The following is a 57,671-nucleotide window of genomic DNA, read 5'->3' as shown; positions in this document are numbered from 1 at the left end:
CTCATCGCGCAAAACGCCCTTGGAGCGGCGCAGATGAAAAGCCTGCTTTGGATGAGCTACCAAGTTATGACGGTAAATGCTTTCTTTGTCCAACCAACGAACGTATCTCTGGTGATATCAATCCAGACTATCAAGGCACCTATGTGTTCAATAACGATTTTGCTGCGCTGATGGTGGACTCGCCAGATGCACCAGAATCAGACAATCCGCTATTTAAAACCCAAGGCGTACGTGGTTTGAGTCGCGTGATTTGCTTCTCGCCAGATCACAGCAAAACCTTACCGGAGCTGCCAGTGGATAAAATTCGTGGCGTGATTGATACATGGAATGAGCAAATTGAAGAGCTAGGCAAAGAGTACGTTTGGGTTCAGGCGTTCGAAAACAAAGGCAAAACCATGGGCTGTTCTCAGCCGCATCCACACGGTCAAATCTGGGCGAACAGCTTCTTACCCAATGAAATCGAGCGCAAAGAGCACAATCTAAAAGCGTACTACCAAGAACACGGCAGCAACTTGCTGGTGGATTACGTACAAGCGGAACTGAAAGACGGCTCACGGATCGTGGTGGAAACCGAACACTGGCTGGCGGTGGTGCCTTACTGGGCGGCATGGCCGTTCGAAACCATGTTGTTGCCGAAAACACATATCCGTCGCATGAGCGAACTTAGCGATGAGCAACGAGACGATTTAGCGGTCGCGATTAAGAAGCTGACCAGCCGTTACGACAATTTATTCCAATGCTCTTTCCCTTACTCGATGGGCTGGCATTACGCGCCGTTTTTTGACCAAGGCACCGACATTGACCATTGGCAACTTCATGCACTTTTTTATCCGCCACTCCTGCGCAGTGCCACAGTTCGTAAGTTCATGGTGGGCTACGAAATGCTGGCAGAAAGCCAACGTGATCTCACCGCCGAGCAAGCGGCGCAGCGTCTACGCGATGTGAGTGATGTCCATTACAAAGAATGCTATACCCTTCTTACTTGAAGCTGCAGTGGTGTTGGCTGCATTCGTTCACCCCAATCACATAGCATATCTATGCTCATGGGGATGATGAGAGCCATCCGTGGCGCTCACCAAAGGCCAGGCCTACGGCTGTTCAAATTTGTTCCAGACAAATTTGTCACTCATTTGCCGCCTACCTGCAACTTCAAGTTGTTTGGGTATAAGTCTTTAAATTGGACTGATTACGAATAATGGGATAGCGCGACTTTACCGATAGAAAGTTAGGCTCAACGCGCTATCCGACATCAAATTACTATTTTAAGAGAATATCCTTATGTCTGAACTTATCCAAAATGTGAAAGCGTCATTTGAGCAAGTGTTGGGCTACGTGCCAAGCCATATTATCCAAGCGCCTGGTCGTGTGAACCTGATTGGTGAGCACACTGACTACAACGATGGTTTTGTGTTGCCATGTGCCATTAACTACCAAACCGTGGTTGCAGCCGCAAAGCGTGAAGACAATATCGTGCGGGTGGTCTCGGTCGATTACGGCAACGCAGTGGATGAATTCGATATCACGCAAGCCATTATCTTCCAGCCAGACAAAATGTGGGCGAACTACATTCGCGGCGTGGTTAAGTGCCTTCTTGCACGCGGTTACTCATTCACAGGTGCAGATATTTCAGTCAGCGGCAACGTGCCTCAAGGCGCAGGTTTAAGCTCATCGGCGGCATTGGAAGTGGTGATCGGTCAAACGTTTAAAGTGCTGTTCAATCTTGAGATCAGCCAAGCGGAAATTGCCTTAAATGGTCAGCAAGCCGAGAACGAATTCGTCGGTTGTAACTGCGGCATTATGGATCAAATGATTTCAGCGCAAGGGCGTGAAAATCATGCGATGCTATTAGATTGCCGTAGTCTTGAAACCGAAGCGGTATCGATGCCGGAAGAGATGGCGGTGGTGATCATCAACTCAAACAAAAAACGTGGTCTGGTCGACAGTGAATACAATACGCGTCGTCAGCAATGTGAACAAGCGGCACGCATTTTCGGTGTGAAAGCGTTGCGTGATGTGACGATTGAGCAGTTCAACGAGAAAGTGGCTGAGCTGGATGACATGGTGGCAAAACGTGCTCGTCACGTCATCACAGAAAACGATCGTACGGTGCAAGCGGCGCAAGCGCTACGAGCACACAACATGAAGCGTATGGGCGAGCTGATGGCCGAGTCTCACGTCTCAATGCGCGATGATTTCGAAATTACCGTAAAAGAGATCGATACGCTGGTGGAGATAGTCAAAGCGGTGATCGGAGAGCAAGGCGGCGTGCGCATGACAGGCGGTGGTTTTGGGGGATGTATTGTTGCCCTCGTTCCGCCAGCGCTAGTCGATGAAGTAAAAGCAACGGTTGAAGCAAAATATCAAGCAGCAACGGGCTTAACAGCGTCGATTTATGTGTGCCAAGCCAAAAATGGTGCCGGTTTAGTTGAAGTGCTGTAAGGACTGACGATGAAAATCTATTTTGAACAACTAGAACAAGCGATGGCGCAAATGCCGTCGTTTGATGGCCAAACTGCGAATCTGATTCATCTAACTAACGCAAATGGTATGACGGCGTCGTTTATGGATATCGGTGCGACGTGGTTGAGTTGCACATTACCGGTAAATGGTGAAAACCGTGAAGTGTTGTTGCGTTCACCAAATATGGTTGAACACATGAAGCAAGACGCTTACTTCGGTTCCATTGTTGGCCGCTTTGCTAACCGAATTGCGAAAGGGCAGTTTGAGATAGACGGAGAGAAGTATCAACTTGGTATCAATAACGGTGAAAACTCCTTACATGGTGGTTGGGATGGGTTTGATAAAAGACGTTGGACAGTGGTGAAACAGCAAACACAACAAGTTGTGTTTGCGCTTCACTCTCCAGATGGCGACCAAGGCTACCCGGGTAATCTGGATGTTAAAGTGACTTATATGTTAACGAATGAGAACCAACTGGTTATCAACTATGAAGCTCATTCGGATAAGGCTTGCCCTGTTAATTTAACCAATCACGCTTATTTTAACTTAGCCGGAGAGGCGAGTAGTGCAAAAAGTTTGGATCATACTTTACAGCTCAATGCTGAGCATTACTTGCCAACGGATGCGGAGTTAATTCCTACCGGTGAACAAAAGCCAGTTTCGGGTACCAGTTTCGACTTCACCGAGCCCAAATTGATTGGCCAAGAATTTCTTGTAGAGCAAGATCAGAAAACTGCGGGTGGCTATGATCACGCCTTTGTGTTCATGCCTGAAGTGATCGATGGCGAGTCTGTCGCTGCGGTTCTGATTGCACCAAAAGAAGATGTGGTGATGAAGGTGAAAACCACCAAGCCTGCCATCCAGTTTTATTCAGGGAACTTCTTAGCTGGTACGCCGGGTGCAAGTAAAACTTATGAACGCTACGATGGCCTAGCATTGGAAACACAATACTTTCCAGACGGGCCAAACCAATCACAATGGGGACTTAACCGTGGAATGTTGAGTGCAGGGGATGGCTATCAGCATCAAACTAGTTATCAGTTTGAATTTTAACTTGGGAATTTGCGGCAGGCGTTGACGTGAAGTCTGCAAAACCGAACGAAGCCTTGAGCTAGAATCCATATCGTCTCGACAAATGCTCAAAGCAAAAGCCCGCTCAATAATCCGAGCGGGTTTTGGAGTGTTCGATAGGTGAATTATCGATAATCAACGACGTTCAACCGAGTTTCTACGCACTAGCGTTGGAGTAAATATCGCCGTTTCTTCTTCAATCACTTCATCACGTGATAGTGCCAAGGCTAAACGAGCAGCGCGTTCCGCCATCATCTCGATTGGGTAGCGAATGGTCGTTAGGCTTGGGTGAACAAAACGAGCAATTAAGCCATCATCAAAGCCAACAATAGAGATTTGATTCGGAACCTCAATGCTATTTTGCTCTAATGTCGCTAATGCCCCTGCTGCCATGTGATCGTTATAGGCCACCACTCCAGTAATCTCCAAAGATTTGGTTAACAGGTTGGTCATGGCGACTTCGCCGCCATCACTATTGGGATCGCCGTACTCGATATAACTTTTGGGAAGCTCAATACCATAGGCTGTTAGCGCGGCTTGATAACCTTGCAGACGTTCGTCAGTATCTTCGATATTGTGGGAAGAGGCGATACAGGCGATTTTACAATGCCCGTGACGAATCAAATATTCCGTCGCGAGGAATGCCCCTTTGCGGTTATCAAGTGAAATACAGCGTTCGGCCAGTTGTGGAATATGGCGATTAATCAATACCATCCCTTTGACCTCTTCAGCGTAACGAATCAACTCGTCATCAGATAGGCCTTTAGCGTGAATAACGAGCGCATCACAACGATTGTTGATCAATAACTCTAAGGCTTGCCGTTCATCATGTGAGTTATGGTAGCCGTTACCGATCAACAGGTGCTTGCCATTTTCTCGGGCAATGGTATCAACGGCTTTGATTAAAGTACCAAAAAAAGGATCAGAAACATCAGAGACTAAAACCCCCATGGTATTGGTGCTTTGACTCACTAGAGCACGTGCGGCGGCATTAGGTCGATAACCGAGCGCTTTCATCGCTTGCGTAACGGCCTGGATTGACGATTGACTTGCTTTCGGGGATTTATTAACCACGCGTGAAACCGTAGCAACGGATACGCCAGCCGCTTTTGCGACATCTTTAATTGTAGCCATGGGTCATGAGCCTTTATTTTAATCGTGATGAGCACACTCACCTGACTGGTTGGTGAGTCGACCAAGTTAGTCTAAAGAGAGGCTCTCATTAGCGTCTCTAAAGGAATGTATTCTTTAGCAAATAGCCGTTTCAACTGGGCAAGATAAAGCTCAGCAGTGGCGATTGCATCGGAGAGTGCATGGTGTGCCTGATAATCAGGCAAGTGGTAGCATTTACGAAGATGACTTAAACGCCAATCTTGCTTTACTCGCGCATGGGAGCACCAAGAGTATCGATGGTATGTTTGTTCGATTTTTAGTGTGTCTAACCAAATTAAGGGCAGACTAGGCCAACCTTGCTGTTGGATATAATGAGCGAGAAACTGACGTTCGATAACACTACCATGAGCTAATAACACTTTTCCGGCTAATTGTTGGAATAATATATCAATTCCTTGCTTAAGTGGTATCCCTTGTTGTTGCATTTCCGGCAGTATATGGTGAATAACCGCTTGTTGATGATTTTTTTGTGATAACGGTTTCACTAAAAAATGTTGAGCGCCGGATAATTGAATCACATTTTGTGTAATCGGCACCCAGCCGATGCTGATGATTTGATCTTGTTTAGGATTTAATCCTGTCGTTTCAAAATCCAAGGCGATTAAGGTTTGTTGACGTACATCATCATCAGGTAAAGGAAGCGGTGACGTCAGCAATTGATCTATTGCTGGGGGAAAATTGACGCATTGTTTAATGGTTTGCAGGCGTTGCTTGGCCAGACATTTTAATGGTGAGGATGAAAATAGCATGGTTTTATTGACCGAATTTCATACGCATCGCCTCTTGAAGGCCTGAAATAATACGAAAAGCATCTTTAAGATGTTGCCTTTCGAAACTTCCAAACTGGCTAGGGAGAAGTTTGTTATTGATTTCTTGCCCGTTTTGTAACGCTTTTACCTGATGTTGGTGACGTAAATGGGTTAAATACTGATAAATACCTAAGCAGTCTTGATAGGTACTATCACTGAGCTGTGACTTTTGATGGGCAAACGCTAATCTCGTTTCAGTATCTAACATATGACCTCCCTCATTGAGGGCATAAATCCTTGCCATATCCACTAAGCAATTGATCGCCGAATGTTTGATATCAAGAGTTTTCTCACCGCTGTTGCCATCTTTTTTTAACACCAGATTGTTGAAAATCCCTAATGGTGGGCGTGTTTTTAGCGCATTACAGACTAAGGCGGCCATCAATTTACTATTGTGGGTAATTCGTGCATGTCGATACGTGTCGAGTTGATCAAATAGTGATTTATCACCTGCTATATATCGAATTTCAATAAACACATTAAGCTTGAGCAATTGATCATATTCTGGTGTTCTGGCCCACTTTCGATAGTATTCCTGCCAGACTTTTAGTGGCTGGCACCACTGACGAGTGACGGCCATAAAACGCCCTGTACAAAGTGAGTATCCACATTCGGCTAAACCTTTGCACATATACATGGCGAGATGGCTAAAATAAATTCGGTCTTTATCTGTCACACAATCGTCTAAAATAAGCGCATTATCTTGGTCTGAGCTGAGATGAATTTCATTGCGAGCATGTGAACCCGCTACAATCCAAGCATAGGCACAGGGGGCTGAGCCTAAATGTGTTTCGGCTAATTTTAATAGTTGACAAGTAAAAGCATCATATATCATTGCCATCATTTGCCCCACAATACTTGCTGAAGCCTGATTTTCAACCAGCGCTTCAAAGATAGCATCGCGTTCATGGGACAGAGCAATCAGTGACTGAACGGAGTCAACGTGAGTGATTTTTTCAGTTAGGAAAATCGCTTGAATACTGTGTTTTTGGATTAATTGCTGCGGTGTGATGATGCCCATAATTTGTTGGCTGGCATCAATCACTGGAATGTTTTGAATGTGGTATTGCATCATTAATTCAGTAGCTTTGAGAACCAGATCGCCATCATGAACGGTATGTAAGTCGGTCGTCATGATGCTGGATATAGGGCGCTGAATATCCCACCCTTGTGCGACGACTCGTTTCGTCATGTCTTTATCTGTGACCAAGCCGATCAATTTTTTGTTATCAACGATGGCAGCACATGGGCTGCGTAGTTCATTGTGCATACGATATGCGACTTGTTGGATTGTTGTTTCAGGGGCGACGATAAGGATATTTCGATTAAGTACATCACAGACGCGGAGTAAGAAAATATCTTTAGCTTGAGTGGATAACGTTGTCTTTGGTGTATGAGAAAGTCGAGTGGGGATATTGGGCGAGAATTGAGCTACAACGTCAGGATAGGCAGAGACAAGAGTAAACAAAGTGTCATAATTGATGCGATAAAGCAGTGTATTTTCAATCGCGATCACATGATAAAGCGCTTGGGCGTCCGTTTGCCAACTAAAGCCAAATATATCGTACTCTCCTAACCTTGAACGCAGGGTATGATCTAAGTACCGTTGTTCAATTACACCAGCTCGAATGAGGTAGATAAAGTGCTGTTCTGAATTTGGTGTTGCTTCGAGGTATTCATCTTGACCAAGGTAGAGTATGTCGACGGATTTTGCTATTTGATTAAGAATATCAGGTTTGAGTTGTTCAAAAGGTGTAATGGACTGTAAGAATGACACGATATTAGGGAGTAATTCTTGGTGCATATTTCACTCACTTTGATGGGATAAAGCCCCTTAGTGAAGCGGGGCTTTATAGTCTGGCCGAGGAAGCTTACCAAAAAATGGTATAAAGAACGGCAAGTATAATGGTAATGGCGTAGGCGGCGATATTAAATCCTTTCGTGGTGACAAACATTGATGATGTCAGGGTAATTCCTTTCGGGTCGTCGTCATTTACCGATGTGCTCAAGCTGGTAAAGGCAATCACCACAATCGTAAAGAGTAAGGTGTATAGCATCTGATCCATAAATGGCATATTGATTGGCATAAATTTAAGGAACAGAGCAAATGGAATAGAAAGAACAACGCCAGTGATAGCTCCTTTACTGGTGGTTTTTTTCCAGAATAGACCCAGTAAGAATACGGCTAGAATGCCTGGGCTAACTAGGCCAGTATATTCCTGAATGTATTGGAATGCTTGACCAATACCACCGAGCATTGGCGCGATTAAGCAAGCAATAAACAAGGCGACAATAGCCGTGATACGCCCCACATTTACCAGTTTATGATCGCCCGTTTGTGGCGCAATATATGCTTTGTAAATGTCCATCGTAAAGATGGTTGCTGTTGAGTTAAGCATGGAAGCGAGAGAGGAAACAATCGCTGCTGCAAGTGCCGCAAAGACCACGCCTTTTAAACCAACAGGCAAGAACTGTGTTAACCAAGGATAGGCTTTATCCGCGTGTGCTGCGGTAGGAATATTATGCATCGCAAGTTCACCCATATTAGCCATTAATTCTGGCGAATTGGTGATGACATAAGCGGCAATACCAGGAATCACAACTAAAAATGGAACAATCAATTTTAGAAAAGCAGCAAATAAAATCCCTTTTTGTGCTTCTTGAATTGATTTTGCTGCCAAAGTGCGTTGAATGATGTATTGGTTAAATCCCCAGTAGTATAGGTTTGCAACCCATAACCCACCGATAAGTACCGCGATGCCTGGTAAGTTCATATATTGAGGATTACTTTGATCGAGAATCATCTCAAAGTGGTTTGGTGCTGCATCTACCATTTGTGATAATCCACTAAACCAACCTTCGTTTCCACCGATAAAGCCGACGGCCATATATGTGGTAAGTAGGCCACCTAACACAAGGAAGAATATCTGAATAACATCTGTCCACACGACGGCTGACAAACCACCATAAATCGAATAGACCAGTGCAAAGAGTGCAAGTCCTGCAATCGAATACATCAATGGAATACCGAGGATGGTTTCTAAAGCTAAGCCACCGAGATAAAGGACAGAAGTCAGATTAACGAATACATAAAGAGCGATCCAAAAGACGGCTAAAATGGTTTTAAGGTTTTTATTGAAACGTTTCTCGACAAACTCAGGAATGGTATAGATGCCTTTATCAATAAAAATGGGTAAGAAATATTTACCCACGATAATTAAAGTAATGGCTGCCATCCACTCATAAGAGGCAATCGCAAGGCCGATAGAGAAGCCCGAACCTGACATCCCAATAAACTGCTCGGCAGAAATGTTCGCAGCAATCAACGAGGCTCCGACTGCCCACCAAGGAAGAGATTTTCCAGCTAAGAAATAATCTTCAGTACTTTTTTCTATCCCTTTTTTATCGCGGGATACCCAAAGGCCGACACCGATGATGATAGCAACATAGATTGCAAACACCATAATGTCGATAAAACTCAAACCATTTTGTATGTGGGACATCATTTTGTTCCTAATGCTAAGTATATTTTACGCAAGATTGTAAACGTTTCCATTTTGACTGGATGATGTTGGGATCACATTTTAGCCAATTAGTGGCCATTTGATTTTTAATTTTTTATTTATCAGTTAGTTATTTTTTATTTGCTTTTTTTTGCGTTTGGTTTTTTTTTGGTATCGTTTCCAATTTTTGCCTGTTATTAATCAAGTTGATTAAGCGTCGTGAAGCTGGAACAAGCGGCGAGTAGAAATAACCGAGCGAATTTATGATCATAAATTCGCTCGTTAGTTAGATTGGATGGTCAGCATAGCATCGCTAAGGTCAACAGACCTTAGTAGGGGGCGACAAAAGTGAATGTCGCCGTGGCATGGTGTGATGATTCTGCGCTTAACACCTTAATGCAGAAATAATAGATTAATACAGAAATAATAGAAATCCGGCCCAGCTAATGATGAGTAAGATCCAAGGTAATATCATTCGTTTAGAGAAAGATGGAGATGAGGTCGCTGCGAATACAGGTACATGGTTATCATTTGGTTTTGCTGGCTCTTTCAATAATTTTTTACGTGCTTTATCTGCTTGTCGGCTTTTCTCTTTTTGCTGCTTCTTATATAACGCAATGCCTTTTTCTATGCCTTGTGCAATCAGTTTAGTTTGTTCTTTGGTTTGACCTGGTTTTTGCGTAGCTTTGGCGATTGACATCGCTTCTTGTTGCGTTTGTGGAGAGGGGACGGTGGTTTTTTTCATGGATAATCCTTCTATTTTCCCAGTAGATTAGCATGTTGTGACTCTTTTTCTCAAACGACAAGGCATTCAATTATTCAGCAAGCAACAGAGAATACCCCTCTCGTGGGAGTAGGTTATTTCTAATGATTACGTTAAAGTATTGACAGTGATTTTATCCATCGACCCAATATGATGCGTTATTCTTTTGAACATTATGATACACATGGTTACTTGAAGGCTTCTCTGTGGCTTTGGCTAGGGTGGCTATTTTTAGCTCGAGCTTGGGTGGTGTTAGTTCTGGCTAGCGTGAGTCGTGAACATGGCCCTACGATTCTTAGCCTTATCTACCCAGATACACAAATGCTCTACGTAGGGTTAGTGGCTGGGCTACCGAGCATGATCCTGATGTGGCTGATTCATTTAAGGCACATTAAACGTTGGTATGTTTGGCTTTGGGTTGCTTGGGGCCGAACGTTAACTTTGTTAACGCTAGTCATTCAAGGGGGACAAACACTCTACCATATTTATCTGCAACACGGCGTTTTTCAGTGGGCTAACGCTTTGACATTATTAATTTTATTATGGTTTTTCTTGTATCTTGCTCGTAGTCAGCGAGTAAAAGACTGCTTTGATGCTTTCTCATCTTCTGCGCATTTACCAGGAGAGGGATGCAGAGTTGCAGAGAAGCTATGATCGGCATCAAAACCATAGATTATCTTTCGATTACACTGTGTAAAAAAGCAAAGTGAGGATGCCTTATGTCAATGCCACAGTCAGCCATTTTACCAGATGCAGAGCCGTTTGCTCTGTACAGCATTTTGAAGATTAAACAACACCATGCAAAGGTACTGGAACAATTACAAGCACTTCCCGCATTAGTGGAGGAGATTAATCGTACACAACCAGGGGCGGAACTGACGTTATCTCTGGCCTTTAGCAAGCCATTCTGGCAGCGTGTAAATGCTCCAATGCCTGAAGAGTTAATCGATTTTCCTGTGCTTGGTGAAGGAGAAATACAAGCGCCAAGTACCGATGTAGACGTGCTCATCCACTGCCATTCCAAACGGCATGATCTGCTGTTTTATGTCATGCGTAAATGTTTAAGCCATGTGGCTGATGCGGTTGATGTGGTCGACGAAACTTATGGCTTCCGTTATCTCGATGCCCGAGATATGACCGGTTTTATCGATGGGACAGAGAATCCAACAGATGAACAGCGTCGAGAGGTGGCGATTATTCCTGAAGGTGAATTTGCAGGTGGTAGCTATGTGATGGTGCAACGCTTTGTGCATAATTTACCTGCTTGGGACAGGTTGAACGTGTCGGCACAGGAAAAAGTGATTGGCCGAACCAAGCCAGACTCCGTTGAACTCGAACAGGTACCCGCAGCCTCGCATGTTGGGCGCGTGGATATTAAAGAAGAAGGTAGGGGGCTGAAAATTGTTCGCCATAGCCTCCCCTATGGGACGGCCAGTGGTGAACACGGCTTATTATTCATTGCTTACTGCCAAACACTGCATAATTTTAAGGTAATGCTGGAAAGCATGTATGGTGTTACCGATGGTAAAACGGATCAGTTATTACGCTTTACTCATGCCGTCACAGGGGCGTATTTCTTTGCGCCATCACAAGAGATGCTAGCGGCATTAACGATTCAGTAGGTTCCGTATTTTCCCTTCTTTCTGCCGGGCTTTCGTCCGGCATTTTATTTCAAGTTTTTTCATGAGTGGTCGATAACGGAGTTACGTCAAAGTAACCGTTAAGTGGGAGTGATCATACCGAATGTCAATGACGGTGAATACCAATGTTTCTGCGTTAATGACTCAGCGTCATCTCAATAACGCTACGGAAAGGCTAAACCAATCGTTAGAACGTTTATCTTCAGGTTTTCGAATTAATCGAGCTAAAGATGATGCGGCAGGGTTACAAATTACTAACCGTCTGGCGACGCAAATGCGCGGATTGGATGTTGCGGTGCGTAATGCGAATGATGGTATCTCTATCATGCAGACCGCTGAAGGTGCTATGCAAGAAACCACATCCTTGTTGCAGCGAATGCGAGACTTGTCGCTGCAATCGGCGAATGGTTCAAATAGCCATGCTGAACGGCAAGCTCTGCAAGAAGAGATGACCGCTTTGGATGATGAAATTAATCGCATTGCAGAAACGACCTCTTTTGCCGGAAGACGGTTACTTAATGGTTCATTTGGTCAGTCATCTTTTCAAATTGGCGCGGCATCTGGTGAGGCGGTTTCGCTTTCTTTAAAAAATATGCGTTCAGATACGTTGGATATGGGAGGCTTTAGCTATCTCTCAGCCCGATCAGTTAATGCTCAATGGGTAGTGAGCCAAGCACGTCGAGATTTGACGATCGACTATCTTGATGCCTCAGGTAATAACCAGCAAATAACCGTACAAGCCAAGGCGGGAGATAATATTGAACAGCTTGCCACTTATATTAATGGGCAAACTGAATCTCTTTCGGCTTCGGTCAATGAGCAAGGACAATTGCAACTTTATATGCCAGGGCAAGAAACGGCGGGTACGTTATCATTCAGTGGAGGCTTGGCAGATGAACTACAACTTGGGCTTGATGGTTATGATTCTGTGCATGATCTCGACATTACCTCGGTGGGCGGAGCTCAGAAAGCGGTGTCAGTGTTAGATACCGCGCTACAGTATGTCGATAGTCATAGAGCCGAACTGGGTGCTCTGCAAAATCGCTTTAGTCATGCGATAAATAACCTAGAGAATACACATGAAAATCTAGCGGATTCTCATCGTCGAATTAAAGACACCGATTATGCAAAAGAAACCACCCAGATGCTCAAGCAGCAGATCCTTCAACAAGTCAGTGCGTCTATTCTTGCGCAGGCTAAAAAGCAACCCAATTTAGCTTTAACCTTACTCAATGGATAAATCAAACGGCAATTATCGGCATTAAGCGACAAATCTTGAGTCGAACATATGAGTTTTATTTAAATTTTTCATCGCGTTATCCATTGTTATCATGCAGATGCTTTTTTTTAAAAAAAAGACATTTTTTCCTAAAGCTTTTTTCTCCCACGCCGCTAAGAGAATAACTTTGAGAGAACTACCTTGGTTTTACGAGACGTCGAAAACCGGAAATATCGGAAAATCAATTGGAGAAACCACCATGGCAGTGAATGTAAATACCAACGTATCAGCGATGACCGCACAACGTTACCTAAATAGTGCCAATAGTGCGCAGCAAACGTCAATGGAGCGTCTATCGTCCGGTTTTAAAATTAATAGCGCTAAAGACGATGCAGCAGGCCTGCAAATTTCTAACCGTTTGAATGTACAAAGCCGTGGTTTAGATGTTGCGGTGCGTAACGCGAATGATGGTATCTCAATGGCGCAAACCGCCGAAGGTGCGATGAATGAAACCACCAACATCCTACAACGGATGCGTGATCTATCGCTACAATCGGCCAACGGCTCTAACTCAAAATCTGAGCGTGTTGCGATTCAAGAAGAAGTCGGCGCACTTAATAAAGAGTTGAACCGTATTGCTGAAACGACCTCATTTGCCGGTAACCGACTACTGAATGGCACGTTCCAAACTAAAGCATTCCAAATCGGCTCGCAAAGTGGTGAAGCTGTGATGCTCACCATGAAAGATATGCGTAGCGATAATGAAATGATGGGCGGTAAGAGCTACGTCGCGCAAGACAGAGCTGGCGGTGAAAGCTGGAAAGACTGGCGTGCGGCCGCTGGCGATCAATTAACCATCACGATTAACGGTGCAGCCGACCCGATCACCATTGACGCAAAAGCGGGTGATGATATTGAAGAACTTGCTACTTACATCAATGGTCAAACGGATGCGGTACAAGCTTCTGTTAATGAAGAGGGTAAGCTACAAATTTTTGCCAGCAATAAAGATGGCGTAGAAACGGTCGCCTTCGGTGGCGGTTTAGCAACCGATTTGGGGATGTCTGGCCCATCAGATGTCACAGTCAATGACATTGATGTAACCACGGTGGGTGGTGCGCAAGAAGCGGTGGCGATTGTCGATGCAGCGCTGAAATATGTTGACAGTCACCGTGCAGAACTGGGGGCATTCCAAAATCGTTTCGGACACGCCATTAGTAACCTTGACAACATTAATGAAAATGTCAATGCATCGAAGAGCCGGATTAAAGATACCGACTTTGCGAAAGAAACGACGGCCTTGACCAAAGCGCAAATTCTTGGACAAGCCTCCAGCTCAGTCCTTGCGCAAGCGAAACAAGCACCTAATGCGGCTTTAAGCCTATTAGGTTAATGAAAAGAAAGAAATAACACAAAAATCCAGCTTCGGCTGGATTTTTTTATACCTAGGGTCTGTTGACCTTTCGCGATTAAATTTTGTTCGAGTAAAACGCTTTTAGCCGAATCCTTCGGGCAGCATTTGTGCCTCCTTTCTGCGGCGTTATCGGCTTCTCAGGTAGAGCCACTACATTTCAAAGCCTCTGTCTTGTATAAAGAAACCACAAACTGCTGTAAAAATTAGCTCGAAAGGTCAACAGATCCTAATATTCGATCTTCAATTCGTCGTTGATCATGAATTCATTGATCAAATTCAGGTCATACACCATATTTGATATGTTGATTCTGATCACGCTTTTGTGTTTTAGAGAAAAAAACAAAAAAATAAGGCATTTTTTGCTAAAGGATATCTAATCTAGGCCGTTAAAGGATACGAGAGAAATGAGGTGTTTGGACGAGAGGTGAGAGACTCGGAAGAACACTAACAATCGCCTAAGGAGATCATACTATGGCAATTAACGTAAACACTAACGTTTCGGCGATGACCGCACAACGTTACCTCAATAATGGGGCGGCGGGTGTGCAAAAATCAATGGAACGCCTGTCATCCGGGTACAAAATAAACAGTGCGCGAGATGATGCAGCAGGCTTACAAATCTCCAACCGTTTAACATCGCAAAGTCGAGGTTTGGATGTCGCAGTACGAAATGCCAACGATGGTATTTCGATTGCACAGACTGCAGAAGGGGCGATGAATGAAAGTACCAATATCTTACAACGTATGCGAGATCTGGCCCTTCAATCATCAAATGGTTCTAACTCTCGTTCAGAGCGTCTCGCTATCCAAGAAGAAGTCGGCGCATTGAATGACGAGCTTAATCGTATTGCTGAAAGTACTTCTTTTGGTGGTAACCGATTGCTGAATGGTACCTTTGGTAGTAAATCTTTCCAAATTGGTGCTGATTCGGGCGAAGCGGTGACATTAACCATGGGCAGTTTGCGTTCTGATACGGCTGAAATGGGCGGAAAAGCTTATCGTGCGACCGCTGGACAGGCCGCTGACTGGTCTGTTTCAGCAGGCGCAACCGACCTTACCTTGAGTTATACTGATAAGCAAGGGGAAGCACAAAACGTTACTATTAACGCTAAAGTGGGTGATGATCTTGAAGAAGTCGCGACTTACATTAATGGTCAAAATGATGATATTCAAGCATCCGTTAGTGAAGATGGTAAACTACAGTTGTTTGCTTCGTCGCAGAAAGTCACGGGTGATGTCACCATTGGTGGTGATTTGGGGACTGAAATTGGCTTTGGTGCAGGGCAAGACGTAACGGTCAAAGATATTGATGTTACGACGGTGGCAGGCTCACAAGAAGCCATCGCCTTGCTTGATGGTGCTTTAAAATCGGTAGACAGCCAACGTGCACAATTGGGTGCGTTCCAGAACCGTTTTGGCCATGCAATTAGTAACTTAGATAACATTAACGAAAATGTGAATGCTTCTCGTAGTCGAATTAAAGATACCGATTACGCGAAAGAAACCACCGCGATGACTAAGTCACAAATATTGCAACAAGCCAGTACCTCTGTTTTGGCTCAAGCGAAGCAGTCACCATCTGCAGCTCTTAGCCTGTTGGGGTAATTTCAGGTTAAATGAGTAACATGGGTAACTAAATCAAGGTTGAGTTATCTATAAGAAGGTGGAAGGGAGATTGTTATGGAAGTTCCATCCTACACATCGAACATCCAGCCTTACGGCTCGCAAAGTGGCATTAAATTTGCTTCGGAAAACGAGAGCGTAAAAAGTGCTTCTTCAAAAAATGGTTATCGTTCGGTTCGAGAGTCTGAAAAGGCTCACGAACAAGTTTCAGAACAACTTAAACGCAGTCAACAACAAGCGTTAGAGACAGCCATAAAACAGACCCATGAGCGGGAACGTTTAAATGAAGAGCAACGAGTAAAAATCCTTGAACGAATGGATGAGTTTGTTAATTCGATCAATAAAGGATTGTCGTTCAGAGTCGATGAAGAATCCGGACGGGATGTGGTGACGATATATGAAGCCGCGACTGGCGATGTTATTCGTCAGATCCCAGAAGAAGAAATGCTTGAAGTTTTGCGACGTCTTTCTCGTGAGCAACACCCAAAATCGGGGTTGCTGGTGATCAAGGCGTAATCGTATTGTTGAGGTGATTGGATGAGTTTAGGCCCAATGGGAATGAACACTGGTTTTGATATCAATAATGTTGTCAGCACCATTGTCAATGCCGAGCGCGTGCCCAAGCAGCAGAGCATTGATAATAAGCGTAATGATATTGATACCAGTATTAGTGCCTATGGGCGACTTAGAGAGTCGCTGGATACGATGAAACATCTCATGGCGAATTTTCGTCAAGAGAAAGCGTTCGCTGTGCGCAAAGTTGACACATCGAACGATAACGTAATATCCGCAACAGCAAATACGGAAGCCATGGCGGGTAAATACGCTGTCGATGTGCTGCAGCTTGCCCAAAACCATAAAGTCGCCTCGGAAGTCATTCCAAGTGAGACTAAGTTTGGTCCGGGTAAGCTGCAAGTTTCTTTAGGTTCTAAAAGTTTTACCGTTGAAGTTACGAACAATGCTACGTTGAGTGATGTTGTTCGTGGCATTAATAATCAAAAAAACAATCCCGGTGTGCGTGCTTCGATTATTAATGACGTACAAGGGCCACGCCTGATTGTTGCTTCTAACCTTTCTGGCGAGAAAAATCGCCTTTCAATTCGCGCAGATGCTGAATCAAACAACGCACTAAAACGCTTAGAATATAAAACGCTCGAAGATCGTATTAAAGATTTAGAAGCCGCTCGCGCCCAAGCTCAGCAGTTACTTGCATCTTTAACGCCAGAACAACAAAAGGTAGCCGCCAAAGTAGCCGATAAACTTGGTGAGGCAGCGCGAGAGCTTGATGAACAAGTAAAAACTCAAACCGAACAGCTCGCCGATAAAGTGGCGGGGGAGGAAAGTTCAGAAATCAAAGTCGCTGAACAGGTTAACCGGTATCTAAAGCCAGAAGAGCGAATTCCTGGCTGGACAGAAACCGCTTCAGGCACCTTATTAGATTCTTATTCTGAACCCGAGCCTGAACTTGATGATAAAGCGTTAGCCAAAGCGCCTGATGTACCAGGATGGAGTAATACTGCTTCAGGAACATTAACCGACTCTTATGTCACGCCGAAAGAAGCGCAAGCCAAGCTTGATGCCAAACTAGCGCGTGAAAAAGCCGCTATTGATGAGGCGGTAAAAAGCGGCAAAATAACGCCGGAAGAGGCTAAAGCTGCGCAGCGTGCCAAACTTCCCGTTGAAGAGCGTGACGCCCTGGAAGCTATGGAAAATGTTCAACGTGAACTAAAATCAGCTCAGGATTCTTTTGATGCATATCAGGGCATGATTCAAGTCCAAGCTGGGCAAGATTCTCAAGTATTACTCGATGGTATTGCCACATTATCCAGTGATAATAATGTGATTGAGAATGCCATTGAAGGGGTCAACTTAACCTTGAAAGGAAAGACTGACCCGGGCCAAACCCCTACAGCAATTGATATCGAGTATGATCGTGATAGTGTTCGGCAGGACATCGAGCAATTTGTCGCTTCCTACAACCAGTTTTATCAGATAAGTAAAGAACTCTCTGGTGTTAACCCAAACACCGGTCAGGCAGGCCCGCTAGCGGGTGATAGTATTGTTCGTAGCGCAGATTCTCGTCTTAAAGCTGTATTTTCTTCTCCGATTGAACAAGCACCTGCCAATTTAAAAAGCCTGACAGAGTTTGGGATTACCACGACTCGTCAAGGGACGTTAGAAATCAACTATGCTATGCTTAACCGCCAGTTGAATACTAATTTTACTCAGCTTGGCGAGTTTTTTGGTGGTAACCAAGGCTTTGCTAAGCGAGTAGAAGATGCCATTCAAGGTTTGACGGGGGCAACTGGGTCTATCCGTAATCGAGAAAATAGTTTATCGGAACAAACACGTCGTTTGTCCAAAGATCAAGACGCGTTGGATCGCCGTATGGATGGCTTAGAAAAGCGAACCCATGCAAAGTTTTCAGCGATGCAAGACGCAACAGGGAAGATGCAGTCTCAACTTGCTAGCATGATGAATGCATTAGGTCAGTAATATGCAAACGACCCTTGAGCGATTATGTGATATCAATCGTCAAATCAAAAAAATATTGATGGCCGATGATATAAATACTGAAGAAATTATCTTGTTGGTCGATAAAAGAGAAACTGTGTTGGAAATACTGTTCAAGAATATGGCAGAAGATCCTTCATTTGCGCACTCTACTGAATGGCAGAGTGCTATTTTAGAGACACAACACCTTGTTGAACTGATGCAGCAAAAGACACAATCGATGGGGAATAACCTTAAAAAGTATCGATACGGTAATAAATCAGTTCAGCAATACAAAAAGTTTTTATAAGAGGAAGACTATGCGTGGTTCTTTACAGGCGTACAAAAAAGTATCAGTGGATAGCCAGCTAACGGCAGCCTCACCACATAAAATTGTACAGATGTTGATGGCGGGTGCGATTGAGCGTCTGATCCAAGGAAAGGCCGCCATGCAGCAAGGTAATATACCCGTTAAAGGTGAACGCTTAGGAAAAGCACTGGATATTATCATCAGTTTACGTAGTAGTTTATCGATGAAAGATGGCGGTGAAATCGCGCAAAACCTCGATATGCTTTATGAGTTTATGATCACTCAAATTTCTACGGCTAATCATAAAAACGACCCACAACCGATCGATGACGTTATTGATATTATCCGTGAAATAAAGTCGGCATGGGATCAAATCCCTGCGGAATATCACAATTTAACGGCTTCAGAGATTGGAATCTAAGATTTATCTTAATCTTTTAACCAATATCACACCTGATAATTGCTTGGTTGCCTTATTTTTTTAATTAAATAGAATAGAAGCCACTAACTAGCCAAGTGGCTTTTTTGTTGCTGAATTTCACACGTTGGTTATCCTTGCTTTGACTGTTTCATTTTGTATTGAGTCAAGTCCGTGATTTTCAAAGGTGTAAACACAACAATTTCAGAATTAAGGCAAATATTCTCACCTATGCAAGGTTTAGCAAAACTACTTGTCATTGAAGACGACGCTTTCGTTCGTCAAAGTTTCAGCACAATCCTAGAGTTCGTGGGGGAGCCGTGTGAAGTCATAGACTCCGCACACATTGATCGGATTGATTGGTCCGACGCTTGGGCTGGATGCATAGTGGGTTCGATTGACGCACCGTGTTTACCTGAATCGTTAAAAAACACCCTGTTTCATGCGAATCATATTCCGTTATTGGTGGCAAACCGACATTTTTTTTCTTTTGAATCTTTTCCTCAGTTTATTGGCGAATTGGAGTTCCCACTTAACTATCCACAGTTGAGCGATGCTTTGCGTCACTGCAAAGAGTTTTTGGGTCGTAAAGGTATTCAACTTCAATCGTCTACTGTCAGTAATACACTTTTTCGTAGTTTGGTTGGGCAAAGTCTTGGGATTCAAGAAGTTCGTCATTTGATTGAGCAAGTCGCCAGTACTGAAGCAAATGTGCTTATCTTGGGTGAATCAGGAACAGGAAAAGAAGTGGTGGCTCGCAACATCCACTATCATTCAGCTCGGCGACGAGGGCCTTTTGTTCCGATAAATTGCGGTGCTATCCCTGCAGAATTGCTTGAGAGCGAGTTATTTGGCCATGAAAAAGGCGCATTTACCGGGGCAATAACCGCTCGTAAGGGGCGTTTTGAGTTGGCGGAAGGTGGGACTCTTTTTTTAGATGAAATAGGGGATATGCCTGCCAATATGCAGGTGAAACTTTTGCGGGTTTTACAAGAGCGCTGTTTCGAACGAGTGGGTGGAAACACAACGATTAAAGCGGATGTCAGAGTAGTGGCAGCAACCCACCGTGATCTGGATCATATGATCAGCGAGCAACGCTTTCGAGAAGATTTATATTATCGATTGAACGTATTCCCGATAGAAATGCCAGCACTGAAAGATCGCAAAGAAGATATTCCTTTGTTACTTCAAGAGTTAATGACGCGGATGGAGGTGGATGGAGCCTCCCCGATCTGTTTTACCCCACGAGCCATCAACTCTTTAATGGAGCATGATTGGCCTGGTAATGTTCGTGAATTGGCCAATCTTGTTGAGCGTATGGTGATTCTTTACCCCAATAGCTTGGTAGATGTTAATCACCTCCCCACCAAGTATCGATACAGTGACATTCCTGAATTTCAGCCAGAACCGAGTCGCTTTAACTCGGTTGAAGAGCAAGAAAGAGATGTTTTAGCTGATATTTTTTCAGAAAATTTCAGTTTTGAACAGGACGGCGAATTCTCAATCAGTGGCCATTTCGATACGCCACAATCGCTTCCGCCCGAAGGGATTAACTTAAAAGAGCTATTAGCTGATTTAGAAGTCAATTTAATCAATCAAGCGTTGGATGCTCAAGGTGGCATTGTTGCGCGAGCTGCTGATATGTTAGGTATGCGTCGAACCACATTGGTTGAGAAAATGCGGAAATACAATATGCAGCGATAGTCAACTTGAGTGAGTCAATTTATTGACTGGTGTGTAATTGTATGAAATAAAAGAAAAATAGCCTGGCTTGCATATTGCATGTTAGGCTATTGTTGTTTTTTAGGTCAAATATTAGTGATGGATAACTTCATGCAGAAGCAGCATTCGCATCTAGACTCTTTAGAAGATCAAGTTGAGCGCTATAAACAAGTGCTGGATGTTATGCCCGCCGGGGTTATTTTACTCGATACTCAAGGGGTCGTGCGTGAAGCCAACCCAGAAGCACAACGACTGTTGCAAATTCCCTTATTAGGTGAAAAATGGTATACGGTTATTCAGGTTGCTTTTGCGCCTCGTGAAGATGATGGGCATGAAATTTCTCTGCGTAATGGCCGTAAGGTTCGTTTGGCTATTTCAGCGTCGACAACTGGGCAATTGATTTTGATCACCGATCTAACCGAAACCCGTTTGTTACAATCGCGGGTGAGTGATTTGCAACGTTTGTCTTCTCTTGGTCGGATGGTCGCCTCTTTAGCCCATCAGGTTCGTACTCCATTGTCGAGTGCTATGCTATACGCCTCGAATTTATCGTCCCCTAATTTACCGAGCGCTACTCGAGAACGATTTCAACATAAATTACTTGATCGGCTGCATGACTTAGAAAAACAAGTTAATGATATGCTGTTATTTGCAAAAGGAGGGGATAATAAAGTTATTCAGCCCTTCTCTATTGCAGATTTAGTTGCTGAGTTTTCTCCCATGGTTGAAACGGCTTTGAAAAACAATCAGATAGATTACGATTTGCAAGTTGAGCAGGAAGAAACAAAGCTATTAGGTAACGCTAATGCGGTCGCTTCAGCTATCAGTAACTTGGTGATGAATGCAATTCAAATTGTCGGAAAGCAAGCCCAAATTGATGTTTTTTTTCGACCGGTGAATGGTGAGCTGAAAATTTCAGTACAAGATAATGGCCCAGGAGTACCTGAAGCATTGCAGCATAAAATAATGGAACCTTTTTTTACCACTCGTTCTCAAGGAACGGGGTTAGGGCTTGCTGTTGTACAAATGGTTTGTCGTGCTCATGATGGCCGATTAGAGTTGATGTCACAATCCGGTGAAGGTGCGTGTTTTACGATGTGTCTTCCGCTTGAACGTCAATCCCAACCATCTCAATCAGATAGTGGAGAATGATCATGGCTCAAAATAAAGTCTTAGTCGTTGAAGATGATGAGGGGCTACGCGAAGCGTTGGTCGATACACTCGCGTTAGCTGGGTATGAGTGGCTTGAAGCTGATTGCGCTGAAGATGCATTGATAAAATTGAAAAGTCATTCTGTTGACATTGTGGTATCCGATGTACAAATGGCGGGTATGGGTGGTTTGGCTTTGCTCAGAAATATCAAACAACATTGGCCTAATTTACCGGTTTTGTTAATGACGGCTTATGCCAATATTGAAGATGCGGTTGCGGCGATGAAAGAGGGGGCCATTGATTACATGGCAAAACCTTTTGCGCCAGAAGTATTGCTGAATATGGTTAGCCGTTATGCCCCCGTCAAGTCTGACGATAATGGGGACGCCGTGGTTGCGGATGAAAAAAGCCTTAAATTGCTGTCGTTAGCGGAAAAGGTAGCAAAAACGGATGCTAACGTGATGATTTTAGGCCCTAGTGGTTCAGGTAAAGAGGTGATGTCTCGTTATATTCACAATACCTCTCCCCGCAAAGATGGCCCTTTTGTTGCGATTAATTGTGCGGCTATCCCCGATAATATGCTTGAGGCAACGTTATTTGGTTATGAAAAAGGCGCATTTACTGGTGCCGTCCAAGCGTGTCCTGGTAAGTTTGAGCAAGCACAAGGGGGAACTATTTTACTTGATGAAATTAGCGAAATGGATTTAAGTTTACAAGCAAAATTGTTGCGTGTTTTACAAGAGCGAGAAGTTGAGCGGTTGGGTAGTCGGAAAAGTATCAAATTAGATGTGCGAGTTCTTGCCACGAGTAACCGGGACTTAAAAGCTTATGTGCAAGAGAATAAATTCAGGGAAGACTTATATTATCGGCTGAATGTGTTCCCAATTACTTGGCCGGCTCTCTGTGAACGAAAAAAAGATATTGCCCCTTTAGCGAGCCATCTTATTGAACGACATTGTAAAAAGCTCGGTTTACCTGTTCCTAATATTTCAACAACCGCTATCGCTAAATTGCAGAGTTATCCTTGGCCAGGTAATGTCCGTGAGTTAGATAATGTCATTCAGCGAGCTTTGATCTTAAGTGAGCAAGCGGATATTGAACAGCAGCATATTTTACTCGAAGGGTTGGATTGGCAAGATGCTTCTGGCTTACAAGCGCTGGTTGAACAAGAAGATGAAAGAGCTAATCCTACAATCAAACCAGTGGCAGAAAGCGCCTCGTTGGTAAAAAGTGATTGTAGCCCGATTGGATTAGGTGATGAGCTTCGAGATCAAGAGTTTTCCATTATTATGGAAACGCTGGTCGAGTGTAACGGACGACGTAAAGAAATGGCCGAGAAATTAGGTATTAGCCCGCGTACACTACGTTATAAATTAGCGAAGATGCGTGATGCGGGTATTGATATCCCAGGTTAAATATCCGTTTAGCTCAGATTCCAAGTGGCATATTAATTGCTGCTTTATTAAAGCAGGATGTTAGAGTCAAAGAATTGGCACTCGAGGTTACCATGAAATTAGATAGCTTACACAGTGAAATGCAGGCCATGATGGTCGAAGCGGGTAATGGTCGGCCTGCCGCAACTGGACAAAAAGTTGGCGCTGATTTTGGCAATATGCTAACTCAGGCTATCAATAATGTGAACGGATTACAAAAAGCCTCCGGTGATTTACAAACTCGCTTTGATCGAGGCGATGAAGGTATTTCTTTATCGGATGTGATGATCGCTCGTAATAAATCCAGTGTTGCCTTTGAAGCGACCATTCAAGTACGCAATAAACTAGTTGAAGCGTACAAAGAACTGATGAATATGCCAGTATAACCACATAGGGTATGAGCTTTGGCTGAAGATAAAAAAACCACCGATCTGACACTGACCTCAGGTGGAGAGCAAGCGCTGTCGACCAGCGTTGATCTTGAGGGGGGTGCACAAAATCCAGATTTAGAAGAGAAAAGCTCTTCTAAGCTAGACTTTGCTATGGGCGATCTTGACCTTTTAAGACAGATTGTGTTGGTGTTATCCATTTCCATCTGTGTGGCCCTGATTGTTATGTTATTTTTCTGGGTAAAAGAACCAGAAATGCGGCCTCTTGGGGCTTATGATACTGAAGAACTGATCCCTGTATTGGATCATCTTGATCAACAAAAACAAGCCTACCGGTTAGATGGTAATACCATTTTAGTACCGAGTAGCGATTACAATAGCATTAAACTTAATATGGTTCGGGCTGGGCTAAATCAATCACGCAATACAGGTGATGATATCCTTTTGCAAGACATGGGATTTGGTGTTTCGCAACGCCTTGAGCAAGAACGTTTAAAACTGAGCCGTGAACGTCAATTAGCAAAAGCCATCGAAGAAATGCGTCAAGTTAATAAAGCGCGCATTTTACTCGCACTTCCCAAGCAAAGTGTTTTTGTACGGCATAATCAAGAAGCGTCCGCATCCGTTTTTTTAACTTTGCGTACAGGCACTAACCTAAAGCAAGAAGAAGTGGATTCGATCGTTGATATGGTGGCGAGTGCCGTGCCGGGAATGAAGCCTACCCGTGTGACTGTGACCGATCAACACGGGCGTTTACTTAGCTCCGGCTCACAAGATCCGATCTCAACGGCTCGACGTAAAGAACAAGAGCTTGAACGTCGTCAAGAGGAGAATCTTCGTAGCAAAATTGATTCGGTTCTTATCCCTATTTTAGGTTTAGGTAATTATACCGCACAGGTCGATATAGAGCTGGACTTTAGCGCGGTGGAACAAACACGTAAAGTATTTGATCCGAACACACCATCAACACGCAGTGAATATACCTTAGAAGATTACAATAACGGCAATGTTGTGGCTGGTATTCCGGGGGCTTTAAGTAATCAACCTCCGGCGGATGCTTCAATACCTCAAGATGTCGCTCAGATGAAGGATGGTTCCGTTCTTGGGCAAGGTTCAGTGCATCGAGAGGCGACGCGTAACTTTGAATTAGATACTACCATTAGTCATGAAAGAAGACAGACGGGCGTAGTGAATCGACAAACGGTCGCAGTAGCGGTAAAGAATCGTCCAGTCGTCAATCCTGATAATGGGCAAGTAACTTATGAGCCTTTAACAGAAAGTGAGCTTAACGCAATTCGTCAGTTGTTGATTGGTACGGTCGGTTTTAATGAAAATCGTGGTGATTTACTGAATGTATTGAGCATGCAATTTGCCGAACCCGAAGTTGAGCAATTTGCTGATGTGCCGATTTGGGAAAATCCACACTTTAATGATTGGATCCGTTGGTTAGCAAGTGCATTGGTGATTATTGTTATTGTGTTAGTACTGGTTCGCCCGGCAATGAAAAAACTGCTTAATCCAGCGGCAGATGATGATGAACAGTTGTATGGCCCTGATGGTTTACCTATTGGAGCGGATGGCGAAACGAGCTTAATTGGCAGCGATATTGAAGGAGGCGAGTTATTTGAATTTGGCTCTGGTATTGATTTGCCTAATTTACATAAAGATGAGGACGTATTAAAAGCGGTACGTGCTCTGGTCGCTAACGAGCCAGAACTTGCGGCTCAAGTTGTGAAGAATTGGATGCAAAATGCCTAACGATATCGAAGATAAAGACTCCGCAGACGGCATTGATATTGCCAACATTCCTGGAGAGGAACGCGCTGCTATTTTATTGCTCAGCCTTAACGAGGAAGATGCGGCGGGAATTATTCGCTACTTAGAGCCAAAGCAGGTTCAGCGGGTCGGTAGTGCGATGGCGAAAGCAAAGGATTTGAGCCAAGACAAAGTAACCGCAGTGCACCGCTCATTTTTGGAAGATATTCAAAAATACACCAACATCGGTATGGGTAGTGAAGACTTTATGCGTAATGCCTTGATTGCCGCATTAGGTGAAGATAAAGCGAATAACTTGGTTGATCAAATTCTGCTCGGGACTGGGTCAAAAGGCTTGGATTCACTGAAATGGATGGATCCAAGACAAGTGGCGAGCATTATTGTTAATGAGCACCCACAAATTCAAACTATCGTTTTATCCTATCTTGATCCCGATCAGTCTGCTGAAATCCTTGCTCAGTTTTCCGAGCGAGATAGGCTTGATCTGATGATGCGTATTGCTAATCTAGAAGAAGTTCAACCTTCGGCCCTAGCTGAGTTAAATGAAATCATGGAGAAACAATTTGCCGGTCAAGCAGGGGCACAAGCGGCGAAAATTGGCGGCTTGAAGGCGGCAGCCGATATTATGAACTACCTTGATAATAATATTGAAGGTCTGCTGATGGATCAGATGCGTGAACAAGACGAAGACCTCGCGACTCAGATCGAAGACCTTATGTTTGTGTTTGAAAACTTGGTTGAAGTTGATGATCAAGGGATTCAGAAATTGCTCCGTGATGTTCCACAAGATGTGCTACAAAAAGCTCTTAAAGGTGCGGATGAAGCCCTACGCGAGAAAATTTTCAAGAACATGTCAAAACGCGCTGCTGAATTGATGAAAGATGATTTGGAAGCCATGCCACCGATTAAAGTTTCAGATGTTGAAGCGGCGCAAAAAGAAATTTTGGCCATTGCTCGACGAATGGCGGACAACGGAGAGCTGATGTTGTCTGGCGGGGCGGATGAATTTTTATAATATATAAGGCCTGCGCATTAAGCTGGCCTTTTTATCGTTCGGTAAAGGTGTTTCATGACTGGAGAAAGAAAGCGTGGTTTTATCCGCTTAGGCTCTGATGCTACCGTTGAGCCCCCTAAAAAGTGGGGGTTGCCAGACTATTCTAGTGAACAGAATAAAAAAGCCAAACAAACGGCTTTCAACTACGATCCGGCATGGGTCCCAAGCTTTGATGAACCAGAGCCCGATCAACCTCAAACTCTGACTGATGAAGACATTGAATTAATTAAGCGCGCAGCCTATCAAGAAGGCCTTGAGCAAGGTCAGGCCGAAGGATACCAGCAAGGTTTTGAGCAAGGGAAACAAGCCGGTTTTGATGCGGGTCACCAAGAAGGGGTTGAGACGGGAGAAGCTGAAGGGTTAGCCGCCGGGCAATCACAAATTCAACAACAAGTTGAACACTTCTTGAATCTAGCGAACCAATTTGCCCAGCCATTGGAGTTGATGAATGCTCAAGTGGAAAAACAATTAGTAGATATGGTGTTGGCGCTAGTCAAAGAGGTCGTGCGAGTTGAGGTACAAATGAACCCTCAGGTGATTCTGGATACCGTTAAAGAATCGGTTGAAGCACTCCCTATAGCCGGGCATACGATTCATGTCAAACTGCACCCAGAGGATTGTGAAATCATCAGGCAAGCTTATGGTGAGCAAGAACTGGCGCTACGCCAGTGGACACTGAACAGTGAACCCGCCCTCAATCGAGGTGATGTACAAATCGAAGCGGGTGAATCGAGTGTTAACTACCGTATGGAAGAGCGCGTTCGCAGTGTATTACAACGTTTTTGTGGAACTAATCGTCACCAACAAGGACAAGAGTAATGCAAGCACTAGCCGAACGATTAGCACAATATAAAACGCAAGGCTTAACCTGTCGTCCGGTTGCTTCTGGAAAGTTGATTCGAGTGGTAGGATTAACTCTTGAGGCCACCGGATGCCGAGCTCCGATTGGGAGTTTGTGCTTAGTGGAAACTATGTCCGGCGAAATGGAAGCTGAAGTAGTTGGTTTTTCTGGCGATAGCTTATTCTTAATGCCAAGTGAACAAATTAATGGTGTATTGCCTGGTGCAAAAGTGACGCCGCTAACGGAAGAAGCCGGTCTCGCGGTTGGAATGGAGTTATTAGGACGAGTGATTGATGGCGTGGGAAACCCATTAGATGGACTGGGGCCGATTTATACCGATCAATACGCCACCTTTAATGCTCAGCCGATCAACCCGCTATTACGTAAACCTATCAGTGAGCCGCTTGATGTGGGCATTAAAGCCATTAATGGGTTATTAACTGTTGGTAAGGGGCAACGTATTGGCCTGTTTGCGGGCTCTGGGGTAGGTAAGTCGGTCACGCTCGGAATGATGACGCGAGGCACCACCGCTCAAGTGGTGGTGGTGGGCTTAATCGGTGAGCGTGGACGCGAAGTAAAAGAATTTATCGAAGAGATCTTGGGGGCCGATGGGCGTCAACGAGCGGTGGTGGTGGCCGCTCCCGCTGATGCTTCACCGTTAATGCGTTTAAAAGGCTGTCAAACAGCACTGGCGATTGCTGAATATTTCCGAGATCAAGGTTTAGATGTATTACTATTAATGGATTCATTAACCCGTTTTGCACAAGCTCAGCGTGAAATCGCACTATCGGTTGGTGAACCTCCTGCCACCAAAGGGTATCCGCCTTCGGTATTTGCAAAGTTGCCTGCGTTAGTGGAGAGAGCTGGCAATGGTGGCCCAGATCAAGGTTCTATTACGGCATTTTTCACCGTATTAACCGAAGGTGATGACCTTCAAGATCCAATCGCTGACGCTTCTCGGGCTATTCTTGATGGACATATTGTGCTCTCAAGGGAGATGGCTGATGCCGGGCATTATCCTGCCATTGATGTCGAAAAGTCCGTCAGCCGTGTGATGCCGCAGATCACTACTGACGAACATTTGTTGATGTCAAAAGCGGTACGGCAAATTTTATCCATTTGTCGTAAAAACCAAGATTTAGTCTCTATCGGCGCTTATAAACCTGGAACCGATAAGGCGATTGATAGTGCATTTACTTTAAAACCACGTCTAGAGAGTTATTTACAGCAAGAAATGAAAGAGTCAGTCCCTTACGATATGTGTATTGGTATGCTGAAAAATGTACTTAGCATGGAGTAAGTAGAGTATGGACAATGCGTTAGAATTTTTGTTAAAGCAAGCTCAAGAGACGGAAGATCAAGCTGTCATGGCCTTGAGTAACGCTAGAAGCGAGCTAGAGGGTTATTATCAGCAATTGAAACAGATTGAGCAGTATCGGTTAGACTACTGCCAACAACTGGTGCAACGTGGTCAAGCCGGGCTTACGGCTAGCCAATATGGCCACTTAAATCGTTTTTTAACTCAGCTGGACGAAACGTTAGCCAAGCAGCGGGGGGCTGAACAGCATTTCACACAACAAGTTGAAAATTGCCAACAGCATTGGATGAATGTTCGTAAGCAGCGTCGCTCTTATGAGTGGTTAATTGAGAAAAAACAAAATGAAAAAGAACGTTTACAAGCGAGACGTGAACAAAAGCAGATGGATGAATTTTCTACCCTTAATTTTAATCGTCAACGTCTGCGCTCTACCATTCGATAGTCGCGTTTAAATCGACATTTTGGCTCATTTATTGCATCGATTGCAGCCTACCATGCTAGATACGGTCAATACCGAACATGGCGTTTAGATGTTATCCACAATGTGAGCGGTGTGCATATGAATATCAGTCCAATCTCTTCAGTTGAGGAAAAACGCTTATCAGGTGCAGCAGCAACTGATGTTAGCCAAAAAAACAGTTTAAAAGAGGGTGAGACTGAAGAGGTTACTGGGTTTTTCGAGCAATTAGCTACACTTTTGTTTCGTTCTAATGGCGAAGCTGAAACCGAGGAACCTGAACTAGCAAGCTCATCAAAGTCCCAGAAAGCGATTCCTACGCAGCCGATAAACTTCGCTGATCCTGATGCCGTTAACCTCAATGATATTGAGCTAGAGCCGTTAGCCATACAATCGAGCAATGACGCCCTGCCAGCCATACTCGAGCTTGATACAGATTCGCTGGATGAAGCAGATCGCGCCACCACGAAAAATGAATCGGTAGACGAGCCGGTGACAACTGCACAAGTAATGAATGACGGTGATGAACTCCTTGGTCGTCTACAGCAAGCCAATCAAACTTTACTTACCACGAGCGGCAATAACTTGCCTAATCAATCGACTCAAGAGGAAGGGGCGATTGATTTTTCCACCGTCTCAAAGACTGAAGCTGAACCGTTAGATGAGACTGAGTTGCCCGATTGGAAAGGTGATGCCCCGCTCGATAAAGCTGTATTTGCTCACAGTGATATGACCGTCACCAAACAACCGATTGATGAATCAGAACAATTCGTCATACCAACGGCAGAAGATAAATCTACAGCAACAGCGCAAATGCAACAATTTACGCGAGAAAGTGAGCTACCTAAAAAAGAGCGGTTACCAAACCAGGAACAGTTATCAAACCAAGAACAGCTTGTCGCTTCTCCTGACGTTACAGCCAGCGGTGATGAACCAACGGTAGAATCTGTAGAAACTATCACGGCACTAGCTCAAGCCGATGGCCATACTCGCCATGAGTCGGCTAAGCCGAATGTTCCTCATGGCTTAGTTTCGCCTTCCCCATCTGCGGCTATTTCATCTCAGCCATCGGCTCATCCGGCTGCCGCGACCATGATGATGAACGACGTCCCTTTGACTAACAGCTCTGTCGGATCAGCTGCTGCAGCAACTATCGCTGAGTCAGTCCAATCGGTACCGGTGATGGATCCTAAAGTATTACAAGCGTCTCTACGGGGTTCGGTCATGTTAGCAAAAGAGAAGCAATCACTGGACTCCGAGCCGGGGCGCGAGCATTCATTTGCTCAGCAATTAGCCACCGCTGCAGGACAATCATCTGCAACTCAACCGACTGGATTGCGCCATGATCCAGCTATGGTTCAAGGTCAGCCATTACCTTTAGCATTAAATAAAGGAATCGTCGCAGATGAAATGGCCGAACGGGTGCAAATGATGATGTCGAAGAACCTAAAAAATATTGATATTCGTCTTGATCCTCCAGAGTTAGGTCGAATGCATATTCGAATGAATATGCATGGTGATGGGGCTAGTGTTCAGTTTATGGTGGCCAATAACCAAGCACGAGATGCCTTAGAGCAGTCGATGCCACGTTTGAGAGAGATGTTAGCTCAGCAAGGGGTTCAGTTAGCGGATACTTCTGTTCAACAACAGAGTGCAGGTCAACAGCAGCAGTATTCAGCCAACGGTAGAGAATCAGGAGGGTTGGCTGGTAAAGGCCCTTTGCTGGGAGATGAAAACCTTGAGTCAGACATCAAACTTGATTTGAATGTGGCAACAAAGCGTGATGGAATCAGTTATTACGCTTAAACTAATAAAACAATAACCGCATAGAGTAAACTTATGGCCGTTGATGAAAATGCACCTAAAAGTAAAAAGAAACTATTAATCATTGTTGGGGCTGTCGTCGCCTTGCTATTGATCGCTGGAGGCGCTTTCTTCTTCATCGGTTCCGGTAGTCCTGAACCAAAACAAGCTCAGCAAGCCCAACGAGCCGCCACGATTGAACCAGTGTCCTATGTTAACATTGCACAACCTTTTGTGTTCAATGTCAGTGGGGAAAATCGTGGTCGAATGGTACAGGTAAAGGTTCAGCTTATGGTTCGTGGGAGTAAAAATGAAAATTTGGCTCGCTTTCACTCGCCTTTAATTGAAAGTACATTATTGGCAACCTTTGCTTCTGCAACCGTTGAACAATTACGGACAACCTCTGGGCGAACTGAGTTACGGGATAAGGCAACCGAAGATATAAAAGCGGCGATGACACAAGTGGTAGGAGAGCCGGTGATAGAACGAGTGCTCTTTACTGATTTTGTAATGCAATAGGTGAGTTCGTGACCGATTTATTAAGCCAAGACGAAATTGATGCGCTGTTGCATGGTGTAGACAGCGTTGATGACGATGAAGACGAATTAGATTCCGTTGACCCGGGGGCGGTCTCGTTTGATTTCTCATCACAAGATCGGATTGTTCGTGGTCGGATGCCGACCTTAGAGTTGATTAATGAACGTTTTGCTCGTCACTTACGCATCAGTTTGTTTAATATGCTCCGCAAAACGGCAGAAGTTTCAATCAATGGCGTACAAATGATGAAATTTGGTGAATACCAAAATACTTTGTACGTTCCAACGAGTTTGAATATGGTTCGTTTTCGTCCACTCAAAGGAACGGCTCTGGTGACAATGGAAGCACGTTTAGTCTTTATTTTGGTGGAAAACTTTTTTGGCGGCGATGGGCGTTATCATGCTCGTATTGAAGGGCGTGAATTTACTCCAACGGAACGTCGGGTTATCCAATTATTGCTCAAAATCGTCTTTACCGATTATAAAGAAGCGTGGTCTCCAGTTATGGGAGTCGAGTTTGAGTACCTCGATTCCGAAGTGAACCCGAGTATGGCGAATATTGTTAGCCCAACAGAAGTGATTGTTGTCTGTTCATTCCATATTGAAGTGGATGGTGGTGGCGGTGATTTTCATATGGTGATGCCATATTCGATGGTGGAGCCCATTCGCGAATTACTCGATGCGGGGGTTCAGTCGGATAAAATGGAAACCGATGTCCGCTGGAGTTCGGCACTACGAGATGAGATTATGGATGTGCCAATTAACTTTCGAGTCAATTTATTGGAGCAAGATATTGCTCTGCGCGATTTGATGGAATTGCAAGTCGGTGACATTATCCCGATTGATATGCCAGAGCATGCGGTGATGTTTGTGGAAGACTTACCGACCTATCGAGTCAAAATGGGCCGCTCTGGTGAAAAGCTGGCCGTACAAATTTCAGAAAAGATCCGTCGCCCAGATGTGGTAAAAACCGATCTTGCGTTTTTAGGCAAAGATATTATTGCTGAATTAGAGAACGATGAGCTGGAAGATGAAGAATCAATACCAGAGTAATAACCAATACAAGAGTAAGAATAGGTAGCAAAGATGTCAAAATCAGATGATCAAAAACTGGCAGATGAGTGGGCTGCCGCTCTTGGAGAAGATCCTAGTGCCCCAGAAATCGATGTCGATGAAGTGTTAGCTGCGCCACTAGACGAGCTAAAAGATACTTCACCACCGATTACGGACGATGAACGTCGTAAGCTCGATACTATCATGGATATTCCTGTCACCATCTCGATGGAAGTTGGGCGTTCAAAAATTAGTATTCGTAATTTACTGCAACTCAATCAAGGTTCGGTGGTTGAGTTGGATCGCATCGCGGGAGAGTCATTAGATGTGATGGTTAATGGTACCTTGATTGCGCACGGTGAAGTTGTGGTGGTTAACGATAAGTTTGGTATCCGTCTGACTGATGTGATAAGCCAAACTGAACGAATTAAGAAACTGAGATAATTTATGAAATGGTTCATCAGTTTATGGTTTGTGTCACTCCCCGTGTTGGCCACCGAGAAAGCATCGTTAGATTTAGCGACCACTTTTGGGTCGCTTTTGTTCGTTGTGGTGCTGATTTTATGTTTGGCTTGGTTATTAAAACGGATGCGAGTGACAACCTTAGGTCAGCAAAAAGAATTTCAAGTGATACGTCAATTGCCTATCGGTACAAGAGAACGATTGATGATAGTGCAAGCGGGTGACGAACAGTTTCTGATAGGCGTCACCACACAATCTATTCAGTTAATTTCAAAGTTGAGCACTCCGTTGATCCAAGAAGCGACCGATCAACGTTCATTCGCTACCCAGTTGACTCAGTTAGTGAAAAAACATGATAAATAACCATCGATATACTTGTTGTTCGGTGTCGTTATCTTGGATGATGACCCTTATTTGCTTCCTTATTTTACTCTGGGCTCCTTTAGCGAGTGCGCAACAAGCGCTGGAAACCCCCATTCCGGCCAATGCGCTTACTGAAGGTGGTATCACCGTGAGCGCGATGGAGAAAGAGCAAGGAGCATCGAACACTTTAGCGTTAACCAGTGGTAGTGGTGGCGGTGGTATTCCGGCCTTTACTATGACCACGAATGCTGATGGTAGTGAAGACTATTCAATAAACCTTCAGATTTTAGCTTTAATGACCATGTTGGGCTTTTTACCCGCCATGGTTATTTTGATGACGTCTTTTACCCGAATTGTGGTCGTGATGTCGATTTTGCGTCAAGCCATGGGGTTACAGCAAACACCATCAAATCAAGTGATTATCGGGATTGCTATTTTTCTTACCTTTTTTATTATGTCGCCGGTGCTCAATCAGATTAACGATCAAGCCGTTCAACCTTACCTCAATGAACAGATCTCTGCACGTCAAGCATTTGACTTGGCCCAAGAGCCGATGAAAGCTTTTATGCTCAAACAAACGCGGCTGAAAGATCTAGAAACCTTCGTGAATATTTCTGGCGCAGAGGTCCAAAATCCAGAAGAGGTTTCCATGGCGGTACTCATTCCTGCTTTCATTACTTCGGAATTGAAAACCGCGTTCCAAATTGGTTTTATGCTCTTTTTGCCTTTTTTAATTATTGATTTGGTGGTTGCTTCGGTGTTAATGGCGATGGGGATGATGATGTTATCACCGATGATTGTTTCGCTGCCTTTTAAGTTAATGCTTTTTGTCTTAGTGGATGGTTGGAACCTGATTTTATCGACTTTGGCAGGCAGTTTTGCCTTGTAGCGGGAGGGGCCAATGACACCAGAACTGTTTGTTGAGCTATTTCGTGAAGCGCTGTGGATGGTTCTTATCATGGTATGCGCCATCATTATTCCGAGCTTATTGATTGGTCTTGTAGTGGCAATTTTTCAAGCGGCGACCTCTATTAACGAACAAACCTTGAGTTTTTTACCTCGTCTTATCGTGACACTTTTAGCATTAATGATGTTTGGGCATTGGATGACCCAGATACTGATGGAGTTCTTTATGGCGATGATTGAGCGCTTACCACAGGTGCTCTATTAAGGAGTATCGATGGAATACCCAACCAGTGTGGTACTAGATTTTATCGCTCACTATTTTTGGCCCTTTGCCCGTATTTCTGCCATGTTAATGGTGATGTCTGTGACGGGGGCTCGATTTGTTTCTCCTCGTATTCGCCTCTATCTCGGTTTGGCCATTACGTTTGCGGTCATGCCAGCCATTCCTCAAATTACCGCAGATATAGCTTTACTATCGTTTCAAGGTTTTTTAACGACGTTAGAGCAGTTAATTATTGGCGTAGCGATGGGCATGGTGACGCAATTTCTGATTCAAACGTTTATTATTCTCGGACAAATTTTAGGGATGCAATCGAGTTTAGGTTTTGCTTCCATGGTGGATCCTGCGAATGGTCAAAGTACCCCTTTATTGGGGCAGTTATTTATGTTGTTGGCGACCATGTTTTTTTTGGCAACCGATGGTCATTTGAAAATGATTCAATTAGTGGTCATGAGCTTTAAAAGCTTACCGATCGGCAGTGGAGCACTCACTGCGGTGGATTTTCGAGAGTTAGCATTATGGCTTGGCATTATGTTTAAAGTGGCGCTGAGTATGGCACTTTCCGGAATTATTGCTCTGCTAACGGTTAACCTTTCCTTTGGAGTGATGACTCGTGCCGCGCCACAATTGAATATATTCTCACTCGGGTTTGCTTTTGCTTTATTGGTCGGCATATTGCTCTGTTGGTATATTATCAGCGGTTTGTTTGCACACTATGAATTATTCTGGTTAGAGGGTGAGCAGCAGCTTTGTCGCTTGATACGCTTAAATTGTTAGGAGGCCATGATGGCAGAATCTGACGGCCAAGAAAGGACAGAAGAGGCCACCCCCCGAAGGTTACAGCAAGCTAAAGAAAAAGGCCAAGTGGCACGCTCAAAAGAGTTGGCTTCAGTCTCGGTATTAGTGGTGGGGGCGGTATCGCTAATGTGGTTTGGCGATTTATTGGCTCGAGGTTTATACCGCATGATGGGGCGATTATTCTCTCTTAGCCGCGAAGAAATTTTTGACAGCAGTAAACTCTTTGAAATTATTGGCGGTACGCTAACGGGCTTATTATTACCGTTATTACTCATCTTAGTAACCTTGTTTGTCGCAGCCTTGCTTGGTGCAGCTGGGGTCGGTGGGATAAGCTTTTCAACCGAAGCGGCGATGCCGAAGCTATCTAAACTTAATCCTTTGAGTGGCTTTAAACGGATGTTTGGCCTACAAAGTTGGGTTGAGTTGCTAAAGTCGATTTTAAAAGTATTACTGGTTTCTGGGGTGGCATTTTATCTGATTGATGCATCAAAGTGGGATCTTTTTCAGCTGAGCATGGATGTGTTTCCACAAAATCTTTTTCATGCGCTGGATATTTTACTCAATTTTATTTTACTGATTAGCTGCTCTTTGTTGGTCGTTGTGGCGATTGATATCCCTTTTCAAATTTGGCAACACGCCGAACAACTCAAAATGACTAAGCAAGAAATTAAAGATGAACACAAAGACACCGAAGGTAAACCTGAGGTGAAAGGGCGGATTCGAATGTTGCAGCGTGAGGCAGCTCAGCGGCGCATGATGGCCGATGTCCCGCAAGCGGATGTGATTATTACCAACCCTGAACACTTTTCTGTCGCTTTGCGTTATAAGCAAGACACAGATCGAGCCCCCGTTGTGGTGGCAAAAGGCGGTGATTTTCTGGCGTTAAAAATTCGAGAAGTCGCTCGTGAGCATGACATCATGATTGTTCCTGCTCCACCTTTAGCCCGTGCGCTTTACCATACCACGGAGTTAGAACAAGAGATCCCTGATGGTTTATTCATGGCCGTCGCTCAAGTATTGGCATATGTCTTTCAACTTAAGCAGTATCGACGTAAAGGAGGAGAACGTCCGGTGCTTCAAGAAGATAACCTACCTATTCCACCGGATATGCGTTACTAACGAGGTGATAGGGCCTATTTTTCAGGGATAGAGAGTAAAATCAATAATGAGCCATTGCCACCAAATTCTAATGGTGCTTGATGAAAAGCTAGCACGTCGGGGTGCTGAGCTAACCATAGCGGAACTTTTTGCTTAAGAATGTGTTTACCAATTCCATGTTGCACACAAGCACAGTGAACATTTTCTTTTAGACAATAAGCTATCATTGCTCCTAGTTCCCGTTTGGCTTCGACTTGAGTCATACCATGCATATCGAGAAAAACATCAGGCACGTAAACACCACGACGTAATTTCTTAACTTCATACTTTGACACATCATGACGAGCATAACGGGTAGGCCCTTCTTCACTTAAGAGGGGAACAAATTCGTCAGAAAAATAAAAATCGTTATCACTCGCTTCGCGCGAGGTTCGACGGATTTCTTTTTGTTTGGGGTTTCTGTTTGGTGGTCGGACTATGGTATCCTGCGCAAACTTTTTTACGCCTTTTACTGCATCCTGAAACAGAGCAAAATCATCCGCATCGAGATCAGCGTTTGGATTGAAATCGGTGTGTTTTTTGTTCATTGTCGGTAAATAATCGGTTATGAGTCGGAATTGGCAGTATTGTAGCGCTTTTCGGAGGCAATTTTGGATAAGATTTTTGTAGATGAAGCGGTTTCTGAACTGTATACGCTTCAGGATATGATTCGTTGGACGGTGAGCCGCTTTAACGCCGCGAAACTATTTTATGGTCACGGTACAGATAATGCTTGGGATGAAGCGGTTCAACTTATTTTGCCTACCCTTTACTTACCGATAGATGTGCCTCCTCATGTACTTAATTCACGCTTAACCAGCAGTGAGCGATTACGTGTGGTTGAGCGAGTGGTGAAACGTATTAATGAACGAACTCCGGTGGCTTATTTAACCAATAAAGCTTGGTTTTGTGGGTTAGAGTTTTTTGTTGATGAACGGGTGTTGGTGCCTCGTTCTCCGATTGGCGAATTAATTCAAGCCGAATTTTCGCCTTGGTTAGTCGAACAACCGACTCGAATTATGGATTTATGTACAGGCAGTGGTTGCATTGCGATTGCTTGTGCTTATGCGTTTCCTGATGCTGAGGTCGATGCGATCGATATTTCGTCGGATGCGTTGCAAGTGGCAGAGCAAAATATTCAAGATCATGGTTTAGAGCAGCAAGTTTTTCCTATCCGTTCCGACCTGTTTAGAGATTTACCTCAAGAACAATACAATATTATTGTGACCAATCCACCTTATGTGGATCAAGAAGATATGCATAGTTTGCCCGATGAGTTCAAACATGAGCCAGAGCTAGGGTTAGCCGCAGGCACCGATGGGCTGAAATTAGTTCGCCGAATTTTAGCCAACGCTCCTCGTTATCTGACTGAACAAGGTATTTTGGTGTGTGAGGTCGGTAATTCAATGGTTCATTTAATGGAGCAATATCCTGATATTCCATTTACTTGGTTGGAATTTGAACATGGTGGCCATGGCGTCTTTTTATTAACCCGAGAACAGTTAGTCGCGTGTGCGGATGAATTTGCATTGTACCGCGATTAATGATTGAACCGTTATCAAGCACCGGCCTAGTGTCGGTGCTTGGCTATTTGTTAGCAATTAGTGCGCGATAGGGGCTTTACATCATTCGTTAATCAAGCGAGTATGATTCTACCAATAATAGTCATGAATACGATGGGCAAAACTACCCGCTCAACGTAAGCGAGTTTGAGGAAATAATGGCAGGAAATAGTATCGGACAACATTTCCGAGTGACCACATTCGGAGAAAGTCACGGTATCGCACTAGGATGTATCGTGGACGGATGCCCTCCAGGGTTGGAAATTAGCGCCGCCGATCTACAAGTTGACTTAGATCGCCGCCGTCCTGGAACCTCGCGCTATACCACCCAACGACGTGAGCCTGATGAAGTGAAAATTTTGTCCGGCGTGTTTGAGGGAAAAACAACCGGAACGTCGATTGGTCTGTTAATTGAAAATACCGACCAACGCTCAAAAGACTACTCAGAAATTAAAGATAAATTCCGCCCCGGGCATGCCGATTATACTTATCACCAAAAGTATGGCGTGCGTGACTACCGAGGTGGTGGGCGCTCTTCTGCTCGGGAAACAGCGATGCGTGTTGCCGCTGGCGGAATTGCTAAGAAATATCTCAAACAAGAGTTTGGTATTGAAATTCGAGCATATTTGTCGCAAATGGGAGAGATCTCGATAGAGAAAGTCGATTGGAACGAAATTGAGAATAATGCCTTTTTTTGTCCTGATGTCGATAAGGTGGATGCGTTTGATCAACTGATTCGTGAGTTGAAAAAAGAGGGCGACTCGATTGGGGCTAAAATTCAAGTGGTGGCGACTCAGGTTCCGGTGGGTTTGGGTGAACCCGTGTTTGACCGTTTAGACGCCGATATTGCACACGCTCTCATGAGTATCAATGCCGTAAAAGGGGTTGAAATTGGTGATGGTTTTGAGGTTGTACGTCAAAAAGGCAGCGAACACCGAGATCCGCTCACTCCGCAAGGCTTTGCTAGCAATCATGCAGGGGGTATCTTAGGGGGTATTTCGTCTGGGCAAAACATCGTGGCAAACATTGCCCTAAAGCCGACCTCAAGCATTACCGTTCCTGGTGAAACCATTACCCGAGAGGGGAAAGCGACGCAACTGATCACTAAAGGTCGTCATGATCCTTGTGTGGGTATCCGTGCCGTACCGATTGCTGAAGCCATGTTAGCAATTGTACTGATGGATCATTTACTGCGTCATCGCGGCCAGAATCACGGTGTCCATACGGAAACACCAATACTGTAAGGTTTTCCGTTTAGCAAAACCTCACATCTTATATCAGGTGTGAGGTTTTTTGTTAGGAAAAGAGAATTAATGCAGCGGTTTATCTGTTTCAACCAAGTGAAAAGAAGGTAAACGCCACTTAAATCGAACCGCAGCCATACGCAACAGATAACCCACGACTAAGGTTACTATTGTATTGGTGATTTCACTGACTCCCAGCTCAAGTAATGCCAGATAGAGCCCTGAAGCGACTAAGGTCACTGAAGCGTACAACTCATCATGTAGTACCAAAGGAGGCTGACGACAGATTAAATCTCGTAATAATCCGCCAAATACGCCAGTAACTAATGCGGCCACCATACAGATCATTACATGGTGCCCCATACCTAGCGCGACTTTTGTACCGATGATGCTAAATACAATCAACCCGAGTGCGTCTAAGCGAATAAATAGTCCTTTTAGTTTAATCACCCAGCGATAAATTCCAGTGGTTAACACACCCGCTAAGCAGGTAATTGCTAGAAACTCTGGATGTTTTACCCAACCTAATGGGTAGTGGCCAAGTAAAATATCGCGTACCGTTCCTCCACCAATCGCGGTCGCACTAGCAACCAGCATGACCCCAAACCAATCCATTTTCAGACGCCCAGCACTGAGAGCGCCTGTCATCGATTCCGCAGTAATACCAATGAGATAGAGAATACTTAGTAACATGCCGGAGCCTCTTATTTATTTACCTGAAGCTTAGGGTCCACAGCCCCTAAGAATGCGTGAGTGTAAGAGCTATCAATGCTATTGACGAATGAGTTTTTGTAAGGATAACGCCAGGTATTGATTACTTAAACTAATTGATAATGATATGGCGATAAGCGTTTAAGGTATCGGATAATCTGTTCTGTGCTCGCGGATCCTCAGGGTAACCCTTTACCCGGTGGTAAAAAACCGAGAGAATGCTCACCATAATAAAAAGAGGGAGAGGCGACATTATTTATGACGCATCAATATCAAGACTTGATTACTATTTTTAATCAGGTTTTTTTTGCTGATTATCAAACTAAGTTAGAACTAGGTGGTGATGAACCTATCTACCTACCAGCAGATGAATTTACCCCTTATCATCGCATTATTTTCGCGCGAGGTTTTTATGCCTCAGCTTTGCATGAAATTGCCCACTGGTGTGTCGCAGGGCCGCAGAGACGACTACTGGAAGACTTTGGCTATTGGTATGAGCCTGATGGCCGGTCGGCAGAAGTCCAGTCTGAATTTGAACGTGTCGAAATTCGCCCTCAAGCTTATGAATGGATTTTTGCACAAAGCGCGGGTTTTCCATTTACGGTGAGTTGTGACAACTTAAATGGGGATAGTGAACCGGATCGATTGGCCTTTATGCATAAAGTACATCAACAGGTGTTAGCACTGTTAAAACAAGGATTACCCTTGCGAGTTAAACGGTTATCGGATGCCTTGCGCCAGCACTATGCTCGGCCACCTTTAAGCCCCGATCAATTTATAGTGAAATAACGAGTAAAACATGATTATTGAATTTGAAGAAAAACTACTGAATTTGATTGATGCACGTATTGAGTCTGCGTCAGATGATGAACTCTTTGCTGGGGGCTACTTACGGGGGCATATTTCACTCTCCGCTGCTGCTTGTGAGGAGGCGGGGATTGATGATTTGGTCGAGTTTAAGATAAAGATAGCGCAGAGTTTAGCGGCTGCCCGTTCAGAATTATCACCCGTCGATCAGGCGATTGTGAGTGAACTTTGGCAGCAACTTATCGAGCAAGTTTAGCCGTTCGACGGAACGACGAACAATGAGCGTACAGAACAATTAGCGTACAGATTGTCCTTTTTTAAGTTTTCGAATCCACATTCGGCTAGGATGCAAGCTTTCAAGCACATCCACGGGCAGCGGAAGTGGATCGCCACAGATCTGGGATGCTAATAGCTCCGCCATCAAAGGAGCAGAGCTTAATCCTCGAGAGCCTAAACCCAAGATCCCATAGAGGTGAGGGTAGTTTGCAACCGAGGGTATGTGCTCTAGAGGTTGTTGAGGTAAGTCGGAGTACTGCTCAACAATCTTGTCTCGTTGACCGATATTGCCAACAAAAGGTAAGTGATCTCGGCTAACACAGCGAATTCCTTGCCGAGATTGATTACCTGAGACATCGATTTGTTTAGGCCAAGATTGGTTAGGAATGCAACGAGCTAACCGCTGAGCATTCTCTTGCTGTGCTTGAGGATCAAAAAGATAGTCTAACGAGTGCTTATCATAACTGGCTCCAATACAGTGGGTCTTGTAATCCGAACTATGGGGTGTCATATACCCGTCATAACACAGTACCGTTTGCAGTGGTTGTAGCTCTGAATTCGTCGGTGCGTGACTCACCTGGCCCTTAACTTTTCCTAAAGGTATATGGCGAGTTTGTGCAAACTGATCAAATTGATGGCCATTAGCAATAACTACACATTGATGCTCAAAGGTTTGATCGCGACTGGTTAATTGCCAGCGCTGCTGGCTGGCTAGCCACGTTAATTTTTCAATCGGCTGTTCAAAGTAGGTCGTTAACATGCCTGTTTCTTGTAGTAACATCAGCACAGCTTGGGTTAATTCAGCTGGAGATAGCCAACCACCAAGCGAGTAATAAAGGCTAGGCATATCAATCGGTAACCCTATTTTTTCTTGGGTTTGCGTTTGATTGAGAAACTGAACGAGTTGATCAGGAAAATTGCCCTGCAACATACGGGTTAGCTTCTCGGTAGATTTTTCATCCCACATTAACTGGGTGACGCCACACCAATCATGTGCAAATGATGTACGGTGTGCGATCTGTTCGATCCACTGACGAGCAAAGAGAAATGCCGGAGCAAATACTCGTGATACGCCACTATGCTGGCTATTGAGCAAAGGATAAACAGCACCTTGTCGGTTACCGGATGCTCCTGCGGCGGGCGCTGTATCGGCGCAGTATAAAGTGACGGGAACTCCTCGTTGCGAAAGTGCGTGAGCTAGGGTTGCACTGGCGATACCACCGCCAATAATGGCGACTTCTTGCAGGTTCGTAACTTCTTCTCTGTGGTAGCAAGGATCAATATTCGTATATCGATTTTTATGTGCGAGATGACCGGCAATCATTTCTCGTTTAGTCCCAAAACCTTTGACTTTTTTCATTTCAAAGCCAGCTTCGATGAGTCCGCGTCGTACAAACCCTGCTGCGGTAAACGTGGCACAGGTTGCCTTTGATTTGGCTAACTGGCTCATACCATTAAAAAGTTGCTGATTCCACATTTCAGGGTTTTTACTCGGTGCAAAACCATCAAGATACCAAGCGTCAACCAATCCTTGTGGCGGAACAGGCACCTTAGGTAGACAGTCTTTAATATCTCCGAACCATAAATCTAGGGTGACGGCTCCTCCAGCTAATAGGATACGATGGCACTCAGGAACAGCTATGGGGTAATGTTTTTGTAGCTCAACAGCGTATTTGGCGAGTTCAGGCCAAGCTTGATGGGCTTGGATCAAATCGGCTTTTTTTAATGGATATTTTTCAAAACTAATAAAATGTAATGATTTTAACGTAGCATCAGGTGATTGCTGTAAAAACTGGTCGAAATATTGCCAAGTGGCGAGGAAATTAAGCCCAGTTCCAAAGCCTGTTTCTGCAATCACAAAGCGGCGTTGATCATACTCATGCCATCTTTGTGGCAGGTGATTTTTTTCAATAAAAACATAACGTGTTTCCTCTAATCCATTAGTATTAGAGAAATAGACGTCATCAAAGTGGTCTGATACAGGGGTTCCTGCATCATTCCAAGCCAGTTGTGCATGAGTAATAGCCGTCATAATCGATCAGTTCTAGGCAATATGTGTTTAATAAGGCAAGATTGTACGGATTTATAGGAAAGCTGACCACTTTTGTTACTTATCTTGGTTATCATCTAGTAAGAAATTTTGAATTATAGGAATCTCACATGAAACGAGTCGTCATCACCGGTATGGGTATTGTTTCCAGTATCGGTAACAACGTCCAAGAAGTTCTAGCGTCTCTGAAAGCAGGTAAATCAGGGATTAGCGCATCTGAACAATTTAAAGATCAAGGTTTGCGTTCCCAAGTGTGGGGTGACTTGAAAATTAACCCAGCGGAACATATTGATCGCAAACAAATGCGTTTTATGGGCGATGCTGCTGCATACGCTTATTTATCGATGGAGCAAGCGATAGCCGATGCCGGATTAACACCAGAACAAGTTTCTAATGATCGTACCGGTATTATTGCCGGTTCGGGTGGGGCATCTTCATTAAACCAAGCCATTGCTGTTGATACACTACGGGCAAAAGGGGTCAAGCGCATTGGGCCTTATATGGTACCACGTACTATGTCATCAACCGTGTCTGCGTGTCTTGCGACTCCATTTAAAATTCGTGGGGTTAATTACTCGATCAGTTCAGCCTGTGCAACGTCTGCTCACTGTATCGGTAATGCAATGGAACTGATTCAACTGGGTAAACAAGATATCGTCTTTGCCGGTGGTGGTGAAGAGTTAGATTGGTCTTTAACCATGATGTTCGATGCCATGGGAGCCTTATCAACGAAGTATAATGAAACGCCAGAGAAGGCCTCACGAACCTATGATGCTGACCGCGACGGTTTCGTTATCTCTGGCGGTGGTGGTATGTTGGTGATCGAAGAGTTAGAACACGCCTTAGCGCGTGGTGCTAAAATATACGGTGAAATTGTCGGCTACGGTGCGACATCTGATGGTTATGACATGGTTGCGCCTTCGGGTGAAGGTGCCGCTCGCTGCATGAAAATGGCAATGCAACAGGTTGATCATGTGGATTATGTTAATACTCATGGCACGTCAACACCGGTTGGCGATCTCAAAGAACTTGGTGCGATTCAAGAAATTTTTGCCGGTCACAGTCCAGCGATTTCAGCTACTAAAGCGATGACCGGTCATGCTCTCGGTGCGGCAGGTGTTCACGAAGCAATTTATTCCACATTGATGCTTGAGCATAATTTTATTGCACCAAGTATTAATATTGAGACATTAGATGCGGCGGCTGAGGGATTAGATATCGTGACGCAAATGCGTGAACAGCCGCTTACAACGGTCATGTCTAACAGCTTTGGATTTGGTGGAACGAACGCAACACTGGTGATCAAAAAGTACTCTGCGTAATCAGTGATTACATAAAGGAAAATTTTCCAGAACCGGTCGGTAATACCGATCAAACAGACGCAGACTCTGTCCCCTGGAGAGCGGGACAGGATCCTTTTGTTCTGGATATTCACCCGGTGACTAATAGGCACCGGGTCTTTTTAATTCTCGACACCGTGAACGCTTTTCTGCACAATGCGTGTCAACTAGATAGCGAGCCAATGAGCGAGGCTATCGTCTCATCGTATTTCTTTGTCCCTCAAAAATAACTTGTGTGAACCTGCTATGAAAATATTGATTGATGAAAATATGCCTTATGCTGAATCGTTATTTTGCCAGCTTGGCGAGGTGATACTAAAGCCCGGAAGAACGTTAACGGCAGATGATCTCATCGATATTGATGCTTTAATGATTCGTTCAGTGACGAAAGTGGATGAACACTTACTGGCTAAAGCGAACCGATTAAAGTTTGTTGGTACGGCAACCGCTGGCGTCGATCATGTAAATCAAACTTTATTAGCTGAACGAGGGATTTTCTTTACCGCCGCTCCCGGTTGCAACAAAGTGGGGGTAGCAGAGTATGTGTTTAGTATTTTGATGGTACTTGCTCAGCAGCAAGGTTTCTCTGTTTGGGATAAAACGGTGGGTATCATCGGTGCTGGTCAAGTGGGTAGTTACCTTGCTGAGTGTTTAACAGGGCTTGGTATCAAGGTGCTTTTAAATGACCCACCAAAGCAGTCTCAAGGGGATGAGCGCGAATTTACCCCACTGCCAGTGCTATTAGAGAAAGCGGATGTGATTACGCTGCATACTCCGATCACTTACGATGGTGAATGGCCAACACATCATCTGATCGATGAGGCTGTTTTACAGCACTTGCGTAGTGATCAAATTTTAATTAATGCTGCTCGTGGACCGGTTGTAGACAATCAAGCGCTTAAAGTCCGTTTGCAGCAGCGTGATGGTTTCAGCGCAGCATTGGATGTGTTTGAGTTTGAACCGCAGGTCGATGCGACATTACTGCCGTTACTTGCCTTTGCGACGCCACATGTGGCAGGTTATGGGCTAGAGGGAAAGGCGCGTGGTACCACGATGATTTTTAACCGCTACAGTGAGTTTTTAGGACAAGCATTGTGGGCCAACCCATCCAGCTTACTCCCTGTTGCTCCGATTCCTGAAGTAACGCTACATCAAAAATGGGATGAAGCGACACTGCTTAGTCTAACGCAACTGATTTATGATGTACGACGTGATGATGCCCTGTTTCGCCGTGACATTGGTAAGCCAGGAGGTTTTGATCAAATGCGAAAACAGTACTGGGATCGACGAGAATACAGCGCAATCAAACTGGTGGGAGATGAGTCTTGTCAACTCGAGCCACTAGCAAAATTAGGTTTTAATATAGAGGTAACGAATGAGCCAAGAATTTAATGTTGCCATTTTCGGCGCAACAGGTGCCGTGGGTGAAACGATGTTGGAAGTTCTGCAAGAACGCCAGTTCCCAGTCGGTGAGTTATTTTTACTGGCCAGTGAGCGCAGTGAAGGGAAAGCCTACCGTTTCAACGGCAAGACCGTTTGCGTACAGAATGTTGAGGAATTTGATTGGTCACAGGCCCACATTGCTTTATTTTCTGCCGGTGGCGCGTTATCTGAACGCTGGGCACCGATTGCCGCAGAAGCTGGCGTAGTAGTGATTGATAACTCTTCACAATTTCGTTATGACTACGACATCCCACTGGTTGTTCCTGAAGTCAACCCTCAGGCTATTGCAGAGTTTCGTAATCGAAATATTATTGCTAATCCGAACTGCTCAACCATCCAAATGTTGGTGGCTTTAAAACCTATTTATGATGCTGTCGGGATTGAACGGATCAATGTCACTACATATCAGTCGGTTTCTGGTGCAGGTAAAGTGGGTATTGATGAATTAGCCGGGCAAACGGCTAAGCTACTCAATGGTATTCCGGCGGAGCCGCAAACCTTTAGTCAACAAATAGCCTTTAACTGTATTCCACAAATTGATCAATTTATGGATAACGGCTATACGAAAGAAGAAATGAAGATGGTATGGGAAACCCAAAAAATCTTCAATGATCCTTCGTTAATGGTTAATCCCACTTGCGTACGTGTCCCGGTTTTTTATGGACATGCAGAAGCGGTACATATTGAAACCCGTGATCCGATTGATGCCGAACAAGTGATTGCATTATTAGATCAAATGGATGGAATTGATGTTTTTCAAGGTGAAGAGTATCCAACCCAAGTACGTGATGCTGGTGGCAAAGATAGCGTACTTGTGGGGCGTATTCGCAATGATATTAGCCATCATAGTGGTATCAATTTATGGGTTGTGGCAGATAACGTACGTAAAGGCGCAGCAACCAATGCGGTACAAATTGCAGAAGTTTTGATTCGAGATTACTTTTAGCTTAACGTCTTGGGTTAACGAGTAATAAAAAAACCACCATGCGGTGGTTTTTTTATGTAATTACTTGACTTTGTGAGCGTCAGGATCGGTTTTACAGTTCCCGTCAGCACATTTACCGTACAGATACAGACTGTGATTGGTTAATTTAACATTGTATCGAGCGGCAATTTCTTTTTGGCGCTGTTCGATGACATCGTCTGAAAACTCAATCACTTCACCACAATCGAGACAGACTAAATGATCATGGTGATGTTGCGTTGAGAGCTCAAAGACGGATTTGCCCCCTTCAAAGTGGTGGCGAGTAACAATGCCTGCATCATCAAATTGGTTTAAAACTCGATAAACGGTGGCAAGGCCGATCTCTTCACCGAGATCAATCAGCTTTTTGTACAGCTCTTCAGCACTAATATGTTGGCACTCAGGCTGCTGTAATACTTCTAAAATTTTTAGCCGTGGAAGGGTTACTTTAAGACCAGCATCCTTTAGCGCTTGGTTATTGTCTGACATATACTTTCCCGTTGATGATCTGCCGTCGTAAACAGACGTCAATGTTGTCTCACATTATAGGTCACCCAGTCAAAACAATAAACCACGAAGTTCAAAGGGTTACTGTCTTTATGTATAAAGTCGTGTTAAATCACGGTGAAATCTTATCTGACCAGTTACAATTGTGCAACATCAACTGCGTTATACTTCTCAACCTCATGGCCATGCGATTCATCATTGCTGAGGTATTGAGATCAATTAGAGTCTAAGGCACGGATAGCATGAATAAAACACTGGAAATATTGTATAAACCTAATATTGTGAAGTGGGCACTAAATAGTTGGCCTCCTTTTTGGGGGGCAGGGATAAAAATTGAATCACTCAGTGATGATTTTCGTGAAGCCAAATTACGCTTAAAGCTACGTTGGTGGAATAAAAATGCCAACCGTTCTCAATATGGAGGAAGTATTTTTTCTCTCACTGATCCTGTTTACTCTTTAATGTTGATGGGGATTTTGGGAAAGCAATATTATGTTTGGGATAAAGAGGCGAGCATTAATTTTATCAAGCCAGGCCAAAGTGATCTTTATGCTGAGTTTTTGATTTCTCAGGCCCAACTCGATGATATATTGGCCGTGACGGCTAATGGTGATAAATGCTTTCCTGAATTTATTATCCATGTCAAAGACCAAGAAGGAACGGTAGTTTCAGAAGTTCACCGTAAACTTTATGTTCGCAAAAAGCCGAAATATCGAACTGATGACTCATTACCTTTATGATCATGGCTGGTTAATCTTTTTTATCCAGACGGAGGTTCGATGTGCTTTGATACTGCTTACATAGCTCGATCCATGCCTCTGCAGTTCGAGAAATGTATCGTTCGGCGTGCCAAATGACACAGAGTCGCCAATCAATCGTTGGGGTAATCGGTCGCACTAGCACACCATCGCTCTGTATTCTCTGACAAAGTGGTTCAGGTAAAAATGCGACTCCAATACCATTTTTGACCAGTGCCACCAAAAAGTCCCATTGGCTGCTACGCGCTGCGATTTGTGGTATGAATCCCTGTTGCTTGCATAGGCTCTGCACATAATCACTCAGTGTAAATTCTTGTGTATAAAGATAAAACGGTTCGTTTTTTAACATGCTCCAGTTAAGCTTTGGCATATCTTTCCAAGGTGAACTATTGGGAAGTACCGCATAAATAGGATAATTATCCAGTACTAACGTATTGAGATTTTGTTCTGCATGCTGAGAAAGCATGGTAATAGCGACATCCAATTCGCCATCCAATACTGCTTGCTCTATTTTGCGTCCCCCGTACTCGACAATAGTCATTTCAACATTTGGATAGACTTGGCGGTACTGCCGAATCAGCCCTGCATAGAGATGCCCAACCATCGGGGGAATGCCCAATCGAAGTTGACCGCGTTGCAATTGGTTGAGATCTATCAGCTCAGCGTCTAACTGGGTCAACTGGGCAATAATTTCTCCTGCTCGCTGATAGACGATTTCTCCCGCCTCAGTTAACCAAAATCGTCGTCCTTCTCGATGAAGTAAAGGTTGTCCTACTTCTATTTCAAGACTACGAATCATCTTACTGATGGTCGGTTGTGTCACATACAGCTGTTCTGATGCTCGGGTAAAGCTTTGCTGGTTAACGAGTTCAACAAAGTAGCGCAGCGCTTTAATATCCATAATTATCGTGCTCGTTTGATTATTCCATTTTGGAATGATTTTTATAATAAAAAGTCATTTTATGCAGGTTTTGCACCTGATTATAATGTGATTAATTTCACAAAATAACGATTAATAACATGAAAAAAGTAGAAAATGGTTTATTGACGATTGGTCAAATTGTGGTGCTAGCTTTGATATGGTTTATCGCCGATTACTTGGTTCAGCATTTTCATCTTCCTATCCCTGCTAATTTAACAGGTATGCTCTTATTATTGGTATTAGTGTTTAGCCGAGTTGTGAAGGTGGATTGGCTGCGGAGAGGGGCATCCTGGTTACTGGCAGAAATGTTGTTGTTTTTTGTACCTGCGGTTGTTGCTGTCGTCAATTATCAGCCACTTATGCGTGAACAAGGAGGGCGTATTATGCTGGTCTTAGTGATCAGTACCATTGTGGTGATTGCAACAACGGCTTGGATTGTCGATAAATTATATCGTTTCGAATTAAAATGGGCTCGACGTAAAAGTCATCAGGTAAGAGAGGTATAAGGTGTCGGTACATCTATCGTTACTAGGGGTTGCTTGTCTTCTTTTAACGCTGTTTTTTTATTATGGCAGCAAAATGCTTTATCAGCGTAAGCGTTCGATATTGCTAATGCCGCTCTTATTGGCTCCTGTACTCTTAGTCGCTGTTGTGATCGGGTTAGGTATTCCGTACCAAGCTTATATGGAAGAATCGCATTGGTTACTTTGGTTACTTGGCCCGGCAACGGTTGCTTTTGCTATTCCTGTTTATGACAATCGCAAACTGATTCGACGTCATTGGCTGTCATTATCCGTTGGGGTTTTGGTGTCGGTGATTGTTGCGGTGGGTAGTACCGTTTTACTTGCTCGTTGGTTTGAGTTGCCAGAATTATTACAGCGTAGCTTAGCGATGCGTTCAATTACCACCCCTTTTGCGGTGGAGGCGACGCGTTCTATCGGTGGACAAAGTGACTTAACGGCTTTGTTTGTTGTATTGACTGGAGTGATTGGTATGGCGGTAGGAGAAACTGTATTGGCGATCTTGTCGATTCGTTCGCGTTTTGGTAAAGGAGCCAGTTTAGGGGCCTCTGCTCACGGCGCTGGAACCGCTAAAGCGTATCAAATAGGCAATTCTGAAGGTGTGGTTTCGAGTGTAGTGATGATGATTGCTGGCATGGTGACGGTATTGATCGCCCCATTTTTAGGACAAATTTTGTGGTAGATTTTAGCGTTTATCTTAATCCGAGACAAAAATAAGCCCTCCGTTTATATCCTTCCTACTTAAATCCGCAGGGGTGTTGGCTACGTTCTTTCACCCCAATTACATAGCCTGTTGATGCTCATGGGGATGATGAGAGCCATTTGTGGCTCTCACCAAAGGTGAGCCTACGGCTGTTCAAATTTGTTCTAGACAAATTTGTCACTCACTTGCTGCCTACCTGCAACTCTAAGTCGTTTGGATTTAGAGGACTTATTTTTTAGTTTTCCAGTTCAGTTAGTCTTCCAGTTCAGAAAGACACATTTCTTCATAAACTTGATTTACCCAAGTGGTGACACGCTGTTCGGTCAGCTCTGGCTGGCGATCTTCATCAATACATAAACCAACAAAGTGGTTATCATCCACTAAGGCTTTTGACGCTTCAAACTCATAGCCTTCGGTTGGCCAATGGCCTACGATGGTTGCGCCTTTGGCTTCGACGATGTCACGGACAGTCCCCATCGCATCACAGAAGTATTCGGCATAATCTTCTTGATCACCACATCCAAAAATAGCTACCAACTTAGTAGAGAAATCAATGGCTTCTAACTCAGGGAAAAAATCATCCCAGTCACATTGAGCTTCACCGTAATACCAAGTAGGAATGCCAAGCAGTAGCAGGTCGAAGTTATCAATATCTTCTTTACTACTTTTAGCAATATCTTGGACGTGGACCAGTTTTTTACCGAGTTGTTTTTGAATCATTTTTGCAATAGCTTCGGTGTTACCTGTATCGCTACCAAAAAAGATACCTACACTTGCCATAGAGTCTTTACCTTTACATTGTTATCGGTTGATGGGGAATGATGCTAGGTCATTAGCCCAGCCCTGTGCCTTCCCAACTGAGTTGAATTAGGCCTTTGGCAATAAAACCCGCGCAACCTAAAAATAGCACCAGCCATACGATACGACGGCCAAATGGCGGAACATTGCCTTGTTTTAAGACGTCTTTTATTGCCATTCCAATAAAGAAAAAAATAGACGCAAAAAGCAGATCAAGCCCAATAGATTCGAGCATGTTCATATAGTCGTAAAGCATGGTTATCCTTTATACCAATTTATTACTTGCGCGAACTATACCACTGTTATTAGCCAAAGTTAATCAGCCCATGATGTTTGAATTACCCCTTATTTTATACGGATTTTTAAGTTAAACGATGAATTTTCGAATAGCCCGCAGTACTTCGATCGGTTTTTCAGCATGTAACCAATGTCCGGTCTTGGCAATCACATGCGCTTTCGCGTTATAAAACTGTTGCTGAATGGCGGTTTGATGCTCTGCGGTTAAATAATTTGAGTCGGCTCCTTTAATAAAGAGCGCTGGTGTCTTATTTTTTGCAATAGGCTCCCAACCGAGGATATTTTCGTAGTTGGCTTTAATGGCATCCAGATTAAAGCGCCAAAGCATTACACTGTCTTGGTTGATGAGTGATTTCGCCAAAAATTGGCAAACGCTTTCTTGGCTAATATGTTTGGCTAATAGCGCCATGACTTCACTTCGAGAGGCGGGTTTTTGTTCCAATACCGAATCTAATCCAGCGAAAATATGATCATGTCGACGGATATGATAAGCGACCGGTGCCATATCCAGTACGATGAGCTGTTGTATAATATCTGGTGCTAAATCTGCCAATTTCATCGCCACTTTTCCGCCCATTGAGTGGCCGATAATCGTTGCTTGGGTGATGCCAAGATGCTGAAGTAGTTGATCGACATCTCGCGCCATAAGAGCATAATTATGTTGTGATGAGTGAAAAGATTGGCCGTGATTACGTAGGTCAATACTTAATACTTGATGATCGATTTTTAGGTCACGGGCTAACAATCCTAAGTTACTCAAATTGCCAAATAGACCATGGATCAAAACAACGGTGTGACCCTCACCTTCGAGTTTATAATTGAGCAATGCTGACATTTTATCTTAATCGTAATAGGTTTAACGTAGAGTCTCGGCAAAGATCTCGCTATAATCCCTGAGAGTTTAAACATTGAGATTGTGAAAAGCGAATGAAAACAATAGAGGTTGATGAAGATCTATACCGTTACATTGCTAGCCAAACCCAACATATAGGTGAAAGTGCCTCCGATATTTTGCGACGTTTACTGAACGTTGCTCGACAGCCTGTACAACAGTCTGTGCAACAACCTGTATCTGACGTGTTGGCTCCTAAAGGTATAGTTGTGAGTAAAGATGCCGCACAAGAAACGAAAATCGATAGCGTTAAAGAGATGCGTGGCTTACTGATTTCAGATGAATTTGCAGATCTTAAAAAAGCGATTGATCGTTTTATGCTAGTGCTTTCTACACTCTATCGTATCGATCCTGAAAGTTTTTCTGAAGCGATGTCAGTCAAAGGGCGTAAACGTGTCTATTTTGCGGATAATGAGCAAACGCTATTGGCCAATGGACAAACAACCAAGCCAAAAGCAATTCCTAATACGCCTTTTTGGGTTATCACCAACAATAATACAAGCCGCAAACAGCAAATGGTGGAACAGGTGATGGTTCGAATGAATTTTCCGACCGAGATCATCGACAAAGTGACTCAATCGATTTGACTTTTTAGCGTTCAAAAGCAAAAGTCTGATTGAAACCTCATAATATGCAATCAAAACGGCGTACTATGGGGTTTTTTATTTGTTGTTATTTTACATAGGATGTCATTATGGCTATGCACCCACGTGCAGGACAAAAAGCACAACAGCAAGATTTGCATAATATTCCCGCCCTTGTTGCTAATTATTATTTACTGCAACCTGATCCGAACAACCCACAGCATCAAGTTCAGTTTGGTACATCAGGTCATCGAGGAAGCGCCGATAAGGCAACATTTAACGAAACTCATATTTTAGCTATCGCTCAAGCGGTGGTGGACATTCGCTCTGCGCAAGGAACAGATGGCCCGATCTATATCGGTAAAGATACCCACGCACTCTCAGAACCGGCATTGAGTAGTGTGCTCGAAGTTTTAATTGCCAATGGTGTTGAAGTCATTATTCAAGAAAATAATGGTTATACACCGACCCCTGGTATCTCACACGCTATTTTAACTTATAACCTTGAGCATACGGCTAAAGCCGACGGTATCGTGATTACACCGTCACATAATCCACCACAAGATGGTGGCATTAAATACAACCCAACTCATGGTGGGCCAGCGGAGGGACAGTTAACTCAAGCGATTGAAAATCGAGCCAATCAACTGATTTCTCAAGGTTTAAGTGGTGTAAAACGGGTTTCGATTGTTGAAGCGAAGCAATCCCCTTTATTAAAGCAAGTTGACTTAGTAAAACCCTATATTGATGACTTGGTTAATGTGATTGATATGCAAGCCATTCAGAACGCCAAGCTGAAAATTGGCGTTGATCCACTAGGTGGTAGTGGGATTGATTACTGGCGTCAAATTGGTCAAGCCTACAATCTAGATTTAACCTTGGTCAGTGAAGCGATTGATCCAACCTTCCAATTTATGTCATTAGATAAAGATGGCGTAGTGCGAATGGACTGTTCATCGCCTTATGCAATGGCTGGGCTGTTAGCGTTAAAAGATCAATACGATTTGGCCTTTGGGAATGATCCAGATTATGACCGTCATGGCATCGTAACCCCGCAAGGATTGATGAATCCCAACCATTTCCTCGCTGTTTGTATCGATTACCTTTATCGTCATCGTACGGGATGGAGTACAGAGGTGGCGGTAGGCAAAACCTTAGTATCCAGCGCGATGATTGATAAAGTGGTCGCCGATTTAGGTCGTGAGCTATGTGAAGTTCCGGTGGGATTCAAATGGTTTGTGGATGGTCTATATTCGGGTAAATTTGGCTTTGGAGGAGAGGAAAGTGCGGGAGCCTCTTTCTTACGTAAAGATGGTACCCCTTGGTCAACAGATAAAGATGGCATTATTTTATGTTTACTAGCGGCTGAAATTACCGCCGTGACTGGGAAAAATCCTCAGCAATATTATGATGAACTCGCTGCTAAACATGGTGATTCGTATTATAGCCGTATTCAAGCGGTAGCGAATGGGCCACAAAAAGCAGTTTTGAGTAAATTATCACCAGAAATGGTTACGGCTCAGACATTAGCTGGCGATCCGATCACTGCTCGTTTAACCCATGCACCGGGTAATGGTGCCGCCATTGGTGGGCTAAAAGTCGCTACTGAATTTGGTTGGTTTGCTGCTCGCCCATCGGGAACGGAAGAGATTTATAAAATCTATTGTGAGAGCTTTAAAGGAGCACAACATCTCGCTCTGATTGAGCATGAAGCGCAGCAAATTGTGAATCAAGTCTTTAGCGACGCAGGTTTGTAAACGCGTTATCAAGGGTTTGTGTAAACGGGGGAAGTACGGAGTGCTTCCCCTTGTTATTTGGGTTGGTTGAACTTGGCTGATGCTGGCCAATGACGCGGCATAATAAACCAAAAAATGCCTGATTCACTTTGGCAATGCACAAACTCCTCATAATGCTGCTCAGCGAAGTCAGTCGGTGATGTTTTTTCTCTGCCGGTTAACCATTGGGGTTTATCTAAAGAGTAGAGTGGTTCATCAATGAGTGAGACTTGGTCTTGATAGCACCAGTGCCCCTGAATTTGGCTACAATTAAGTGAGTAACCTAAGCATTCTTTTGGAATGGGCTCTGCTTGAAATGGATTGGTATATAAACGTCCTTGCATCAGTAAATGCGGCTGGGCATTGGCCCATAATGGATAAGTTTGGCAAAACTCTAAGCGAGTTGAGAGGGAGAGTTGGTGATTGAGCATGTGAGCGAGTTTAATGTCTAGCCGATCTTCTGCATTCGGCCCATACCATAAACCTTGGTGAAGAAGGTAAAATTTGATAGCGACTTCCCAATGCTCATATGCATCCGTGTGGCGATTCTTAGTAATAAAATCAATGGCACCGAGCGTTTTTCCATGTTCGTTAAGCTGGATTTCTTCCGATACTGCATTATAACGCGGGGTGCGAGTAAACAGTTGTTGGCATATAAACTGATAAACAAACCCTAACCTTGGATTCCCTTGATAGTTAGGCCAACGTTGCTCTGGCGCTGGTGGTGTAAAAGGAACCTTTGCCACGATAGGACAAGAGGCCTCAAACAGGGTTGGGGTTTTGATGACCCAATTGATCAGCGGTGTGATGTCCATATTATTTACTCTTGCGGAGGCGGTACTGTTTTCGACATTCTAGCTTGAAATTGTTATAACCACGTCATGCTAATCAAGTCATGGAACACAAGATGAACAATTTTCAGTTAGAAGCTTTGTTAAATGAGACCTTGTCTCCACAATTAATCAAAGATTACTGCCCGAATGGGCTGCAAGTCGAAGGTAAATCTGACATCAAAAAAATTATCACTGGAGTAACGGCATCTAAGGCATTGATTGAGCAAGCAGTACAACGTCAAGCTGATGCGCTATTGGTTCATCATGGTTATTTTTGGAAGGGGGAACCAGAAGCCATTCGTGGCATGAAAGGTACTCGGTTACGAACATTGATCAAACACGATATTAATTTGCTGGCTTATCATTTACCACTTGATATTCATCCTCAACTGGGTAACAACGCGCAGCTAGCACAATTACTGGAGATTGAGGTTGAAGGCGGTTTAGAGGGGCATCCTCAATCGGTGGCTCTATATGGCTGTTTGCGTCATGCGTTGAGTGGTGAAGCGTTAGCGACTAAGATCACTCAAGCACTTGAGCGTTCGCCTTTACACATCGCACCGGAGCAACAAGATAAGCCGATTAAAAAAATTGCTTGGTGTACCGGTGGTGGGCAAGACTATATTACGCTTGCCGCTGAACAGGGCATGGATGCTTTTATTTCGGGAGAAGTCTCTGAGCGCACGACCTATATAGCGCGTGAACTTAATATTCACTATTTTGCTGCAGGTCATCATGCCACAGAGCGTTATGGTGTGAAAGCGTTAGGGGAATGGTTGGCGAGCACACATGGCTTTGAGGTGGAATTTATCGATATCGATAATCCAGTATAAAAAACAAGAGCGAGGCAAACCTCGCTCTTGTTTTACCCAACAAATGTCAGGGAGTTATTCACGTTCATGAAGTGGTTGGAAATCTCTTAGTTTCTGACCAGTATAGAGCTGGCGTGGGCGACCAATTCGGTTTTCTGGATCGCTATGCATTTCATTCCAGTGAGCAATCCAACCAATGGTGCGTGACATAGCAAAAATAACCGTGAACATTGAGATTGGAATACCAATGGCTTTTAAAATAATACCTGAATAGAAGTCTACGTTAGGATAGAGTTTCTTCTCAATAAAGTATTCATCTGAAAGTGCTATGCGCTCTAGTTCCATCGCCACATCCAAGAGCGGATCTTGAATATTGAGTTCTTTCAATACGTCATGACACGCTTCGCGCATTACGGTCGCACGAGGATCGTAGTTTTTATACACCCGATGGCCGAAGCCCATTAAACGGAATGGATCATCTTTGTCTTTCGCGCGCTCGACATATTCAGGGATCTTATCCACGGAACCGATTTCTTCCAACATACGTAGGCAAGCTTCATTGGCTCCACCATGAGCAGGTCCCCATAGTGATGCGATACCTGCGGCAATACAAGCAAAAGGATTTGCTCCTGAAGAACCCGCAAGACGTACGGTTGAGGTGGATGCATTTTGCTCGTGATCCGCGTGCAAGGTAAAGATTTTATCCATAGCACGGGCAACGATAGGATTCACTTCATACTCTTCACATGGGTTAGCAAACATCATGTGCAAGAAGTTTTCTGCATAAGTCAGATCATTGCGTGGATAAATAAAAGGCTGACCAATGGAATATTTATAACACATGGCTGCGAGGGTCGGCATCTTAGATAACAAGCGGTAAGCTGCGATCTCGCGGTGTGTATCATTGTTAATATCGAGCGAATCGTGGTAGAAAGCCGCTAATGCACCGACCACGCCACACATCACCGCCATTGGGTGCGCATCACGACGGAAGCCATGAAAGAAACTCGCTATTTGCTCGTGAACCATAGTATGGCGGGTCACGGTTTTTTTAAATTCATCGTATTGCTGTCGAGTTGGTGCTTCACCATAAAGCAAGATGTAACAAACTTCTAAATAATCTGCGTTATTGGCTAATTGATCGATAGGATAACCTCGGTGTAATAAAACACCTTTATTACCGTCAATATAAGTGATTTGAGATTCACAAGATGCAGTGGCAAGAAAACCCGGATCAAAGGTAAAGTAGCCATTTGAACCTAACTGACGAACATCGATTACTTGAGGACCGAGGGTCCCGTCCATGATCGGCAGTTCAATGGGCGCTTTTCCTTCAATATGAAGGGTTGCTTTCTTATCTGCCATAACAATCTCCTTTGTTTATTATTTAATCCGTCCAGGATGTTTGTGTGTCATTCTTGTACGTCTGATCTCATTTAAAGTCAATTTTTCTCCTCTGTTGTGTGCACTTACTTTGATTTTTTATACATATAAAG

At 44.1% G+C, this 57,671-nt stretch carries 57 protein-coding genes and 1 pseudogene (1 of these 58 running past the window's edge); 43 read left to right on the top strand and 15 right to left on the bottom strand.

Annotated features, from left to right (window positions below):
* From CAG57_RS15145 to galM, 3 genes are all read left to right on the top strand, one after another.
* On the top strand, window positions 1-986 hold the 3' portion of the coding sequence (locus CAG57_RS15145) for a UDP-glucose--hexose-1-phosphate uridylyltransferase (RefSeq protein ID WP_161427059.1). The gene continues 82 nt to the left of window position 1, outside the view; only the last 986 of its 1,068 coding nucleotides appear in the window; the start codon falls outside the window, past its left edge; its stop codon occupies window positions 984-986.
* Between the two features lie 292 nt (window positions 987-1,278).
* A complete protein-coding gene (gene galK / locus CAG57_RS15140; protein WP_161430966.1) occupies window positions 1,279-2,439 on the top strand; it encodes a galactokinase in 1,161 nt (386 codons plus the stop codon).
* 9 nt (window positions 2,440-2,448) lie between these two features.
* On the top strand, window positions 2,449-3,513 hold the full coding sequence (galM, locus tag CAG57_RS15135) for a galactose-1-epimerase (protein ID WP_161426978.1): 1,065 nt from the start codon (window positions 2,449-2,451) through the stop codon (window positions 3,511-3,513).
* A 153-nt stretch (window positions 3,514-3,666) separates the two neighbouring features.
* On the opposite strand, the gene CAG57_RS15130 is transcribed toward galM, so the two are convergent.
* The 5 genes from CAG57_RS15130 to CAG57_RS15110 form a co-directional block, all read right to left on the bottom strand.
* A complete protein-coding gene (locus CAG57_RS15130) occupies window positions 3,667-4,665 on the bottom strand; it encodes a substrate-binding domain-containing protein (RefSeq protein WP_161426977.1) in 999 nt (332 codons plus the stop codon).
* A 71-nt stretch (window positions 4,666-4,736) separates the two neighbouring features.
* On the bottom strand, window positions 4,737-5,453 hold the full coding sequence (locus CAG57_RS15125) for an exonuclease domain-containing protein (RefSeq protein ID WP_161426976.1): 717 nt from the start codon (window positions 5,451-5,453) through the stop codon (window positions 4,737-4,739).
* A gap of 4 nt (window positions 5,454-5,457) precedes the next feature.
* Window positions 5,458-7,317: a DUF294 nucleotidyltransferase-like domain-containing protein gene (locus CAG57_RS15120; RefSeq protein ID WP_099611535.1), complete on the bottom strand. Its 1,860-nt coding sequence runs from the start codon at window positions 7,315-7,317 to the stop codon at window positions 5,458-5,460.
* 67 nt (window positions 7,318-7,384) lie between these two features.
* Window positions 7,385-9,019 carry a sodium/sugar symporter gene (locus CAG57_RS15115; protein WP_237665813.1) on the bottom strand — a complete coding sequence of 545 codons (1,635 nt, stop codon included), beginning with the start codon at window positions 9,017-9,019 and terminating at the stop codon, window positions 7,385-7,387.
* A gap of 409 nt (window positions 9,020-9,428) precedes the next feature.
* The gene (locus CAG57_RS15110; protein WP_099611533.1) at window positions 9,429-9,761 is read right to left on the bottom strand and encodes a DUF2956 domain-containing protein; all 333 of its coding nucleotides are present in this window, start codon (window positions 9,759-9,761) and stop codon (window positions 9,429-9,431) included.
* 171 nt (window positions 9,762-9,932) lie between these two features.
* Between CAG57_RS15110 and CAG57_RS15105 the strand changes: the two genes are divergently transcribed.
* The 27 genes and pseudogenes from CAG57_RS15105 to flhB all read left to right on the top strand — a co-directional run bounded on the left by CAG57_RS15105 (window position 9,933) and on the right by flhB (window position 36,358).
* Complete coding sequence (locus CAG57_RS15105; protein WP_099611663.1) at window positions 9,933-10,433, top strand: DUF2919 domain-containing protein; 501 nt, start codon at window positions 9,933-9,935, stop codon at window positions 10,431-10,433.
* A gap of 65 nt (window positions 10,434-10,498) precedes the next feature.
* Window positions 10,499-11,401 (top strand): Dyp-type peroxidase, encoded by a 903-nt coding sequence (locus tag CAG57_RS15100; RefSeq protein WP_099611532.1) that lies wholly within the window; start codon window positions 10,499-10,501, stop codon window positions 11,399-11,401.
* A gap of 121 nt (window positions 11,402-11,522) precedes the next feature.
* Window positions 11,523-12,659 carry a flagellin gene (locus CAG57_RS15095; RefSeq protein ID WP_161426975.1) on the top strand — a complete coding sequence of 379 codons (1,137 nt, stop codon included), beginning with the start codon at window positions 11,523-11,525 and terminating at the stop codon, window positions 12,657-12,659.
* A 238-nt stretch (window positions 12,660-12,897) separates the two neighbouring features.
* Window positions 12,898-14,031 (top strand): flagellin, encoded by a 1,134-nt coding sequence (locus CAG57_RS15090; RefSeq protein ID WP_099611530.1) that lies wholly within the window; start codon window positions 12,898-12,900, stop codon window positions 14,029-14,031.
* A 492-nt stretch (window positions 14,032-14,523) separates the two neighbouring features.
* Window positions 14,524-15,657: a flagellin gene (locus CAG57_RS15085; RefSeq protein ID WP_099611529.1), complete on the top strand. Its 1,134-nt coding sequence runs from the start codon at window positions 14,524-14,526 to the stop codon at window positions 15,655-15,657.
* A 75-nt stretch (window positions 15,658-15,732) separates the two neighbouring features.
* A complete protein-coding gene (gene flaG, locus CAG57_RS15080; RefSeq protein ID WP_099611528.1) occupies window positions 15,733-16,191 on the top strand; it encodes a flagellar protein FlaG in 459 nt (152 codons plus the stop codon).
* A 21-nt stretch (window positions 16,192-16,212) separates the two neighbouring features.
* Window positions 16,213-18,171 (top strand): flagellar filament capping protein FliD, encoded by a 1,959-nt coding sequence (gene fliD, locus CAG57_RS15075; protein ID WP_161426974.1) that lies wholly within the window; start codon window positions 16,213-16,215, stop codon window positions 18,169-18,171.
* Window position 18,172: 1 nt separating this feature from the next.
* Window positions 18,173-18,478 (top strand): flagellar protein FliT, encoded by a 306-nt coding sequence (locus CAG57_RS15070; RefSeq protein WP_161426973.1) that lies wholly within the window; start codon window positions 18,173-18,175, stop codon window positions 18,476-18,478.
* 10 nt (window positions 18,479-18,488) lie between these two features.
* Window positions 18,489-18,899 (top strand): flagellar export chaperone FliS, encoded by a 411-nt coding sequence (fliS, locus tag CAG57_RS15065; protein WP_161430789.1) that lies wholly within the window; start codon window positions 18,489-18,491, stop codon window positions 18,897-18,899.
* Between the two features lie 228 nt (window positions 18,900-19,127).
* Window positions 19,128-20,600: a sigma-54 dependent transcriptional regulator gene (locus CAG57_RS15060; protein ID WP_099611525.1), complete on the top strand. Its 1,473-nt coding sequence runs from the start codon at window positions 19,128-19,130 to the stop codon at window positions 20,598-20,600.
* Between the two features lie 129 nt (window positions 20,601-20,729).
* Window positions 20,730-21,770 (top strand): sensor histidine kinase, encoded by a 1,041-nt coding sequence (locus CAG57_RS15055; RefSeq protein WP_425445506.1) that lies wholly within the window; start codon window positions 20,730-20,732, stop codon window positions 21,768-21,770.
* A gap of 2 nt (window positions 21,771-21,772) precedes the next feature.
* Window positions 21,773-23,185, top strand: a complete 1,413-nt coding sequence (locus CAG57_RS15050; RefSeq protein WP_161427671.1) for a sigma-54-dependent transcriptional regulator — start codon at window positions 21,773-21,775, stop codon at window positions 23,183-23,185.
* A gap of 92 nt (window positions 23,186-23,277) precedes the next feature.
* On the top strand, window positions 23,278-23,589 hold the full coding sequence (gene fliE, locus CAG57_RS15045) for a flagellar hook-basal body complex protein FliE (RefSeq protein ID WP_099611523.1): 312 nt from the start codon (window positions 23,278-23,280) through the stop codon (window positions 23,587-23,589).
* Window positions 23,590-23,607: 18 nt separating this feature from the next.
* The gene (fliF, locus tag CAG57_RS15040; RefSeq protein WP_161427670.1) at window positions 23,608-25,350 is read left to right on the top strand and encodes a flagellar basal-body MS-ring/collar protein FliF; all 1,743 of its coding nucleotides are present in this window, start codon (window positions 23,608-23,610) and stop codon (window positions 25,348-25,350) included.
* Window positions 25,343-26,383 (top strand): flagellar motor switch protein FliG, encoded by a 1,041-nt coding sequence (gene fliG / locus CAG57_RS15035; RefSeq protein WP_161427669.1) that lies wholly within the window; start codon window positions 25,343-25,345, stop codon window positions 26,381-26,383. Before fliF ends, fliG begins: the two co-directional genes overlap by 8 nt.
* Before the next feature lie 54 nt (window positions 26,384-26,437).
* Window positions 26,438-27,241, top strand: coding sequence for a flagellar assembly protein FliH (fliH, locus tag CAG57_RS15030; RefSeq protein ID WP_161427668.1), 804 nt, complete (start codon window positions 26,438-26,440; stop codon window positions 27,239-27,241).
* Complete coding sequence (gene fliI, locus CAG57_RS15025; protein ID WP_099611521.1) at window positions 27,241-28,563, top strand: flagellar protein export ATPase FliI; 1,323 nt, start codon at window positions 27,241-27,243, stop codon at window positions 28,561-28,563. The genes fliH and fliI overlap by 1 nt, the downstream gene beginning before the upstream one ends.
* A 7-nt stretch (window positions 28,564-28,570) precedes the next feature.
* Window positions 28,571-29,023: a flagellar export protein FliJ gene (gene fliJ / locus CAG57_RS15020; protein WP_099611520.1), complete on the top strand. Its 453-nt coding sequence runs from the start codon at window positions 28,571-28,573 to the stop codon at window positions 29,021-29,023.
* A gap of 1,317 nt (window positions 29,024-30,340) precedes the next feature.
* A pseudogene (locus CAG57_RS16310) lies at window positions 30,341-30,844 on the top strand (flagellar hook-length control protein FliK); the annotation flags it as partial.
* A gap of 33 nt (window positions 30,845-30,877) precedes the next feature.
* On the top strand, window positions 30,878-31,360 hold the full coding sequence (fliL, locus tag CAG57_RS15010; RefSeq protein WP_161427667.1) for a flagellar basal body-associated protein FliL: 483 nt from the start codon (window positions 30,878-30,880) through the stop codon (window positions 31,358-31,360).
* A gap of 8 nt (window positions 31,361-31,368) precedes the next feature.
* A complete protein-coding gene (gene fliM, locus CAG57_RS15005) occupies window positions 31,369-32,430 on the top strand; it encodes a flagellar motor switch protein FliM (RefSeq protein ID WP_099611518.1) in 1,062 nt (353 codons plus the stop codon).
* 33 nt (window positions 32,431-32,463) lie between these two features.
* Entirely contained in the window at window positions 32,464-32,874 is a 411-nt protein-coding gene (fliN, locus tag CAG57_RS15000; protein ID WP_099611517.1) for a flagellar motor switch protein FliN, read from the top strand.
* A 3-nt stretch (window positions 32,875-32,877) separates the two neighbouring features.
* Window positions 32,878-33,255 carry a flagellar biosynthetic protein FliO gene (fliO, locus tag CAG57_RS14995; protein ID WP_161427666.1) on the top strand — a complete coding sequence of 126 codons (378 nt, stop codon included), beginning with the start codon at window positions 32,878-32,880 and terminating at the stop codon, window positions 33,253-33,255.
* A 37-nt stretch (window positions 33,256-33,292) separates the two neighbouring features.
* Window positions 33,293-34,144 carry a flagellar type III secretion system pore protein FliP gene (gene fliP, locus CAG57_RS14990; protein ID WP_425445505.1) on the top strand — a complete coding sequence of 284 codons (852 nt, stop codon included), beginning with the start codon at window positions 33,293-33,295 and terminating at the stop codon, window positions 34,142-34,144.
* A gap of 12 nt (window positions 34,145-34,156) precedes the next feature.
* Entirely contained in the window at window positions 34,157-34,426 is a 270-nt protein-coding gene (fliQ, locus tag CAG57_RS14985; protein WP_099611514.1) for a flagellar biosynthesis protein FliQ, read from the top strand.
* Window positions 34,427-34,435: 9 nt separating this feature from the next.
* Entirely contained in the window at window positions 34,436-35,218 is a 783-nt protein-coding gene (gene fliR, locus CAG57_RS14980) for a flagellar biosynthetic protein FliR (protein ID WP_099611513.1), read from the top strand.
* A 9-nt stretch (window positions 35,219-35,227) separates the two neighbouring features.
* Window positions 35,228-36,358 (top strand): flagellar biosynthesis protein FlhB, encoded by a 1,131-nt coding sequence (gene flhB / locus CAG57_RS14975; protein ID WP_099611512.1) that lies wholly within the window; start codon window positions 35,228-35,230, stop codon window positions 36,356-36,358.
* A 14-nt stretch (window positions 36,359-36,372) separates the two neighbouring features.
* Here the strand turns inward: flhB and smrB are convergent, their stop codons facing one another.
* Complete coding sequence (gene smrB, locus CAG57_RS14970) at window positions 36,373-36,924, bottom strand: endonuclease SmrB (protein ID WP_099611511.1); 552 nt, start codon at window positions 36,922-36,924, stop codon at window positions 36,373-36,375.
* A 63-nt stretch (window positions 36,925-36,987) separates the two neighbouring features.
* Here smrB and prmB point away from each other — a divergent pair, with 63 nt between their 5' ends.
* Together prmB and aroC are read left to right on the top strand one after the other, a co-directional pair.
* Window positions 36,988-37,920 (top strand): 50S ribosomal protein L3 N(5)-glutamine methyltransferase, encoded by a 933-nt coding sequence (gene prmB, locus CAG57_RS14965; protein ID WP_099611510.1) that lies wholly within the window; start codon window positions 36,988-36,990, stop codon window positions 37,918-37,920.
* 176 nt (window positions 37,921-38,096) lie between these two features.
* Complete coding sequence (aroC, locus tag CAG57_RS14960; RefSeq protein ID WP_161427665.1) at window positions 38,097-39,182, top strand: chorismate synthase; 1,086 nt, start codon at window positions 38,097-38,099, stop codon at window positions 39,180-39,182.
* A gap of 66 nt (window positions 39,183-39,248) precedes the next feature.
* Here the strand turns inward: aroC and CAG57_RS14955 are convergent, their stop codons facing one another.
* The gene (locus CAG57_RS14955; RefSeq protein WP_161427664.1) at window positions 39,249-39,875 is read right to left on the bottom strand and encodes a trimeric intracellular cation channel family protein; all 627 of its coding nucleotides are present in this window, start codon (window positions 39,873-39,875) and stop codon (window positions 39,249-39,251) included.
* Between the two features lie 276 nt (window positions 39,876-40,151).
* Between CAG57_RS14955 and CAG57_RS14950 the strand changes: the two genes are divergently transcribed.
* Together CAG57_RS14950 and CAG57_RS14945 are read left to right on the top strand one after the other, a co-directional pair.
* On the top strand, window positions 40,152-40,682 hold the full coding sequence (locus CAG57_RS14950) for an elongation factor P hydroxylase (RefSeq protein ID WP_099611507.1): 531 nt from the start codon (window positions 40,152-40,154) through the stop codon (window positions 40,680-40,682).
* A gap of 10 nt (window positions 40,683-40,692) precedes the next feature.
* Window positions 40,693-40,956 carry a YfcL family protein gene (locus CAG57_RS14945; protein ID WP_099611506.1) on the top strand — a complete coding sequence of 88 codons (264 nt, stop codon included), beginning with the start codon at window positions 40,693-40,695 and terminating at the stop codon, window positions 40,954-40,956.
* 39 nt (window positions 40,957-40,995) lie between these two features.
* On the opposite strand, the gene mnmC is transcribed toward CAG57_RS14945, so the two are convergent.
* Window positions 40,996-43,008 (bottom strand): bifunctional tRNA (5-methylaminomethyl-2-thiouridine)(34)-methyltransferase MnmD/FAD-dependent 5-carboxymethylaminomethyl-2-thiouridine(34) oxidoreductase MnmC, encoded by a 2,013-nt coding sequence (mnmC, locus tag CAG57_RS14940; protein ID WP_161431043.1) that lies wholly within the window; start codon window positions 43,006-43,008, stop codon window positions 40,996-40,998.
* Window positions 43,009-43,136: 128 nt separating this feature from the next.
* Between mnmC and fabB the strand changes: the two genes are divergently transcribed.
* The 3 genes from fabB (at window position 43,137) to CAG57_RS14925 (ending at window position 46,755) form a co-directional block, all read left to right on the top strand.
* Entirely contained in the window at window positions 43,137-44,348 is a 1,212-nt protein-coding gene (gene fabB / locus CAG57_RS14935; RefSeq protein WP_099611504.1) for a beta-ketoacyl-ACP synthase I, read from the top strand.
* A gap of 264 nt (window positions 44,349-44,612) precedes the next feature.
* Entirely contained in the window at window positions 44,613-45,758 is a 1,146-nt protein-coding gene (locus CAG57_RS14930; protein ID WP_161427863.1) for a 4-phosphoerythronate dehydrogenase, read from the top strand.
* Complete coding sequence (locus CAG57_RS14925; RefSeq protein ID WP_161427862.1) at window positions 45,742-46,755, top strand: aspartate-semialdehyde dehydrogenase; 1,014 nt, start codon at window positions 45,742-45,744, stop codon at window positions 46,753-46,755. Before CAG57_RS14930 ends, CAG57_RS14925 begins: the two co-directional genes overlap by 17 nt.
* 60 nt (window positions 46,756-46,815) lie before the next feature.
* On the opposite strand, the gene fcrX is transcribed toward CAG57_RS14925, so the two are convergent.
* Window positions 46,816-47,262, bottom strand: a complete 447-nt coding sequence (gene fcrX, locus CAG57_RS14920) for a ferric iron uptake transcriptional regulator FcrX (protein ID WP_099611501.1) — start codon at window positions 47,260-47,262, stop codon at window positions 46,816-46,818.
* A gap of 260 nt (window positions 47,263-47,522) precedes the next feature.
* On the opposite strand from fcrX, the gene CAG57_RS14915 reads away from it, so the two are divergent.
* Window positions 47,523-48,020: a DUF4442 domain-containing protein gene (locus CAG57_RS14915; RefSeq protein WP_099611500.1), complete on the top strand. Its 498-nt coding sequence runs from the start codon at window positions 47,523-47,525 to the stop codon at window positions 48,018-48,020.
* A gap of 10 nt (window positions 48,021-48,030) precedes the next feature.
* Here the strand turns inward: CAG57_RS14915 and CAG57_RS14910 are convergent, their stop codons facing one another.
* Window positions 48,031-48,939, bottom strand: a complete 909-nt coding sequence (locus CAG57_RS14910; RefSeq protein ID WP_099611499.1) for a LysR family transcriptional regulator — start codon at window positions 48,937-48,939, stop codon at window positions 48,031-48,033.
* 119 nt (window positions 48,940-49,058) lie between these two features.
* Between CAG57_RS14910 and CAG57_RS14905 the strand changes: the two genes are divergently transcribed.
* Complete coding sequence (locus tag CAG57_RS14905; RefSeq protein ID WP_161427634.1) at window positions 49,059-49,466, top strand: CidA/LrgA family protein; 408 nt, start codon at window positions 49,059-49,061, stop codon at window positions 49,464-49,466.
* 1 nt (window position 49,467) lies between these two features.
* Window positions 49,468-50,163, top strand: a complete 696-nt coding sequence (locus CAG57_RS14900; protein WP_099611498.1) for an LrgB family protein — start codon at window positions 49,468-49,470, stop codon at window positions 50,161-50,163.
* A gap of 273 nt (window positions 50,164-50,436) precedes the next feature.
* Here CAG57_RS14900 and fldA read toward each other — a convergent pair whose 3' ends face one another.
* The 3 genes from fldA to CAG57_RS14885 all read right to left on the bottom strand — a co-directional run bounded on the left by fldA (window position 50,437) and on the right by CAG57_RS14885 (window position 52,114).
* Window positions 50,437-50,964 carry a flavodoxin FldA gene (fldA, locus tag CAG57_RS14895; RefSeq protein WP_099611497.1) on the bottom strand — a complete coding sequence of 176 codons (528 nt, stop codon included), beginning with the start codon at window positions 50,962-50,964 and terminating at the stop codon, window positions 50,437-50,439.
* Between the two features lie 52 nt (window positions 50,965-51,016).
* Entirely contained in the window at window positions 51,017-51,238 is a 222-nt protein-coding gene (locus CAG57_RS14890; protein ID WP_099611496.1) for a DUF2788 domain-containing protein, read from the bottom strand.
* 111 nt (window positions 51,239-51,349) lie between these two features.
* Entirely contained in the window at window positions 51,350-52,114 is a 765-nt protein-coding gene (locus CAG57_RS14885) for an alpha/beta fold hydrolase (RefSeq protein WP_161427633.1), read from the bottom strand.
* A 92-nt stretch (window positions 52,115-52,206) separates the two neighbouring features.
* Between CAG57_RS14885 and seqA the strand changes: the two genes are divergently transcribed.
* A complete protein-coding gene (gene seqA / locus CAG57_RS14880) occupies window positions 52,207-52,758 on the top strand; it encodes a replication initiation negative regulator SeqA (RefSeq protein ID WP_099611495.1) in 552 nt (183 codons plus the stop codon).
* A gap of 107 nt (window positions 52,759-52,865) precedes the next feature.
* Window positions 52,866-54,512 carry a phosphoglucomutase (alpha-D-glucose-1,6-bisphosphate-dependent) gene (gene pgm, locus CAG57_RS14875; protein WP_099611494.1) on the top strand — a complete coding sequence of 549 codons (1,647 nt, stop codon included), beginning with the start codon at window positions 52,866-52,868 and terminating at the stop codon, window positions 54,510-54,512.
* 53 nt (window positions 54,513-54,565) lie between these two features.
* On the opposite strand, the gene CAG57_RS14870 is transcribed toward pgm, so the two are convergent.
* A complete protein-coding gene (locus CAG57_RS14870) occupies window positions 54,566-55,345 on the bottom strand; it encodes a DUF1853 family protein (protein WP_099611493.1) in 780 nt (259 codons plus the stop codon).
* A 92-nt stretch (window positions 55,346-55,437) separates the two neighbouring features.
* On the opposite strand from CAG57_RS14870, the gene CAG57_RS14865 reads away from it, so the two are divergent.
* Window positions 55,438-56,196 (top strand): Nif3-like dinuclear metal center hexameric protein, encoded by a 759-nt coding sequence (locus CAG57_RS14865; protein ID WP_170886618.1) that lies wholly within the window; start codon window positions 55,438-55,440, stop codon window positions 56,194-56,196.
* A gap of 54 nt (window positions 56,197-56,250) precedes the next feature.
* Here CAG57_RS14865 and CAG57_RS14860 read toward each other — a convergent pair whose 3' ends face one another.
* A complete protein-coding gene (locus CAG57_RS14860) occupies window positions 56,251-57,540 on the bottom strand; it encodes a citrate synthase (protein WP_161427632.1) in 1,290 nt (429 codons plus the stop codon).
* Between the last annotated feature and the right edge of the window lie 131 nt (window positions 57,541-57,671).

The organism is Vibrio sp. V30_P3S12P165, from assembly GCF_009904905.1.
Classification (GTDB): domain Bacteria; phylum Pseudomonadota; class Gammaproteobacteria; order Enterobacterales; family Vibrionaceae; genus Vibrio; species Vibrio fujianensis.
The sequence above is the reverse complement of the archived record's forward strand: the minus strand, read 5'-3'. Positions and strand labels throughout refer to the sequence as shown.

Bases quoted from the DNA above. Each gene is read 5' to 3' on its own strand.
- fliQ (WP_099611514.1), top strand. From the start codon at position 34,157: ATGACACCAGAACTGTTTGTTGAGCTATTTCGTGAAGCGCTGTGGATG.
- CAG57_RS14885 (WP_161427633.1), bottom strand. From the start codon at position 52,114: ATGTCAGCATTGCTCAATTATAAACTCGAAGGTGAGGGTCACACCGTT.
- CAG57_RS15125 (WP_161426976.1), bottom strand. From the start codon at position 5,453: ATGCTATTTTCATCCTCACCATTAAAATGTCTGGCCAAGCAACGCCTG.
- CAG57_RS15105 (WP_099611663.1), top strand. From the start codon at position 9,933: ATGCGTTATTCTTTTGAACATTATGATACACATGGTTACTTGAAGGCT.
- fliE (WP_099611523.1), top strand. From the start codon at position 23,278: ATGAAATTAGATAGCTTACACAGTGAAATGCAGGCCATGATGGTCGAA.
- aroC (WP_161427665.1), top strand. From the start codon at position 38,097: ATGGCAGGAAATAGTATCGGACAACATTTCCGAGTGACCACATTCGGA.
- fabB (WP_099611504.1), top strand. From the start codon at position 43,137: ATGAAACGAGTCGTCATCACCGGTATGGGTATTGTTTCCAGTATCGGT.
- CAG57_RS15095 (WP_161426975.1), top strand. From the start codon at position 11,523: ATGTCAATGACGGTGAATACCAATGTTTCTGCGTTAATGACTCAGCGT.
- CAG57_RS15120 (WP_099611535.1), bottom strand. From the start codon at position 7,317: ATGCACCAAGAATTACTCCCTAATATCGTGTCATTCTTACAGTCCATT.
- mnmC (WP_161431043.1), bottom strand. From the start codon at position 43,008: ATGACGGCTATTACTCATGCACAACTGGCTTGGAATGATGCAGGAACC.
- CAG57_RS14950 (WP_099611507.1), top strand. From the start codon at position 40,152: ATGACGCATCAATATCAAGACTTGATTACTATTTTTAATCAGGTTTTT.
- CAG57_RS14915 (WP_099611500.1), top strand. From the start codon at position 47,523: ATGAATAAAACACTGGAAATATTGTATAAACCTAATATTGTGAAGTGG.
- fliD (WP_161426974.1), top strand. From the start codon at position 16,213: ATGAGTTTAGGCCCAATGGGAATGAACACTGGTTTTGATATCAATAAT.
- fliP (WP_425445505.1), top strand. From the start codon at position 33,293: ATGATGACCCTTATTTGCTTCCTTATTTTACTCTGGGCTCCTTTAGCG.
- CAG57_RS15100 (WP_099611532.1), top strand. From the start codon at position 10,499: ATGTCAATGCCACAGTCAGCCATTTTACCAGATGCAGAGCCGTTTGCT.
- CAG57_RS14860 (WP_161427632.1), bottom strand. From the start codon at position 57,540: ATGGCAGATAAGAAAGCAACCCTTCATATTGAAGGAAAAGCGCCCATT.
- CAG57_RS15085 (WP_099611529.1), top strand. From the start codon at position 14,524: ATGGCAATTAACGTAAACACTAACGTTTCGGCGATGACCGCACAACGT.
- CAG57_RS14865 (WP_170886618.1), top strand. From the start codon at position 55,438: ATGAACAATTTTCAGTTAGAAGCTTTGTTAAATGAGACCTTGTCTCCA.
- CAG57_RS14910 (WP_099611499.1), bottom strand. From the start codon at position 48,939: ATGGATATTAAAGCGCTGCGCTACTTTGTTGAACTCGTTAACCAGCAA.
- fliG (WP_161427669.1), top strand. From the start codon at position 25,343: ATGCCTAACGATATCGAAGATAAAGACTCCGCAGACGGCATTGATATT.
- fldA (WP_099611497.1), bottom strand. From the start codon at position 50,964: ATGGCAAGTGTAGGTATCTTTTTTGGTAGCGATACAGGTAACACCGAA.
- fcrX (WP_099611501.1), bottom strand. From the start codon at position 47,262: ATGTCAGACAATAACCAAGCGCTAAAGGATGCTGGTCTTAAAGTAACC.
- CAG57_RS14870 (WP_099611493.1), bottom strand. From the start codon at position 55,345: ATGGACATCACACCGCTGATCAATTGGGTCATCAAAACCCCAACCCTG.
- CAG57_RS14955 (WP_161427664.1), bottom strand. From the start codon at position 39,875: ATGTTACTAAGTATTCTCTATCTCATTGGTATTACTGCGGAATCGATG.
- CAG57_RS15130 (WP_161426977.1), bottom strand. From the start codon at position 4,665: ATGGCTACAATTAAAGATGTCGCAAAAGCGGCTGGCGTATCCGTTGCT.
- CAG57_RS14905 (WP_161427634.1), top strand. From the start codon at position 49,059: ATGAAAAAAGTAGAAAATGGTTTATTGACGATTGGTCAAATTGTGGTG.
- CAG57_RS15115 (WP_237665813.1), bottom strand. From the start codon at position 9,019: ATGATGTCCCACATACAAAATGGTTTGAGTTTTATCGACATTATGGTG.
- smrB (WP_099611511.1), bottom strand. From the start codon at position 36,924: ATGAACAAAAAACACACCGATTTCAATCCAAACGCTGATCTCGATGCG.
- CAG57_RS15055 (WP_425445506.1), top strand. From the start codon at position 20,730: ATGCAGAAGCAGCATTCGCATCTAGACTCTTTAGAAGATCAAGTTGAG.
- fliS (WP_161430789.1), top strand. From the start codon at position 18,489: ATGCGTGGTTCTTTACAGGCGTACAAAAAAGTATCAGTGGATAGCCAG.
- fliH (WP_161427668.1), top strand. From the start codon at position 26,438: ATGACTGGAGAAAGAAAGCGTGGTTTTATCCGCTTAGGCTCTGATGCT.
- CAG57_RS14930 (WP_161427863.1), top strand. From the start codon at position 44,613: ATGAAAATATTGATTGATGAAAATATGCCTTATGCTGAATCGTTATTT.
- fliO (WP_161427666.1), top strand. From the start codon at position 32,878: ATGAAATGGTTCATCAGTTTATGGTTTGTGTCACTCCCCGTGTTGGCC.
- fliR (WP_099611513.1), top strand. From the start codon at position 34,436: ATGGAATACCCAACCAGTGTGGTACTAGATTTTATCGCTCACTATTTT.
- flaG (WP_099611528.1), top strand. From the start codon at position 15,733: ATGGAAGTTCCATCCTACACATCGAACATCCAGCCTTACGGCTCGCAA.
- fliI (WP_099611521.1), top strand. From the start codon at position 27,241: ATGCAAGCACTAGCCGAACGATTAGCACAATATAAAACGCAAGGCTTA.
- seqA (WP_099611495.1), top strand. From the start codon at position 52,207: ATGAAAACAATAGAGGTTGATGAAGATCTATACCGTTACATTGCTAGC.
- CAG57_RS14925 (WP_161427862.1), top strand. From the start codon at position 45,742: ATGAGCCAAGAATTTAATGTTGCCATTTTCGGCGCAACAGGTGCCGTG.
- CAG57_RS15110 (WP_099611533.1), bottom strand. From the start codon at position 9,761: ATGAAAAAAACCACCGTCCCCTCTCCACAAACGCAACAAGAAGCGATG.
- fliJ (WP_099611520.1), top strand. From the start codon at position 28,571: ATGGACAATGCGTTAGAATTTTTGTTAAAGCAAGCTCAAGAGACGGAA.
- CAG57_RS14945 (WP_099611506.1), top strand. From the start codon at position 40,693: ATGATTATTGAATTTGAAGAAAAACTACTGAATTTGATTGATGCACGT.
- CAG57_RS15050 (WP_161427671.1), top strand. From the start codon at position 21,773: ATGGCTCAAAATAAAGTCTTAGTCGTTGAAGATGATGAGGGGCTACGC.
- fliL (WP_161427667.1), top strand. From the start codon at position 30,878: ATGGCCGTTGATGAAAATGCACCTAAAAGTAAAAAGAAACTATTAATC.
- CAG57_RS14890 (WP_099611496.1), bottom strand. From the start codon at position 51,238: ATGCTTTACGACTATATGAACATGCTCGAATCTATTGGGCTTGATCTG.
- galK (WP_161430966.1), top strand. From the start codon at position 1,279: ATGTCTGAACTTATCCAAAATGTGAAAGCGTCATTTGAGCAAGTGTTG.
- galM (WP_161426978.1), top strand. From the start codon at position 2,449: ATGAAAATCTATTTTGAACAACTAGAACAAGCGATGGCGCAAATGCCG.
- pgm (WP_099611494.1), top strand. From the start codon at position 52,866: ATGGCTATGCACCCACGTGCAGGACAAAAAGCACAACAGCAAGATTTG.
- CAG57_RS15090 (WP_099611530.1), top strand. From the start codon at position 12,898: ATGGCAGTGAATGTAAATACCAACGTATCAGCGATGACCGCACAACGT.
- CAG57_RS15060 (WP_099611525.1), top strand. From the start codon at position 19,128: ATGCAAGGTTTAGCAAAACTACTTGTCATTGAAGACGACGCTTTCGTT.
- CAG57_RS15070 (WP_161426973.1), top strand. From the start codon at position 18,173: ATGCAAACGACCCTTGAGCGATTATGTGATATCAATCGTCAAATCAAA.
- fliN (WP_099611517.1), top strand. From the start codon at position 32,464: ATGTCAAAATCAGATGATCAAAAACTGGCAGATGAGTGGGCTGCCGCT.
- flhB (WP_099611512.1), top strand. From the start codon at position 35,228: ATGGCAGAATCTGACGGCCAAGAAAGGACAGAAGAGGCCACCCCCCGA.